A 55,631-nucleotide genomic window follows, 5' to 3' on the forward strand; every position below is an offset into this window, starting at 1 on the left:
ATTGTGGGTGTGTTTATCTAAACGGGGTTTGGTTGTTCGGCCCCCTGGGGGGGGCAGCCCCGCCCCCTGGGGGGCGGGGGCTGCCCCCGCGATGATTCGTGCTTAGAAGAAGCCCAGCGGGTTGATGTCGTAGCTCACCAGCAGGTTCTTGGTCTGCTGGTAGTGGTCGAGCATCATTTTGTGGGTTTCACGGCCGACGCCGGACTTCTTGTAGCCACCGAACGCGGCATGCGCCGGGTACAGGTGGTAGCAGTTGGTCCACACGCGGCCGGCCTTGATTCCGCGGCCCATGCGATAGGCGCGGTTGATGTCGCGGGTCCACACGCCGGCGCCCAGGCCGAATTCGGTGTCGTTGGCAATCGCCAGGGCCTCGGCTTCGTCCTTGAAGGTGGTGACGCTGACCACCGGGCCGAAGATCTCCTCCTGGAACACGCGCATCTTGTTGTTGCCCTTGAGCAGGGTCGGCTGGATGTAGTAACCGCTGGCCAGCGCGCCTTCGAGCTGCTCCACCTTGCCGCCGGTAAGCAACTCGGCGCCCTCTTCCTGGGCGATCTTGAGGTAGGACTGGATCTTCTCGAACTGCTGCTGCGAGGCCTGGGCGCCGACCATGGTGTCGGTGTCCAGTGGATCGCCGCGCTTGATCTGCAGCACCTTCTTCATCACCACTTCCATGAACTGCGGGTAGATCGATTCCTGCACCAGGGCACGCGACGGGCAGGTGCACACTTCGCCCTGGTTGAAGAAGGCCAGCACCATGCCTTCGGCCGCCTTGTCGATGAAGCTCGGCTCGGCCTGCATGATGTCCTCGAAGTACACGTTCGGCGACTTGCCGCCCAGTTCGACGGTGGAGGGTATGATGTTCTCGGCGGCGCATTTCATGATGTGCGCGCCGACCGGGGTAGAGCCGGTAAAGGCGATCTTGGCAATGCGCTTGCTGGTGGCCAGGGCCTCGCCCGCTTCACGGCCGTAGCCTTGCACCACGTTGAGCACGCCCTTGGGCAGCAGGTCGCCGATCAGTTCCATCAGCACGGTGATGCCCAGTGGAGTCTGTTCGGCGGGCTTGAGTACCACGCAGTTGCCGGCGGCCAGGGCCGGGGCGAGCTTCCAGGCGGCCATCAGCAGTGGGAAGTTCCACGGGATGATCTGCCCGACCACGCCCAGCGGCTCGTGGATGTGGTAGGCCACGGTGGTTTCGTTGATCTCGGCGGCGCCGCCTTCCTGGGCGCGGATGCAGCCGGCGAAGTAGCGGAAGTGATCGACCGCCAGCGGGATGTCGGCGTTGAGGGTTTCGCGGATCGGCTTGCCGTTGTCCCAGGTTTCGGTGATGGCCAGCAGCTCGAGGTTCTGTTCGATGCGGTCGGCGATGCGCAGCAGGACGTTGGAACGGTCCTGCACCGAAGTGCGGCCCCAGGCATCGGCGGCCGCGTGGGCCGCGTCGAGGGCCTTTTCAATGTCTTCGGCGGTGGAGCGGGGGAACTCGGCGATCAGCTTGCCGTTGACCGGGGAGGTGTTCTCGAAATACTGCCCCTTCACCGGCGCCACGAACTCACCACCGATGTAGTTGCCGTAGCGGCTCTTGAAGTTGACCTTCGCGCCTTCGGTGCCGGGATGTGCATAACGCATGATGTGTCTCCTGGTCGTTGTGATTGTTGCGGAGTTACCAAGCGTAGAGCAAAGGTCGGGCCAGCGCCTGGAGGCCCTTGTTTATCAATGACTTGGGTCAAGTGCGGCGCCGCGATTGAAATGACCTGTGCCAGCCTCGGCACGGCCAGGGTGACACTTTGTACCCGTTGCGACACAGGCCGTGACCGCAGGGTCGGTGCAACGTTGCAAAGCGTTCACGCCTGGAGGATGCTGACGGCACGCTCTATCTGCGGAGAACAACAAGAAATGCAGAGCAATCCGTTCAGCCGCCATGCCCAGCAAGTGCTCACGGTCGCCCAGGGCCAGGCCAGCGGGCCGGGCAGCGACCCGTCCATCGCCCGCTCCTGGCTGCGTTGCCTGGAGGACTACCACCTCGACCCCGCGCGGGTCCAGGCACCGGTGGTGCTCGAACACGGCCGCCTGCTGGAGAGCCGCGAGCGCCTGCGCCAGGTGCTGCAGATCGCCGATAACGAGATGAACAGCCTGCACCAGCAGTTGTCCGGTGCCGGGCACGCGGTGCTGCTGACCGATGCTCGCGGGGTGATCCTCAACTGCGTCACCGCGCCCAGCGAGCGGCGCATCTTCGAGCGTGCCGGGCTGTGGCTCGGCGCCGACTGGAGCGAGGCCCGCGAGGGCACCAACGGTATCGGTACCTGCCTGGTCGAGCGCCAAGCCCTGACCATTCACCAGGACGAGCACTTCCGTGGTCGCCATACCGGGCTGACCTGCTCGGCCAGCCCGGTATTCGACCCACACGGCGAGTTGCTGGCGGTACTCGATGTGTCGTCGGCGCGGCCCGATGTCTCGCGCCAGAGCCAGTTCCACACCATGGCGCTGGTCAACCTGTCGGCGAAGATGATCGAGAGCTGCTACTTCCTGCGCCACTTCGAGCAGCAATGGCTACTGCGTTTTCACTTGCAGGCCGAGTCGGTCGGGTTGTTCAGCGAGGGCCTGCTGGCCTTCGATGGCGACGGGCGGATCTGCGCCGCCAACCAGAGTGCTTTGAACCTGTTGGGGACCATCCGCGGCGGAGTGCTGGGCAAGCCATTGGACAGGTTCTTCGCCTGCAGTCACGACGAAATGTTCAGCCGCGCCACTCTCCAGGGCAGCACTGCCTGGCCGCTGCACACCCGCGACGGTCGCCAGGTATTCGCCAGCCTGCGCGGCCAGGCACGGGGGCCGGTGTGGTCGGTGCCGGTGGCCTTGCCCCAGACCGCTGCGCCGGGCATCTGCCTGCTCGATCCGGCCTTGCGCGAGGACTTCCGTCGCGCCGTGCGGGTGTTCGAGCGTGACGTGCCGCTGCTGTTGCGCGGCGAAACCGGTTGCGGCAAGGAGGCTTTTGCCCAGGCGGTGCACCAAGCCAGCGCACGCCGTGACAAGCCGTTCGTGGCGATCAACTGCGCATCGATCCCGGAGAGCCTGATCGAGAGCGAGCTGTTCGGCTATCGCGGTGGCAGCTTCACCGGTGCGCGCAAGGAAGGCATGCGCGGCAAGCTGCTGCAGGCCGATGGCGGCACCTTGCTGCTGGACGAGATCGGCGACATGCCGTTGGCGTTGCAGACTCGCTTGCTGCGGGTACTGGAAGAACGCCAGGTGGTGCCGATCGGTGGTGAGCCGCAGGCGGTGGATGTGCGGATCATCAGCGCCACCCACCGCGACCTGCTGGAACGGGTGGCGCACGGCGGGTTCCGCGAAGACCTCTATTACCGCCTCAATGGCCTGGAGGTGGCCCTGCCGGCGCTGCGCGAGCGCAGCGACAAGGCGCCGCTGCTGGACTTCCTGCTGGCGCAGGAGGCCGAAGGACAGGTCATCGAAATCGAACCGAAAGCACGACAAGCGTTGCTGGACTTTGCCTGGCCAGGGAACGTGCGGCAGTTGCGTAATGTGCTGCGCACGTTGGTGGCGTTGTGCGAGGAGGGGCGGATCGAGTATCCGGACCTCCCGCAAATGGTGCGCAATGTGGGAGTGGGTCCTGCCAGCGCCATCGCGGGGCAGGCTCGCTCCCACGATGGTCGTGTGTGTCTTGGCGATGCCGAACGCCAGGCCTTGCTCAGCGCCCTGGAGGCAAACCACTGGCACATGACCCGCGTCGCCGAGCACCTGAGCATCAGCCGCAATACCTTGTATCGAAAACTGCGCAAACATGGCATAGCCAGGGCCTGCTGAGCGAAACAGCGGGTGCGATTTCCCTCGCCCTGGGCTACCCTGCCTCGACGTTTTGCGAGGTCGATCATGCACATTCATATTCTCGGTATTTGCGGCACTTTCATGGGTTCGCTGGCGGTGCTGGCCAAGGATCTTGGCCACCGTGTCACCGGCTCCGACGCCAACGTGTATCCGCCGATGAGCACCCAGCTCGAAGCCCAGGGCATCGAGCTGACCCAAGGCTACGATCCGGCCCAGCTGGAGCCGGCACCGGATCTGGTGGTGATCGGCAACGCCATGTCGCGGGGCAACCCGGCGGTGGAGTACGTGTTGAACAAGGGCCTGGCGTACGTATCGGGCCCCCAGTGGCTGGCCGACCATGTGCTGCAGGGCCGCTGGGTACTGGCCGTGGCCGGTACCCATGGCAAGACCACTACCAGCAGCATGCTGGCCTGGGTGCTGGAACACGCCGGCATGAGCCCGGGCTTCCTGATCGGCGGCGTGCCGCAGAACTTCTCGGTGTCGGCGCGCCTGGGCGATACGCCGTTCTTCGTGGTAGAAGCCGACGAATACGACAGCGCTTTCTTCGACAAGCGCTCCAAGTTCGTGCACTACCATCCGCGTACTGCGATCCTCAACAATCTCGAGTTCGATCACGCGGACATCTTCCCCGACCTTGCGTCCATCGAGCGGCAGTTCCACCACTTGGTTCGCACCATTCCCAGTGAGGGCCTGGTCATTCACCCGACCACCGAGCAGGCGCTGGAGCGTGTCATCGGCATGGGCTGCTGGACCCCGGTGCAGACCACGGGCGAGGGTGGCCAGTGGCAGGCGCGCCTGCTCAGCGCCGATGGCTCGCGCTTCGAAGTGCTGTTCGAAGGTCAGGCGCAAGGAGTGGTGGATTGGGCGCTGACCGGCCAACACAACGTCGCCAATGCCCTGGCCACCCTGGCTGCCGCCCGCCATGTCGGCGTGGCGCCGGCCATGGGTATCGAAGGCCTGAGCGCCTTCAAGAGCGTCAAACGCCGCATGGAACTGGTTGCCGAGGTTCAGGGCGTGACCATCTATGACGACTTCGCCCACCACCCGACCGCCATCGCCACTACCCTCGATGGCCTGCGCAAGCGCGTAGGCGAGGCGCCGGTGATCGCGGTGATCGAGCCGCGCTCCAACTCCATGAAGCTGGGCGCGCACCGCGACGGCCTGCCGGAAAGCGTCAACGACGCCGACCAGGTCATCTGGTACGCGCCGCCCAACCTGGGCTGGGACCTGGCCGGCACCGCCGCGCAGTGCAAGGTGCCGAGTGTGGTCGCCGACAGCCTCGAGGCGATCATCGAACGGATCAAGGGCCAGGCCCGCCCGGGTACCCATGTGGTGATCATGAGCAACGGCGGCTTCGGCGGTCTGCACGGCAAGCTGGCCGAGGCGCTGAAGTGAGCGGGCCGGAACGCATCACCCTGGCCATGACCGGCGCCTCCGGGGCGCAGTATGGCCTGCGCCTGCTCGATTGCCTGGTGCGCGAGGACCGCGAGGTGCATTTCCTCATCTCCAAGGCCGCGCAACTGGTAATGGCTACAGAGACCGACGTGGTGTTGCCAGCCAAGCCCCAGGCCATGCAGGCGTTCCTGACCGAGTACACCGGCGCGGCCGACGGGCAGATCCGCGTGTATGGCAAGGAGGACTGGATGTCGCCGGTGGCCTCGGGCTCCGGCGCGCCGGCGGCGATGGTGGTGGTGCCGTGTTCCACCGGCACCCTGTCGGCGATTGCCACCGGTGCCTGCAACAACCTGATCGAGCGGGCGGCCGACGTGACCCTCAAGGAGCGTCGTCAGTTGATCCTGGTTCCGCGGGAGGCGCCATTCTCGACCATCCACCTGGAGAACATGCTCAAGCTGTCGCAGATGGGCGCGGTGATCCTGCCGGCGGCACCGGGCTTTTACCACCAGCCGCAGACCATCGACGACCTGGTCGACTTCGTCGTGGCACGCATCCTGAACCTGCTGAATATCCCGCAGGACATGCTGCCGCGCTGGGGCGAGCATCATCATGGGGTCGATGATTGAGGCGGTTTGTGCTGGGGCTGCTGGTGTTGGCCCAGCTCGGTGGCTGCGCCACGGTCCGCACGTTGGATGCCAACAAGCCCGGGGCACCGGTGGTGTATGCCGGGACACGGCTTGACCTGTACGTCATCAACGGTGGGTGCTGTCCAGAAGATCGGTTCGGGGCCGAGGCGCCGGCCTATCCGGGGCTGGACCTTCCTGGGAGCGCGTTGCTCGATACGCTGCTGCTGCCGTTGTCGTTATTGACGGCGGCGGGGGTGGGGTTCAACGCTACCGGTGGGTTGTAACAGCATCGCGGGGCAAGTCGCGGCGGCGAAACGCCGCTCCCACGTCCTTGAGCGATAGCCCGTAGCGTGGGAGCAGGCTTGCCCCGCGATGGGCTTGATGCCTTACTTCTTGCCTAGCTTGCGCAGCTCGTCCGACTCGACCACGCGAATTCCATCCTCCTCCTCCAACGCCAGCCGCCACAGCGCCCGGGCCAGGGTGCAGGCCTCGATGCCGCGGTACTTGCCCGGTATCAGGCGGGCGAAGGGTGCGGCCATGCGCTCACCCAGCCGTGGCTGGATCCGCTCGCCCAGCAATAGCGAAGGCCGCACGATGGTCAATTGCGGCCAATCCTGCTGCTTTAGCGCTTCCTCCATCTCGCCCTTGACCCGGTTGTAGAAGATCGAAGACTTCGGATCGGCGCCGAGCGCGCTGATCACCAGTAGATGGCGGGCGCCCATCTCCCTGGCGCGCTTGCTGAAGGCCACGACCATATCCAGGTCCACGGCGCGGAAGGCCGTTTCAGATCCGGCCTGCTTGAGGGTGGTACCCAGGCAGCAGAACGCTATGTCGACACGGCCAGCCAGTTGCGGGAGAAACATGGCCGGGTCACCCACTGGGTTTTCCAGGTGCGGATGCTCGGCCAGCGGGCGGCGCGTTGGCGCCAGCACGCGGCTGATAGTGGGCTCGTTGAGCAGGCGGTCGAGCAGGTGTTCTCCTGTCAGACCCGTGGCACCGGCAAGCAGGACATGCTGAGGCGTCAGGTACATGGTGTTTCTCCCTCGTTACTACACAGCTTAGTGGGCGCCAGGTGTTTTTGCCTGTTCCTCCGAAGCTGGCTGGGCTTCATTGCGCAAGGCTTGCTCGGCTTGTTGGCGGCGCAGGCGCTGCCAATGGCTGATTACCGCCGGCGGCGCCCAGAGCTGCGGCTCAGAGGCTTCGAAACCTTCCCTTCGTTCTCGTTCGGCAACGCTTTGCCGCGCCAGTTCAAACGCCTGTTTCAGATCGTCGGTCTGGTTCAACGCTTGGGCGAACAGGGCGTCGCCGAAGTAGGTGAAGTCGGCTTCTTCCGAACAGCCGAATGACACCCGGTCTGGCCGGGCGGCGGTCATGACCAGGGTGCGGTCGTCCTTGAGCGGGGCGATGTAGCCACCGGAATAGCAGGCGGAGATGACGATCACCTTGTCGCGGTCCTTCAGCGGGGCGAGGGCGCTGGCCAGCTCGTCGGCGGAGAGGTCGGCCAGTTGCAGGCGTGGTTGGTCGAGCACCAGTTGGTGGTCGTGGCTGCCATGGCTGGTCAGGTAGATGAACACCAGGTCCTCGGGGCCGCTGCGCTCGGCCAAGGTGCGGGCAGCGCGGGTGATGCTCTCGCGGGTGGCCATGGGCCGGTCGGCCAGATGATCGCGATGGTTGACCAAGGTGATCTGGCCGAGGGCGCCGAAACGCACCTTGAGCATATTGCTGACATAGTCGGCCTCACGCAGGAACACACTTTGCTGGCCGTCGCCGGCCACCACAAGGCTGTACAACTGCACGGGTGGGACCGACGCAGGCACCTTGGCCAGCGCATCGGCCAGCAGTTTGCCCTGGCTGAGCAGGGCCAGGTCGAGCGGGTCGGGCAAAAGCTTGCCCTGGGCGTCGCGCACGCGCACGCCGTTGACCCAGGTACCGGCTTCGCTGCGACCGTCCGGGTGGGTCAGCTTGCCACGCCCGTGGTAGGCATCGTCGGCGAAACCGCCGATATACTGGCTACCGTCAGCCAGTTGCAAGGTGCCGGTGCCAGCGAAGCGCCAGTCACGGAAACCGCCCTTGTAGCGGCTGCCATCGCTACCCAGCAGTTCGCCCTGGCCGGCCAGCGATCCGTCCTTGAAGTCGCCGATCCAGACGTCGCCGTCGGCGCTCTCGTAGCGGCCACGGCCCTCGAGGCGATTGTCCTTGAACTCGCCGATGTACTGTTCGCCGTCGGCGCTGTCGTAGGTGCCGGCTCCCTGTAGCTGGCCATCGATGAAGTGCCCGCTGAACTGGTTGCCGCTGGCATCGCTGCGCACCCCGGCACCGTTCGGTTTGCCCTTGGCGAACAGGCCCTGGTAACGGCTGCCGTCAGCCAGCTCCAGTAGCCCCGCGCCATCGTACTGGTCGTCCTTGAACTGGCCGCGGTAGGTCTGGTCGTTTTGCTTGAGGGTGCCTTCGCCATCGCGGCGGCCATGCTTGAAGGTGCCGGCGTAGTGGCTGCCGGGCGTGGTCAGGTCACCCAGGCCCTGGAACAGGCCTTCACTGAACTGGCCACGGTAGACCTCGCCGTTGCTGCCATGCCACTCACCCTGGCCGTGCCATTGGCCATCCTTGAAGCTGCCGGCGTACCAGCTGCCGTTGGGATAGTCGATGCGCCCCTCGCCCTGTAGCAGGCCATTCACCACCTGGCCACGGTAGCGGCCGCCATCGGGCAGGCGCGCGTCCGGCGGAGACAGGGATTCGCCTTCGCCACAGGCGGCGAGCAGCAGGATCAGGGTCAGGGGGAGCAGGGGGCGCATGGCGGCTTCCGCGGAAAACGATGCGCCGAGTATGCCGCAGAATACGCCAGGCCGTGAATTGGGGCGCTGCGCGCCCCGTGCGTCTGCTCCAGGCGCGGCGTGGTGGTCAGACGAAGCAGAGTGACAGTGGTTCGGCGATGTAGGCCGGTTTCTCTTCGCCTTCGATTTCAAGGGTTACCGTGGCCTTGAGCAGCCATTGCCCGGGCTTTTTCTCGGTGGCGTCGGTCAAGTCGACCTTGAGTCGTACCTGGCTGTCGACCTTCACCGGCTGGATGAAGCGCACGCTGTCCAGGCCATAGTTGACCACCATCTTCAACCCCTCGGGCAGCACGAGGATGTCCTCCATCAACTTGGGGATCAGCGACAGGGTAAGGAAACCATGGGCGATAGTGCTGCCGAACGGGGTCTTGGCCGCTTTCACAGGATCGACATGGATGAACTGGAAATCGCCGGTGGCTTCGGCGAACAGGTTGATGCGTTCTTGGTCGATCTTCAGCCATTGGGAACGGCCCAGCTCCTTGCCAACGTACTGCGAAAGCTCTGTAACGGGTACATAGGGCATCGCGACATCTCCAGATTGTCATTTGGTACGAATGTTCAAGATCAGCACGCAGCACCGTTTCAGTCAAGTTGCCCGCTTTTCGCCGAATATCGCCTTATAGGCAATTGCTTAGCGTGCTTATAATGACCGCCATGTTCTGACGGAGGTCCCTATGCTGTTGCGTGGTCTGACCTGGCTGGTGCTGTTCCAGTTGCTGGGAACGGCGATCAACCATTTGTTCCTGCACATCCTGCCCGGGCCCATCATCGGCCTGTTGCTGCTGCTGGTGTTCCTGATGGTTCGTGGCGAAGTCGGCCAGCCGCTCAACGAGGCCGCCGGCAGCCTGCTGCGCTACCTGCCGTTGCTGCTGGTGCCGCCGGCGGTGGGGGTGATGGTCTATGCCAGGGACATCGCCGCCGACTTCTGGGCGATCGTCGGGGCGCTGTTGATCTCTTGCCTGGCGACCCTGGTGTTCGTGGGGGTGCTGATGCAGAGACTGATCCACCGCCAGGGCAAGCAAGAGGAGCAGCCATGACTCTCGATTGGCACGGCGCGCTCGACGCGGTCATCCACCATCCCCTGTTCGGCATCGGCATCACGCTGGCCGCCTACCAGCTGGTGCTGGCAGGGTATGAAAAGACCCGCTGGATCTTCCTGCAACCGGTGCTGGTGTCGATGCTGGTGGTGATCGGCATCCTGCTTGTCTGCGGCATCGACTACGCCGAGTACCGCAAGAGCACCGAGATCATGAACATCCTCCTGGGCCCGGCCACCGTGGCCCTGGCGGTGCCGCTCTACCTGAACCTGCGGCGGATCCGTCAGCTGTTCTGGCCGACATTTACTACGCTGGTAGTCGGAGGCCTGTTCGCCACCGTGGCATGCCTGGCGCTGGGCTGGTGGTTTGGCGCCGAGCACATGATCCTGATGACCATGGCGCCGAAGTCGGTCACCTCGCCGATCGCCATGCTGGTGGCCGAGCAGATTGGTGGTGTGGCGGCCCTCGCTGCGGTGTTCGTGCTGATCACCGGGGTGATCGGCGCGATCTTCGGCCCGGCGCTGCTGAGCCGCTTCGGCGTGCTCAGCCCCGAGGCCCGGGGCATGGCGCTGGGCGTCACCGCTCACGCGGTGGGCACGTCGGTGGCCTTGCAGGAAAGTGACGAATGCGGCGCCTTCGCCGCGCTGGCGATGAGCCTTATGGGGGTGGCCACGGCGGTGTTCCTGCCGTTGGCGGTCAGCCTGGTGGCTTGAGGAATCGAGATGACATTACCGCTGTTTCCCCTCAATACCGTGCTTTTCCCCGGTTGCCTGCTCGATCTGCAGATCTTCGAGGCGCGCTACCTGGACATGATCGGCCGTTGCATGAAGCAGGGTGAAGGCTTCGGCGTGGTATGCATCCTGGAAGGCGAGCAGGTGGGCAAGGCGGCGCCGGTAGTGGCGTCGGTCGGCTGCGAGGCACTGATCCGCGACTTCGTGCAGCAGGACAACGGCCTGTTGGGTATTCGCGTCGAAGGCGTGCGGCGTTTTCGTGTCGAGAGTACCGAGGTGCAGAAGGACCAGTTGATGATCGGCGAGGTGCAGTGGCTGTCGGAGCTGGCGGACGGACCGCTGCAGGAGCAGGACGATGACCTGCTGGCGCTGCTGCTGGCCCTGGGCGAGCACCCGATGGTCGAGGCGCTGGACATGCCGCGGGATGTCGACGGGCGACAGGCGTTGGCCAACCAGTTGGCCTACCTGTTGCCGTTCGTGGAAGAGGACAAGCTCGACCTGCTGGCCATCGACTCGCCGCAGTTGAGGCTGGAAGCGATCCAGGCATTGCTGGAGCGGATCCAGGGCGAGTTGTTCGCCTGAACCATCCAGGCCCGCTCCGATGGAGCGGGTTGCCCAGTGATGGCCGTCAGTATTGGTAGCGCAGCAACGCCTTGGGCAGCGCGTGCAGGGCAAAGAATGTCAGCAACGCGATGCACGCTGGCAATACCAGCCACCATACCCGCTGCGGCAGCGCGGTGAGTGGCTGGCGATATTGCACCAGGGTCAGGCTCAGCGCGCACACGCAGCATGCCAGCAGCGCGCCGGCGAGGATATCGGTCGGCCAGTGCGCGCCCAAGTATACCCGCGACAGCGCGATGGCCAGGGCCGGAATGCATCCCAGCAGCACCCAGGTCAGGCGCATGCGCGGCGGCTGGCCACGCCCGGCCAGCACCGCCAGCACCAGGAAGAAGGCGAACGATGCCGAGCTATGCCCGCTGGGCATGCTGTAGCTGGTCAGCGGGTCGGTCAGCACCTCGGGGCGGGCGCGGGCGAACAACCATTTCAGCGTGCCGTTGGCCAGGGCTGTGCCGATCAGCGTCGCGCCGGCGAACAGCGCATGGCGCCATTGCCGGGCCAGCAGCAGCAGGCCCGTGAGCAAGCCGCCGAGGAAGAACTGGGTGCGGAAGTCGCCCAGGCGGGTGATCACCACCACGGCGCCGTCGATGGCCTGGCTGCGGTGCTCCTGGACCAGGGTCATGACGCCCTGGTCGAATTCGCTCAAGTAGCGCCAGCCGATGAACAGCGCGGCTACCGCCAGGCCGCTCAGGGCAGCGATCAGGCGGGTGCCGTGACGCTGATCGCGGATGCTGGTGCTCAGGCTCAGGCCGATCAGCACCGCCAGGGTGCCCATGACAATCCCCGCGTCCAGCCAGAAGCCTTCCGGCAGTGGCAGGCGCATCGCCGCGCCGGTGGCCCAGCCGGGCAGCAGGTAGGCCACCGACCAGCCGGCGCCGGCCACCAGGCTAACGGCGATGAAGCGCGGCAGGGGCATGTCGAACATGCCGGCGACCATCGGCAGCATGGGCCGCAGCGGGCCGATGAAGCGGCCAACCAGCAGGCTTGCTATACCATAGCGCTGGAAGTACGCCTCGGCGCTGCCGATCCACTCCGGGTGGCTGCGCAGCAACGGCAGGCGGCGGATGTTCTGGTGGAAGTACTTGCCGATGGCGTAGGAGATCGCGTCGCCGAGCATGCCGCCGAGGAAACCCAGCAATAGGGTTTCGCCCAGGCTGAAGGTGCCGCTGCCAGCCAGCACGGCGACCGCGAACAACAGTACGGTGCCGGGCACGATGATGCCGGCGATGGCCAGGCATTCGACGCAGGCCACGAGGAAGATTGCCAGGCCCAGCCACTGAGGGTTGGCGCCAAGCCAGGTGGTCAGGCTGTCCAGCCATTGGCCCATGGTTCAGTTTCCTTGTTCAAGCATGAAGAAGTCTTGCCCTTCGACCTGGCCGCGTCGCAGCGGGTTTCGGGTGCAGTGGCGGGCGTAATCGGCATCGACGAAGCGGTAGGGCAAATGTTCGTCGCGGCCATGGGGTATGCCCAGGCGGGTGGTCTGGATCACCCGGGGGACCGCGATGCCGCAATCCTCGACGTACAGGCGCTCGGGGTCGAAACGCCGGGCATCCCAGTGCGGCACCTTCAGGCCCATGGCGCGGCACAGCAGGGTCTGGCCGTTGCACAGGCGTTCGGGCGGGCGCAGGTTGCCGCTGGCGTCGGGGTTGTTCAGTTGCATCCGGGCCAGGCTGTTGGCATCAGAGATGGTGTCGATCCAGGGGTAGGCGGACTTGATCAGCACCGCGTTGCCCGGGCCCTGGGCGCTGAAGTTCAGTGAGTCGCCGCCGCGGGCGTAGTACATGTAGATATGCCCGCCATCGAGGAACAGCGCCTTGCGCTTCTCGGTGAAACCCAGGGACGCATGGCTGCCCTTGTCGGTGAGGTAGTAGGCCTCGGTTTCGATGATGCGCGCCGCCAGCCATAGGTCGCCCTGGCGGTGACGGATGACCTTGCCCAGCAGGTCGCGGGCGAGGGTCTGCGCATCGCGATCGAAGAAACTGTCGGGCAGGGCGCGGGCCGGGCAGGGGGCTGGGGCGGACATACGGGCGGTTCGTGGCTGTGAAGGCGGGGATGATAGCAATGAATGGCTTAATCGAGGCTGAATCAAGTTGACGCTGTCGCGGGGCAAGCCCGCTCCCACGGAAATGGCTGCATGCCCCGTAGGGCGTGGGAGCGGGTTTGCACCGCGATGACGCTGAGGTGTGTTTCGATACGGGTGGTTACATCTTTCCTACGTATTGGCGGCAGCCATTTTCTACCATCCGCCACCCGCCGCTGGGCGTACCCGAGCGCTCCAGTTATAATCAGCCGATTTCCCCTTTGCCAAGACACCGAACCCATGACCGAGTCCGTTCTTGACTACATGACCCGCCTGGGTCGCGCCGCCCGTGAGGCCTCGCGGGTGATCGGCCGTGCCAGCACCGCGCAGAAGAACCGCGCCCTGCAGGCCGCCGCCGACGCTCTCGACGCGGCCCGCGACGCGCTCACCGCAGCCAACGAACAGGACCTGGCCAATGGCCGCAAGAACGGCCTGGAACCCGCGCTGCTCGAGCGCCTGGCGCTGACCCCGGCACGCATCGACGGCATGATCACTGGCTTGCGCCAGGTGGCCAGCCTGCCGGACCCGGTCGGCGCCATCCGCGACATGAGCCACCGCCCGTCGGGGATCCAGGTCGGCAAGATGCGCGTGCCGCTGGGGGTGATCGGCATCATCTACGAGTCGCGCCCCAACGTGACCATCGACGCCGCAAGCCTGTGCCTGAAGTCGGGGAACGCCACCATCCTGCGCGGCGGCTCCGAAGCCATCCATTCCAACCGTGCCATCGCCACCTGCATCCAGCGCGGCCTGGCCGAGGCCGGCCTGCCGCCGGCAGTGGTGCAGGTGGTCGAGACCACCGACCGTGAAGCCGTGGGCGCGCTGATCAGCATGCCGGAATTCGTCGATGTCATCGTGCCTCGTGGCGGCCGCGGCCTGATCGAACGCATCAGCCGCGATGCCCGTGTACCGGTGATCAAGCACCTGGACGGTATCTGCCACATCTTCGTCGATGCCCACGCCGACCTGGACAAGGCCTGGCGCGTTGCCTTCAATGCCAAGACCTACCGTTACGGTATCTGCGGCGCCATGGAGACGCTGCTGGTGGACCAGTCGGTGGCCGAGCGCTTCCTGCCGGAAATGGCCCGCCGTTTCCAGGACAAGGGCGTCGAACTGCGCGGTTGCGAGCGCACCCGGGCGTTCATCGACGCCAAGCCGGCCAGCGAAGACGACTGGCACACCGAATACCTCGACGCGATCCTGTCGATTCGCGTGGTCGACGGCCTGGAACAGGCCATCGAGCACATCAACCACTATGGCTCGCACCACACCGATTCGATCATCACCGAGCACCAGGGCCAGGCCCGGCGCTTCATGGCCGAGGTCGACTCGGCGTCGGTCATGCTCAACACCCCGACCTGCTTCGCCGACGGCTTCGAATACGGTCTGGGCGCGGAAATCGGTATCTCCACCGACAAGCTGCATGCCCGCGGCCCGGTCGGCCTGGAAGGCCTGACCTGCGAGAAGTACGTGGTGATCGGCGATGGCCAGCTGCGCGGCCAGGAGCCGTGCTGAGTTGAGCAACCCTGTCGCAGTCCGGCGCGTCGGCATTCTCGGCGGCACCTTCGACCCGGTGCATATCGGTCACCTGCGCAGTGCGCTGGAAGTGGCCGAATTCATGTGCCTGGACGAACTGCGCCTGCTGCCCAACGCCCGGCCGCCGCACCGCGACACTCCGCTGGTGGCTGCGCAGGATCGCCTGGCCATGGTGCGCGGCGCCGTGCAGGGCGTCGAGCGCCTGAGCGTGGATGCCCGCGAGCTGGCCCGCGACAAACCGTCGTACACCATCGACACGCTGGAGTCGATCCGCGGCGAACTGAACGCGCACGACCAGTTGTTCCTGGTGCTGGGCTGGGACGCATTCTGCGGCCTGCCCAGCTGGCATCGCTGGGAAGAGCTGCTGCAACACTGTCACATCCTGGTGCTGCAACGCCCGGATGCCGATGTCGAACCCCCTGACGAGCTGCGCAACCTTCTGGCGGCGCGCTCGGAGAGCGATCCCACCGCCATGTCCGGCCCGGCGGGGCATATTTCGTTCGTCTGGCAGACCCCGCTCGCGGTGTCCGCCACGCAGATCCGACAGCTGCTGGCCAGCGGCAAGTCGGTGCGGTTCCTGGTGCCGGACGCAGTACTGGCCTATATCGAGGCGCACGACCTGTATCGTGCGTCCAACTGACGGCGCCCATGGGCGCCTCAATCAATGAGTTGAACGAGTTTTATATGACCAAGCAGAAAATCAACGGCATCAGCGGCGAAGAACTGGTCGAACTGACCAAGGCCGCGCTGGAAGACGTCAAGGCCCAGGACATCCAGGTCATCGACGTGCGTGAAAAGCACAGCCTGACCGACTACATGATCATCGCCACCGGTACTTCCAACCGCCAGATCAACGCGATGCTGGAAAAGGTCCGTGAAGCGGTCAAGGCCAAGGGCGCACAGCCACTGGGCGAAGAAGGCAAGGGCGACAGCGACTGGGTGCTGCTGGACCTGAACGACGTCATCGTGCACATGATGACCGCCGCCGCCCGCCAGTTCTACGATCTGGAACGCCTGTGGCTGGGCGCCGAGCAGAGCCGCGCCAACGACGGCAAGCACCACAGCCCGGAGCACGCTCACGAGTACTCCGACAAGCTCAAGGACCGGGAATAAGGAAGCGTCGTGCGTCTGCGCCTGATCGCGGTCGGCTCGCGCATGCCCAAGTGGGTCGAGGAAGGCTGGCATGAATATGCCAAGCGCCTGCCCCCGGAGCTTGCGCTGGAGCTGGTGGAAATCCCGCTGAACACCCGCGGCAAGAACGCCGATGTCGCCCGCCTGATCCGTCAGGAGGGCGAGGCGATGCTGAGCAAGGTGCAGCCCGGGGAACGCATCGTCACCCTCGAGGTCCATGGCAAGCCCTGGAGTACCGAGCAACTGGCGGGCGAGCTGGACCGTTGGCGCCTGGATGCGCGTACGGTCAACCTGATGGTGGGCGGCCCGGAAGGGCTGGCGCCGGAAGTCTGCGCACGCAGCGAGCAGCGCTGGTCGTTGTCGCCGCTGACATTGCCGCACCCGTTGGTAAGGATACTCATCGGCGAGCAGATCTACCGCGCCTGGACCGTGTTGTCCGGGCATCCCTACCACAAATGAACCTGTAAGCCTGTCCGATGCCGCAGCAGATCCGCCTCAAGGACCACGAGAAAGACGCCCGCCTGGTGCGCAACCGCGTCGTCGTGGGCGCCGTGGCGGTGGTGCTGCTCGTCTGCGTATTGATCGCCCGGCTGTATTACCTGCAGGTCATCCAGTACGACTATCACTCGACGCTGTCGGAGAACAACCGGGTGCATGTGCAGCCGATCCCGCCGACACGCGGGCTGATCTTCGACCGCAACGGCGTGGTGGTGGCCGACAACCGCCCCAGCTTCAGCCTGGTGATGACCCGCGAACGCGCTGGCAACCCGGGCAAATGGCAGGATGTGCTGGACGTGATCGTCGAGGTGCTCGAGCTCACCCCTGACGACCGTGCCCTGTTCGAAAAGCGCATGAAGCAGGGGCGCAGGCCGTTCGAGCCGGTGCCGATCCTGTTCGAGCTCAACGAAGAGCAGATCGCCCGCATCGCGGTCAATCAGTTCCGTTTGCCTGGTGTGGAGGTGGCGGCGCAGCTGGTTCGCCACTATCCCCAGGGCGCGCATTTCGCCCATTCGGTGGGCTATGTCGGGCGGATCAACGAGAAGGAACTGAAGACTCTCGACCCGGTGAACTACAGCGGCACCCACCATATCGGCAAGACCGGCATCGAGCGCTTCTACGAAGACGAACTGCATGGCCAGGTGGGCTACGAGGAAGTCGAGACCAACGCTCGCGGGCGGGTTCTGCGGGTGCTCAAACGCACCGATCCGAAGCCGGGCAAGGATATTGTCCTGAGCCTCGACATCAAGCTGCAGGAAGCCGCCGAGCAGGCGTTGGGCGGGCGCCGTGGCGCCATCGTCGCCCTCGACCCGCGCACCGGCGAGGTACTGGCGATGGTCAGCCAGCCGAGTTTCGACCCCAACCTGTTCGTCACCGGCATTGGCTTCAAGGCCTACGCCGAACTGCGCGACTCGATCGACCGGCCGCTTTTCAACCGCGTGCTGCGCGGCCTCTATCCGCCGGGCTCGACGATCAAGCCGGCAGTGGCGATCGCCGGGCTCGACAGTGGCGTGGTGACGGCAGGCAGCCGGGTGTTCGACCCGGGTTATTACCAACTGCCCAACTACGATCACAAATACCGCAACTGGAACCGTACCGGCGATGGTTGGGTTGATCTGGATGTGGCGATCATGCGGTCAAACGACACGTATTTCTACGATCTTGCGCACAAGATGGGTATCGATCGGCTGTCCAGCTACATGAACAAGTTCGGTATCGGGCAGAAGGTCGCCCTGGACATGTTCGAGGAGTCGCCCGGCTTGATGCCTTCCCGTGAGTGGAAGCGCGCGACTCGCCGCCAGGCCTGGTTCCCCGGCGAAACGCTGATTCTCGGCATCGGCCAAGGCTATATGCAGACCACGCCGCTGCAGTTGGCCCAGGCCACCGCGTTGATTGCCAACAAAGGGGTATGGAACCGTCCGCACCTGGCCAAGACCATTGAAGGCCAGCCGCCGGTGGACGAAAACCCAATGGAAAACATCGTACTGCGCGACAAGTCCGACTGGGCTCGGGTCACCCACGGCATGGAGCAGGTGATGCACGGCGCCCGCGGCACCGCCCGCAAGGCCGCCATCGGCTCGCAGTACCGTATTGCCGGCAAGAGCGGTACCGCCCAGGTGGTGGCGATCAAGCAGGGCGAGAAGTACGACCGCAACAAACTCCAGGAACGCCACCGCGACCACGCCCTGTTTGTCGCCTTCGCCCCGGCCGACGCCCCCAGGATCGTGGTCTCGGTGATGGTCGAGAACGGCGAGTCCGGATCCGGCGTCGCTGCCCCCGTGGTACGTCAGGTCATGGATGCCTGGCTGCTTGACGAGAATGGCCGGCTCAAGCCCGAGTTCGCCCCCGCCACAGTCGCCCAGGAATCGGCCCCGTGAAGAACAACTTCGACCGCATGCTCTCCAGCGAGGACGTGATGCGCAGGCGCGCCAGCTTCCTGCAGCGCATCCATATCGACGGTCCCTTGCTGCTTATCCTGCTGACGCTCGCCGCCGGCAGCCTGTTCGTGCTGTATTCGGCCAGCGGCAAGAACTGGGACCTGCTGATGAAGCAGGCCAGCTCATTCGGCATCGGCCTGGTGTCGATGTTCATCATCGCCCAACTCGAGCCGCGCTTCATGGCGCGTTGGGTGCCGCTGGCGTACCTGGCCGGGGTATTCCTGTTGATCGTGGTTGACGTCATGGGCCACAACGCCATGGGCGCCACGCGGTGGATCAACATTCCCGGGGTGATCCGCTTCCAGCCCTCGGAATTCATGAAGATCATCATGCCGGCGACCATCGCCTGGTACCTGTCCAAGCGCACCTTGCCGCCGCACCTCAAGCATGTGGCGATCAGCCTGATCCTGATCGGCGTGCCATTCATCCTCATCGTGCGTCAGCCCGACCTGGGCACGGCGCTGCTGATCCTCGCCTCCGGCGCCTTCGTCCTGTTCATGGGCGGGCTGCGCTGGCGCTGGATCGTCAGCGTGATCGCGGCGGCGGTGCCGGTGGCGGTGGCAATGTGGTTCTTCGTCATGCATGACTACCAGAAACAGCGCGTGCTGACCTTCCTCGATCCGGAAAGCGACCCGCTGGGCACCGGCTGGAACATCATCCAGTCGAAGGCGGCCATCGGTTCGGGCGGCGTGTTCGGCAAGGGCTGGCTGCTGGGCACCCAGTCGCACCTGGACTTCCTGCCCGAGAGCCACACCGACTTTATCATCGCCGTGCTCGGCGAGGAGTTCGGCCTGGTTGGCATCTGCCTGCTGCTGCTGATCTACATCCTGTTGATCGGCCGCGGGCTGATGATCACCGCCCAGGCCCAAACCCTGTTCGGCAAGCTGCTCGCGGGCAGCCTGACCATGACCTTCTTTGTTTATGTGTTCGTCAATATCGGTATGGTCAGCGGCCTTCTGCCCGTGGTGGGCGTGCCGCTGCCCTTTATCAGCTATGGCGGAACTTCGTTGGTAACGCTGCTGTCAGCGTTTGGCGTTCTGATGTCGATCCATACGCACCGCAAATGGATCGCACAGGTTTGAAAAAGGTGAAGAATTTCATGCAAGCAGTGCGTGGCTGGGCTGCCCGCCTGGCGCCGTGGTTCGGCGCGTTGGGTCTGCTCGGCGCAGTCCAGCAGGCCAATGCCGGTGACTATGATGGTTCGCCACAAGTGGCCGAGTTCGTTGGCGAGATGACTCGCGACTACGGCTTTGCCGGCGAGCAACTGATGGGTGTGTTCCGTGAGGTGCAGCGCAAGCAGGCGATCCTCGACGCGATCTCGCGGCCGGCCGAACGGGTCAAGCCGTGGAAGGAATACCGCCCGATGTTCATCACCGATGCGCGCATCGCCCGTGGCGTGGACTTCTGGCGCCAGCACGAGGCCATGCTGGCCCGCGCCGAGCAGGAATACGGCGTGCCGGCGCAGGTGATTGTCTCGATCATCGGGGTGGAAACCTTCTTCGGCCGCAATACCGGCAACTATCGCGTCATCGACGCGCTGTCCACGCTGGGCTTCGATTACCCGCCACGCGCCGAATTCTTCCGCAAGGAGCTGCGCGAATTCCTTCTGCTGGCCCGCGAAGAGCAACTTGACCCGCTCACGCTCAAGGGCTCCTACGCCGGCGCCATGGGCCTGCCGCAGTTCATGCCGAGCAGCTTCCGAGCCTATGCCGTGGACTTCGACGGCGACGGGCACATCAATATCTGGAACAACCCGGACGATGCCATCGGCAGTGTCGCCAGCTACTTCAAGCGCCACGGCTGGGTGGCCGGGGAGCCTGTGGTCAGCCGTGCCACCATGCGTGGCGAGCGCGCCGACGAAGGCCTGACCAGCGGCATCGAACCGGTGAAGACGGTCGCGCAGTTGCGGGCGCTGGGCTGGTCGAGTCATGATGCGCTGCGCGATGATCTGCCGGTCACCGCCTTCCGTCTGGAAGGTGAATACGGCCCTGAGTATTGGATGGGCCTGAAGAATTTCTACGCGATCACTCGCTACAACCGCAGCGTGATGTATGCCATGGCGGTGCATCAGCTTTCGGAACAGCTGGTTCTGGCACGGGGCGTCAAGTAAATGCGCGAAATCTTCACTGTAAATACCGCAAAACTGCTGACCTGCGTCGCCGTCGGCCTGGTGCTGGCCAGTTGCTCGTCGAGCCGGCCCTCCACCCCGCAGAGCGGCAACACCGTGCGTGCGCAACCGGGCCTGGACATCAACCGTGCCCACAAGGATGGCGCGCCCTGGTGGGACGTGGACGTCAACAAGATCCCCGACGCCACGCCGACCGTGCACACCGGCAACTACAAGGCCAACCCGTATACGGTGCTGGGCAAGACCTACTACCCGATGCAGGACTCGCGCAACTACCGCGCCGAGGGTACCGCGTCGTGGTATGGCACCAAGTTCCATGGCCAGAACACTGCCAACGGCGAGCTCTATGACCTCTACGGCATGAGCGCGGCGCACAAGACCCTGCCGCTGCCGGCCTACGTGCGGGTGACCAACCTGGCTAACGGGCGTAGTGTGATTCTGCGAGTCAACGACCGTGGTCCGTTCTACTCCGACCGGATCATCGATCTGTCCTACGCGGCGGCGAAGAAGCTTGGCTATGCCGAGATCGGCACCGCCCACGTGCGCGTCGAGGGCATCGACCCGCAACAATGGTGGGCCCAGCGTGGCCAGCAGCCGCCGATGGTGCTCAAGGAGCCGCAGGTCGCTCAGGCTCAGCCGATTCCCGCCAGCACCGGGCGTGTCGAGCAGTGGACCCCGCCGCCGCAGCAACACGCGGCGCCCGTGGTGCCGGTGCAGGTGGGCGGAAACAATGTGCCGAATGCCAGCGGCGGCAGCATCTTGCAAGTGGGCGCGTTCGCCAACCCGGACGCCGCTGAATTGCTCCGCTCGAAGCTGAGCACCATGGTCAGCGCACCAGTATTCATCAGCTCCGTGGTGCGTAACCAGCAGACCCTGCATCGAGTGCGCCTGGGGCCGATCAACAGCCAGGGCGAGATCCAGCAGGCACAGGACAGCATTCGCCTGGCCAATCTAGGTCAGGCGAAAGTCGTGACTGACTGAGCGGCATCGCGCAGCGAACCCGCGCCCATGCCAGGTGGTCCGAACGGCGTGGGAGCGGGTATGCCCCGCAATGAATCAGCACACCGACCTGTCGGTTTGTTCATGAATTGCCGGTCGTAGGTATGTACAATGCCGCTTTTGCCCGCAGCGGCATTACGCCGCACTTTCTGGGCCAGGCCACAGGCCATAAAACTAGACTGACGGGGCGCTGGGCAAATGAACTTGCCCACGGAACATCAGACCATTAGCGATTTACGAGAGACGGATGAACATCACCAACCTTGCCAAACGACTTTGCCTGCCTGTTCTGCTGATGATCACGCCTGCTGCCTTCGCAGCGGAGCAGATGATGCCGGCACCACCGCAACTGGCCGCCAAGTCCTACGTACTCATGGACGCGTCCAGCGGCAACGTGCTGGTCGAGAACAACGGTGACGAGCGCCTGCCGCCAGCCAGCCTGACCAAGCTGATGACCGCCTACATCGCCACCCTGGACATTCGTCGTGGCCAGATTGGCGAGAACGACCCGGTGACCGTCAGTGAGAACGCCTGGCGCACCGGCGGTTCGCGCATGTTCATCAAGGTTGGCAGCCAGGTGACCGTCAGCGACCTGCTGCACGGCATCATCATCCAGTCCGGCAATGACGCATCGGTCGCCCTGTCCGAGCACATCGCCGGCAGCGAAGATGCCTTCGCCGACATGATGAACAAGACCGCCACCGACCTGGGCATGGCCAACAGCCACTTCATGAACCCCACCGGCCTGCCGAACCCGGAGCACTACTCCTCGGCCCACGACATGGCCCTGCTGGCGCGCGCGATCATCAACGAAGATCCGGCGCACTACGCCATCTATTCGCAGAAAGAGTTCTTCTGGAACAACATCAAGCAGCCTAACCGCAACCTGCTGCTGTGGCGCGACAAGACCGTCGACGGCCTGAAGACCGGCCACACAGACGAAGCCGGCTACTGCATGGTCGCCTCGGCTGTGCGTGACGGCCAGCGCCTGATCGCCGTGGTATTTGGCACCAACAGCGAGCAGTCCCGCGCCGCCGAGACCCAGAAGCTGCTGACCTACGGTTTCCGCTTCTTTGAAACCCAGACTTTCTACCAGAAGGGTACCGAGCTGACTCAAGCCCAGGTTTGGAAAGGCGCGACCAACCAGGTCAAGGCCGGCCTGGCCAACGACCTGACCATGACCATGCCTAAAGGCCAATTGAAGCGCCTCCAGGCTTCGATGACCATGAACCCGCAACTGACCGCTCCGATCGCCAAAGGTGACGTGATCGGTAAAGTGGAAGTCAAACTGGATGAGAAAGTGGTTCACAGTGCCGACCTCATCGCCCTGGACGGCGTCGAGGAAGCAGGTTTCTTCGGCCGCATGTGGGACAGCATCCGCCTGTTCTTCTACGGTTTGTTCAACTGATACGTGACTTGCACGCCCCCGTGAACCAGGCGGGGGCGCTGCTGCCACGGCTTACGAGGCCGTTTCCGCCATGAGCGAAGAAGACGTCAAGTCGCACAAGATCGAATTCCCCTGCGAGGATTACCCGATCAAGGTGATCGGTGACACCGTTGTCGGTTTCAAGGACACGGTAATCGAAATTCTCAGCAAGTACGCCAAGGTCGACCTCTCGACGCTGGCCGAACGCCAGAGCAAGGAAGGCAAGTACACCACGGTGCAACTGCATATCGTTGCCACCGGTGAGGACCAGTTGCACGACATCAACAGCGCCTTGCGCGCTACCGGCATCGTGAAAATGGTGCTGTGATGCCCGCTTGCCTCGGTTTTCGCGATCTTGGCCTGCAGCCCTATGAACCGGTGCTGGAGGCCATGCGTCGCTTTACCGAGCAGCGCGGCCCGGACAGCCTGGACGAAGTCTGGCTGGTCGAGCATCCTCCGGTGTTCACCCAGGGCCAGGCCGGCAAGGCCGAACACCTACTGGTGCCCGGCGAGATACCGGTGGTGCAGACCGACCGCGGCGGACAGGTCACCTACCATGGCCCCGGCCAGCTGGTGGCCTACCTGCTGCTGGATGTGCGCCGCCTGAGTATCGGCGTACGCGAGCTGGTCAGTCGCATCGAGCAGACCCTCATCGACCTGCTCGCCAGCTATGGCGTGCAAGCGGTGGCCAAACCCGACGCTCCGGGCGTCTATGTCGATGGCGCGAAGATCGCGTCCCTTGGCCTTCGAATCCGCAATGGCCGTTCGTTCCACGGCCTTGCCCTGAACGTGGACATGGACCTTGCGCCATTCCGCCGAATCAACCCCTGTGGGTATGCGGGGCTGGCCATGACCCAGCTGCGCGACCTGGCAGGTCCGATCGAACTCACTGAGGTCAGGACAAGGCTGCGCGGACAGCTGGTCAAGCACCTCGACTATGCTGAGCAGACGACCCTGACGGGCGGAATCGACTGATTATGACAACTGTGCAAGAAACCGTGCCGAACCTGATCTCGACGCAAGACGTCACCCCGCGCCCTGTTCCCAAGAAAGTGGAAGCCGGCGTGAAGCTGCGTGGCGCCGACAAGGTGGCACGTATCCCGGTGAAGATCATCCCCACCGAAGAGCTGCCGAAAAAGCCCGACTGGATCCGCGTGCGCATTCCGGTTTCCCCGGAAGTCGACCGCATCAAGCAACTGCTGCGCAAGCACAAGCTGCACAGCGTATGCGAAGAAGCTTCCTGCCCGAACCTGGGTGAGTGCTTCTCTGGCGGTACCGCCACCTTCATGATCATGGGCGACATCTGCACCCGCCGCTGCCCGTTCTGCGACGTCGGTCACGGCCGGCCGAAGCCGCTGGATGTCGACGAGCCGAAGAACCTTGCCGTGGCCATCGCCGACCTGCGCCTGAAGTACGTGGTGATCACCTCGGTGGACCGCGACGACCTGCGTGATGGCGGTGCCCAGCACTTCGCCGACTGCATCCGCGAGATCCGCGCGTTGTCGCCGGGCGTGCAGCTTGAGACCCTGGTGCCGGACTATCGCGGCCGTATGGACGTGGCGCTGGAAATTACCGCGCAGACCCCGCCGGACGTATTCAACCACAACCTCGAGACAGTGCCGCGCCTGTACAAGGCGGCACGCCCGGGCTCGGACTACGACTGGTCGCTGGACCTGCTGCAGAAGTTCAAGCAAATGGTCCCGCACGTACCGACCAAGTCCGGCCTGATGCTGGGGCTGGGCGAGACCGACGAGGAGGTCATCGAGGTGATGCACCGCATGCGCGAGCACGATATCGACATGCTCACCCTCGGCCAGTACCTGCAGCCGTCGCGCAACCACTTGCCAGTACAGCGCTTCGTGCACCCGGACACCTTCGCCTGGTTCGCCGAGGAAGGTTACAAGATGGGCTTCAAGAACGTCGCCTCCGGTCCTCTGGTACGCTCGTCGTACCACGCCGACCAGCAGGCTCACGAAGCCAAGATCAAGCTCTGAGTCGGGCTTGAGCGGGATATGCCGATGCGCGCCGGAAGGCGGCATCGGCATTTTTTTGAGCTGCATGTTTCAAGCGACGAGCTGCAAGGAGTGGCGCGATGAATTGCCTGGAGACCGCTGACCCCCTGTTGCCCAAGGCACTGCCTGGCAACGCCCGTTTCGCCATCATCGCCCCGGCTGGCCCGGCGCGGCTCGATACCGACAAGGCTCGCCAATGGTTCGAGAAGCGTGGGCACCAGTGCCGGATCTACCCCGGGGTGCTGCAGGCGGACGGCTACCTGGCGGGCAGCGATGAGCAGCGCCTGCGAGACCTGCATGACGCGTTCCGCGACCCGGACATCGACGCGATCCTGTGCATGCGCGGGGGCTACGGCAGCATGCGCCTGCTGGACCGTATCGACTTCGACCTGATCCGCCGTCACCCCAAGCCACTGGTGGGCTACAGCGATATCACCGCCTTGCATACGGCGATCAACCGGCATGCGGGGTTGGTGACCTTCCATGGGGCGATGCTCAATGCCGACTTGCTGGGAGCGAAGCTGGAGCCGACCGTACGCTCATTGTTCGACCAGCTTGGCGGGCAGGTAGTGGCGGGGGACGAGATTGCCCATTCGGCGGCTTTTGCGCTGACCGGAATCATTCCCGGAGTGGCCAGTGGCAGGTTGGTTGGCGGCAACCTGTCGGTGCTTGGGGCAACATTGGCGACCTTGGGCGAAGTCGACACTCAGGGCAGCATCCTGTTCATCGAGGACGTCAACGAGCCGCTCTATCGTGTCGACCGCCTGCTGACCCAATTACGCCTGGCCGGCAAGCTGGAGGGCGTGCGCGGTGTGCTGGTGGGGGACTTTGCCGGTATCACGGTCGCGGCCATGACGCCTTTGCTGCTGGATACCTTTGGCCCTCTCGGGGTGCCGGTTCTGGCGGGGTGGCGCAGCGGGCATTGTGATCCGAATGTATGCCTGCCGTTGGGGGCGCGGGTCAGGCTTGAAGCGGGAGAAAAGCGGCTGGTGCTCGAACAGGCCTTGTTCAAAGCCTGAAACAGTTGGGGCCGCTTTGCGGCCCCGATACGTTCTAGCGACGCAGGCTGTCGAGCAGCTTGTGCGTCGGATAACCATCCGCCGGCCAGCCCTGCGCCTGCTGCGCATTGCGAATGGCCTTGCGGGTATTGGCACCGATGATCCCGTCGGGATTGCCTGCCTCATGGCCACTGGCGTTGAGCAAGGTCTGCAGCTCGATACGTTCGCTGCGGCTTAGCGGCAGGTCTTCTTTCGGCCAACTGCCGGCAATGAACCCCCAACCGTAGAAGCGATCCCCCAGCAGGCTCACCGCCAGCGCGTAGGAGGACGAGTTGTTGTACTTGAGGATCGCGCGGAAGTTGTCCAGCACCAGGAACGCCGGCCCACGGGCACCAGCGGGAAGCAGCAGGGCAGCGGACAGCTGGTTGCTGCCAGCGGGCAATGCGGTGCCGGCGGGCAGTTTCACGCCCAGCTGCAACCATTCGCTGACGCTCTTGCGCTGGCTGCCATCGGCCAGCCACCAGTCGAAACCGGCAGGTACCTGTACCTCGAAGCCCCAAGGTTGGCCACGCTTCCAGCCGGAGGCCTGCAGGTAGTGCGCGGTGGATGCCAGGGCGTCGGCGGTGCTGTTCCAGATGTCACGGCGACCATCACCGTCGAAATCCACCGCGTGAGTGAGGTAGGTGGTCGGGATGAACTGGGTCTGGCCCATGGCGCCGGCCCAGGAACCGCGCATCGCGTCAGGCTGGATGTCGCCGTTTTGCAGGATCTGCAGGGCGGCGATCAGCTGGTCCTGGGCGAACTGTGGGCGGCGGCCTTCATAGGCCAGGGTGGCCAGCGAACGGATCACCGACTTGCTGCCCTGAAACTGGCCGAAGTTGCTCTCCATGCCCCACACCGAAACCAGCACCTGGCGGTCGACGCCGTAGCGTTGCTCGATGCGGGTCAACAGCTCGGCATTCTGTTCGAGCAGTTTCTTGCCGTTGCGTACGCGCAGCGGCGACAGGGCACCGTCCAGGTATTCCCAGACCGGGCGGCTGAACTCCGGTTGGCTGCGGTCGGCCTTGATCACGTCCATGTCCGGAGTGACGCCGAGGAAGGCGCGGTCGAACAGGCTGACGCTGATCCCGGCTTGCAGGGCTTGCTCGCGGAAACCGGCCTGCCATTGGGCGAAGGTCTGCAGGGGCTGGATTTCGCTGCTGCTATCGGGCGTGGCGCCGGGTAGCGTAACGACGGGTGCAGGCTGGGCGGGTGCCAGCGGCAGGGCATCGGCGGCGGTGGGTTTCTCGGCGCAGGCGACGAGCAGGATGAAGCTTGTGGCCGCGATCAGCTGGCGGGGTTGCCAGCGGAGAGTGAGACGAGAGGGCATGCACAGATCCAGAATTGCAGGTCAGGTGCCGACCATACCATGCCTGCGCATTTCATGCCTTTTCAGGCGGCCATAAAGCAGGAAGCCTCCCAATCTCTCGATTGGAAGGCTCCGCGGCGGTAGCTGCCTTTGCCTTTTCCTGCCTGTTCCTGGCGGCAGCGGAACAGTGGTTGGGCGATGATCGACTTGGCCTTGTTGGGGCCGTGCTTCTTCGGCTTCTTGCTCATGGTGGATCCCCGATCTGTGTGGATTGCGGGCGCACTCTAGGCCTGTAGCGCTATGTGAGCCAATTGATTGTGTTTATGGCGTCAGGGCTCATCGCGGGCGTGACCCACGATGAGCCTTACTCGGCGGGCAGCGCCAGGCGCTGCCCGGCCATGAGCAGCGACAAGCGCGCCAGACTGGTCCATGGCGAGCCCTCGGCCTGGCCCTTGATCTGTGCATCGATACGCTGGGCATCCTGCAGGAGCATGGCCCAGCGCTGCGCAGAGAGGCGCTGCAAGGCTTTGCTCACCAGCGGACGGCGCTTGTCCCACACCGGCGGTCGGGCCTGGCTGAACGCCTTGTCCAGTGGCACGCCCTGGCTGAACTGCTGCGCGAGGCCGGCCAGCAGGCGTAGTTCGCGGGCAAGGGCCCAGAGAATGACCGGCGGCTCGACACCTTCGCCGCGCAGCCCCTCGAGCATGCGCAGGGCATGGGCCGCTTCGCCATTGAGAATGGCATCGACCAACCCGAACACATCGAAGCGGGCGCTGTCGGCAACAGCGGCCTGGACGGTCTCGACGGTGATCTGGTTGCCCTCGGCGAGCAACTTGAGCTTCTCGATCTCCTGGGCGGCGGCCAGCAGGTTGCCCTCGACCCGAGCGGCGATCAGGTCGATGGCGTCACGCTGGGCCGACAGCCCGGCCTGGGACAGGCGCTGGTTGATCCACTGCGGCAATTGCTGGGCGTCCACTGGCCAGATCTGGATGAACTGGCAGTGCGCGCCTTCGATCAAGGCCTTGCCCCACTTGGTTTTCTGCGCGCTGCCATCGAGCTTGGGCAAGCTGATCAGCAGCAGCGTGTCCTCGGCCGGGTTGGCGCAGTATTCCATCAGCGCGGCAGCGCCTTTGTCGCCGGGCCTGCCCGAGGGCAGGCGCAGCTCCAGCAGCCGGCGCTGGGCGAACAACGACAGGCTGGCCCCGGCCAGCAGCAGGTTGCCCCAGTCGAAGTTGGCATCGGCGCTGAACACCTGGCGTTCGTCGTAGCCCTGCTGGCGCGCGGTGCTGCGGATGGCGTCGGCGGCCTCCTGGCACAGCAGCGGGTCGTCACCGCTGACGATGTAGACGGGCGCCAGCTGGCCTTGCAGGTGCTTGTTGAGTTGGGCGGGGGAGAGCTTCATGGCGAAGGGCGGGGCACCTCAGGTGCCCCGTTCAGGCTCAGGGAGCCGGGACTTCCAGCGGCGACTGCTGGGGCGTTTCGTCCTGGATGCGCTGGGCTTCCTTCAGGGCGCGAGCCTCGGCTTCGGCGCGCTCGTTGGCCTTGCGTTGCAGCTCGTCCAGGCGCGTCGGGGTCAGTTGCTGAAGGCGGGCCATCATGGCCTGCACCAGATCACGACGCATTTCCTCGCGGACCTGATTCGCTTCCTGGCCGGAACCGTTGATATTGTTGCCGTTGTAGACGTAGTACTTCTGCACTTGCAGCTTGTCTTCAAGCAGCATGCTGTCGTTTTGGCCTTCGATCGCATAGTTCAGCACGGTCGTCAGTTCGTACTCGGCCGAACGGTTGCCACCGCTGTAGGTTGCAGCGCGTTGGGTTTCCTGCTCGTTGGTGAGCACCAGCTTGTAGGGGGCGCCGGAATAGACTTTCACGCCGCTGCTTTGCAAGGTGCGACGTAGCTGCATGACGGTCGGGCCGTATTCGTTACGTGCGCCGAGGTCGATTTCCTTGATGCTCAGTTCGTTGGTGCCGGTGCCGCGCAGCTGGAAACCGCAGGCGCTGAGCAGCACAGCCAGGCCCATTACCAGCAGATTGCGTTTGATCATGTGTGTTGCTCCCTCGTGGACCGATTACGCCCGCCGGCAGGATATGCAGGCGGGCGTTGCCATCAGTTGGCGACGATGTTGACCAGTTTGCCCGGAACGACGATGACCTTGCGGATGGTCAGGCCGTCGGTGAAGCGCAGGACGTTCTCGTTGTTGCGAGCGGCGGCTTCGACTTCCTCGCGGCTGGCAGCGGCCGGCATCTCTACCTGGCCACGCAGCTTGCCGTTGACCTGAACCACCAGGGTCACGGTGTCCTGCACCAGTGCGTTCTCGTCGACCGTCGGCCAGGCCGCGTCGATCGCCGCCTGGTCGTGGCCCAGTGCTTTCCACAGCTCATGGGAGATGTGCGGGGTGATCGGTGCCAGCAGCAGGGTCACGGCCTCGAGGCCCTCCTGCAGCAGGGCGCGGTCCTGGGCGGTGGCCTGTGGCGCCTTCTCCAGCACGTTCATCACGGTCATCACCTGGGCGATGGCGGTGTTGAACTTGTGGTACTGGCCCACGTCGGTGCTGGCCTGCTTGATCGCAGCATGGATGGCGCGACGGATGACCTTCTGCTCGTCGCTCAGGGCGGCGATGTCCAGCGTGTCCGGCAGGCCCTGGGCCACGTGGCCCTGGGCCAGGCGCCAAACGCGGCGCAGGAAACGGCTGGCGCCTTCTACGCCGGAGTCGGACCACTCCAGGCTCATGTCGGGTGGCGAGGCAAACATCATGAACAGGCGGCAGGTATCGGCGCCGTACTGCTCGATCATCGACTGTGGGTCGACGCCGTTGTTCTTCGACTTGGACATCTTTTCGGTGCCGCCGATTTCCACCGGCAGGCCGTCGGTCTTCAAGCGAGCGCCGATGATCTTGGCCTTGGCATCACGCTCGATCTCGACGTCGGCCGGGTTGAACCAGTCCTTGCCGCCGTTGCTGGCTACGCGGTAATAGGTTTCGGCGACGACCATGCCCTGGGTCAGCAGGTTCTTGAACGGCTCGTTGGAGGTGACCAGGCCTTCGTCGCGCATCAGCTTGTGGAAGAAGCGCGCATACAGCAGGTGCAGGATGGCGTGCTCGATGCCGCCGATGTATTGGTCCACCGGCAGCCAGTGGTTGGCGGCTTTCGGATCGACCAGGCCCTTGTCGTAGTTCGGCGAAGCGTAGCGGGCGAAGTACCAGGACGACTCGACGAAGGTGTCCATGGTGTCGGTTTCGCGCTTGGCCGCGGTGCCGCATTTCGGGCAGGTGCACTCGTAGAACTCGGGCATGCGTGCCAGGGGCGAACCGGCACCGTCCGGAACCACGTTTTCCGGCAGGGTGACCGGCAGCTGGTCTTCCGGCACCGGCACGTCGCCGCAGGATGGGCAGTGGATGATCGGGATCGGGCAGCCCCAGTAGCGCTGACGGCTGATGCCCCAGTCGCGCAGGCGGAACTGGGTGCGCGACTTGCCGAGGTCCTTGCGGATCAGCGCGGCCTCGATGGCGTCGAAGGCACCCTGGAAATCCAGGCCGTCGAATTCGCCGGAGTTGATCAGCTGGCCATGCTCGCCGTAGGCGGCCAGCCACTCGCTGCCGACTTCGTCGCCGACGCTGGTGCGTACCACCGCCTTGACCGGCAGGTTGTACTTGTGGGCGAATTCGAAGTCGCGCTCGTCGTGCGCCGGCACGGCCATGACCGCGCCATCGCCGTAGTGCATCAGCACGTAGTTGGCGACCCATACCGGCAGCTTCTCGCCGGTCAGCGGGTGCTCGACGAACAGGGAAGTGGCCATGCCCTTCTTCTCCTGCGTGGCCATGTCGGCCTCGGCGACGCTGCCGCTCTTGCACTCGTCGATGAACGCCTGCAGCGCCGGATTGCCCTGGGCGGCCTGGGTGGCCAGCGGGTGTTCGGCGGCGACGGCCACGTAGGTCGCGCCCATCAGGGTGTCCGGACGGGTGGTGAAGACTTTCAGGGTGCCCTCATGACCGATGCTCGCCTGGTCATAGGGGAACTGCACTTCCATGCCGCGGGACTTGCCGATCCAGTTGCGCTGCATGGTCTTGACCTGCTCGGGCCAGCCCGGCAGCTCGTCGAGGCTTTCCAGCAGCTCGTCGGCATAGTCGGTGATGCGGAAGTAGTACATCGGGATTTCGCGCTTTTCGATCAGCGCGCCCGAGCGCCAGCCGCGGCCGTCGATGACTTGCTCGTTGGCCAGTACGGTCTGGTCCGCCGGGTCCCAGTTCACGGTGCCGTTCTTGCGGTAGATGATGCCTTTTTCGAACAGGCGGGTGAACAGCCACTGCTCCCAACGGTAGTAGTCCGGTTTGCAGGTGGTGACTTCACGCGACCAGTCGATGGCCAGACCCAGGCTCTTGAGCTGGGTCTTCATGTAGTCGATGTTCTCGTAGGTCCACTTGGCCGGGGCGACGTTGTTTTTCATCGCGGCGTTTTCCGCCGGCATGCCGAAGGCGTCCCAGCCCATCGGTTGCAGGACGTTCTTGCCCAGCATGCGCTGGTAGCGGGCGATCACGTCACCGATGGTGTAGTTGCGCACGTGGCCCATGTGTAGCTTGCCGCTCGGGTACGGGAACATCGATAGGCAATAGTAGGTGTCTTTGCCTGGCTGTTCGGTGACAGCGAACGATTGTTGCTCGTCCCAGGCATTCTGGGCGGCGGCTTCTACATCACGGGGCGTGTATTGTTCGTGCATGGCTACTTTGTATTGAGAGATAAGAGACATGTTCCAGGCAGCTCGGGCTTGCTGCGTCCGGCACTCCGGGATCTGCAAGAGTGAACGCCGTAGCATACATGAGCGCCGCGCATCGTGGGAAACCCTGATTGCATCGCCCGCCGCGCGGGCCGTTGGTCGCGGCGCCCGGCCGCTTTTACGAGTGACGCTAAGCTCATTTGTGGGGGGAGATATTCTTACCTTCAATGAGGTGAACGGATGGGAGAGTCGCAACTAACCGCAAGCAAACCGGAGCTATACGAACGCCTGATCGACCGGCTGGGCCTGGCATTGGAAGTGGCCAGGACCTCGGTGCGATTGCGCGACGAGATGCCTGCCGAACTGGAGTTGCGTGGCCTGAGCCATGCCGAGTTCGAAGTCATCAAGGCCTACCTGGAATCCCTCCCGGACGGCCGCTTTGCCAGTGCCGGTGCCTACCCGCAACCGGAGCCGTCCTCGGCCAGGATCGTCTGGCTCAAGGACCGCAGGCGCCCCGGCGCCCCAGCCAGCTCCAGGACATTGCCGTCCCGATAGCCGTTCAGGGTTGCAGGCGCGGCGACGCGCCGGTTTTCGCAATGCACGCATCGATCGGCGCCGGTTGCCCTTGAGGCCCGGCGCCGATCCTCTTAGGCTGCACGCCTTCCATGGAGGTGTGTGATGCCGCTGCGCTTTTTCATCAAACAATGGTTGATGCCGCCCGGCGTCCTGTTCCTGTTGCTGCTTGCCGCTTGGTGGTGGCGCCGTCGCCGTCCACGCCTGGCCGCGGCCTGTTTCACCCTGGGGTTGGGTGGCTTGTGGCTGATGAGCTTGCCACTGACGGTCGAGCAAGTTGCCCGAACCCTTGAAACAGAGCCTGCGTTGGCGCTCGAGGGGTGGGCAGGCCTGGCCTCCAGGGCCGACGCCATCGTGGTCCTGGGTGCCGGGCGGGAGCGCGGCGATCCGGCCTGGGGTGGTCTTGATCAGCCAACCTACGTCGCCCTCGAGCGCATGCGCTACGCCGCGCAACTGGCCAAGGCCTCAGGGCTGCCGGTGCTGACCAGCGGTGGCTTGCACTATGGCACGCCGCCCAGTGAGGCCCAGCTGATGGCTGACCGCCTGGAGGCGGATTTTGCGGTAAAGGTTTCCTGGAAGGAGGAAGCCAGCCGCACCACCTGGGAAAACGCCGAGTTCAGCGCCAAGGTGTTGCAGCCGCTGGGTATCAAGCGGGTAGTGGTGGTGACACAGGCCTGGCACATGCAGCGCTCGCGCTGGAGTTTCGAGCGGGCCGGGTTCGAAGTGGTACCGGCACCGGTGGGGTTCCTGGGGAGGGATCATGCGCGGCCGTTCGCGGGATTGCTGCCGGAAACCCGGGCAATGTGGCAGAGCGGGCAGTTGCTCAACGAGGCGGCGGGCTTGGTGGGGTATCGCCTGTTCTACTAAGGACTGGGGCTGCGTAGCAGCCCCAGGGGTGCCTCAGACGGTTCGCGCGATGCGTCCGGCCAGCAAGGCCCAGCCCAGTAGCAGCACGCAGACGATCGCCAGCGGCCACGAGCGCCATTGCAGGTACGGCGTCAGTTGCTGCATCGGTACCACCTCGCCATACAGGACCGCCCGCTGGAACTGCGGGACCTGCGCGGTGATCCTGCCGAACGGGTCGATCAGCGCGGTCACACCGTTGTTGGTGGCGCGGATCATCCAGCGGCCGGCCTCCAGCGCGCGCATCTGGGCCATCTGCAGGTGCTGCAGCGGGCCAATCGAGGTGCCGAACCAGGTGTCGTTGCTGATGGTCAGCAGCAGGTCGCTGCGTGCGGCCAGGCTCGCGGCGAACTCGGGATAGACCACTTCGTAGCAGATGTACGGGGCGACCTGGTACCCCTTGGCCTGCAGCAGTGGCTGGTCCGCGGGGCCACGGGCGAAATCCGACATCGGCAAGTTGAAGAACTCGATCAGGCCGCGCAGCATATCCTGCAAGGGCACATACTCACCGAAGGGCACCAGCTTCTGCTTGAGGTAGGTGCCGTCGCCTTCGCCGGCCACAGTGATGCCGTTGAAGTAGCGGCGTTGGTGGTGAACCATCTGCCGCACCGGCACCCCGGTGATCAACGCCGAATGCCGTTCGGCGGCGAAGGTGCCCATCATGTCGATGTAGCCCTGGGCCTGGTCCTTGAGTACCGGCACGGCGGTTTCCGGCCAGATCAGCAGATCGACGGGCTTCGAGCTGAAGCTCATGTCACGGTACAGCGCCAGTTGCGCATTCACGTGTGCCGGGTCCCACTTCAGATCCTGTTCGACGTTGCCTTGCAGGGCAGCGACCTTCAGCGGATCGCCCGCCGGTTGCGTCCAGGCATGATCCTTCAGGGCCAGGCCAATAATCCAAGGCGCCACCAACAGTGCTACACCAACGGCCAAGAACGAACGGCGCTCGCGAAGGCGATGGAGGTTGCACAGCAGGGCCGCGGTCAACGCCAGAGCGAACGAGATCAGCCACACACCGCCCAGCGGCGCCAGGCCCGCGAGGGGGCCGTCGAGCTGGCTGTAACCTGCGTAGAGCCACGGGAAACCGGTGAGGAACCAGCCTCGGAAAGCTTCTTGCAGCAACCACAGGGCGGCAAAGCACAAGGCGTCGGCCAGTGGCGCCTCGTCACGCCGCAACCAGCGTGCCCAAAGCCAGGCGGGCAGGGCGAAGAAGAAGGCCAGGCAGGCGAAAAACGCCAGCAGCAGCAGGATTGCCAGCAGCGGCGAGGCGCCGCCATAGGTGTTCATGCTGACGTAGATCCACCAGGTGCCGGCACCGTAGAGGCCGAAGCCGAAGCACCAGCCCCGGCCCAGCGCCTGGCGCGGGCTCAGTTCGCGCAGCCCTGCATAGAACAGCGCGAGGGACAGCAGGGCCAGCGGCCAGATGTCGAAGGGGGCCAGGGCCAGCAGGGTGGAGGCGCCGGCCGCCATGGCCAGCAGGTTACCGGGCCAGCCGGGGCGGGTGATCCAGCGCATGTTCGTCCTTAACGGTTGATCGGTGTCAGGCGCAGCAAGTGTATCCGGCGGCTGTCGGCATTGAGAATGCGGAAGCGGTAGCCGCCGATCTCGGTGGTTTCGTTACGTTTGGGCAAATGGCCGAACGCACTCATCACCAGGCCGCCGACCGTATCGAACTCGTCATCGGAGAACTCGCTGTCGAAGAACTCGTTGAAGTTCTCGATCGGGGTCAGGGCCTTGACCAGAAAGTCGCCGCTGGGCAGCGGCTTGATGTAGCTGTCTTCCTCGACGTCATGCTCGTCCTCGATATCGCCGACGATCTGCTCGAGCACGTCTTCGATGGTCACCAGCCCCGCCACGCCGCCGTACTCGTCGATGACGATGGCCATGTGATTGTGGTTGGCGCGGAACTCGCGCAGCAGCACGTTCAGTCGCTTGGACTCGGGCACGAAGGTGGCCGGGCGCAGCAGGTCCTTGATGTTGAAGCTGTCGCCATTCTCCTTGAGGATCAGCGGCAGCAGGTCCTTGGCGAGCAGGATGCCGAGCACATCGTCGTGGCTCTCGCCAATCACCGGGTAGCGCGAGTGCGCGGCATCGATCACTGCCGGCAGGAACTCGCGGGGCGACTGGTTGGCCTTGATGCTGATCATCTGCGAACGCGGCACCATGATGTCGCGCACCTGCAGGTCGGCGACCTGGATGGCGCCTTCGACGATGGTCAGCGCTTCGCTGTCGAGCAGCTTGTTCTGATGGGCTTCGCGCAGCAGCTCGAGGAGCTCCTGGCGGTTTTTCGGCTCATGGGCAAAAGCCTGGGTCAGCTTACCCAACCAGGACTTTTGCCCGTTGCTCGATCGGTCTTCGCTCATGGCGGTTACTCGTGATCCTTGCAGTATCAGTGTGTGATTGTTTCGGTTTCGTCGTCGGCGTAAGGGTCCGGATGACCCAGTTCCGCCAGCAATTGCCGTTCCAACGCTTCCATTTCCTCGGCCTCATCGTCTTCGATGTGGTCGTAGCCGAGCAGGTGCAGGCAGCCGTGGATGACCAGGTGCGCCCAGTGCGCCTCCAGGGATTTGCCCTGTTCGGCGGCCTCGCGCTCGACCACTGGCACGCAGATCACCAGGTCACCCAACAGCGGGATATCGAGCAACTCGTCCGGGACGTCGGCGGGGAATGACAGCACGTTGGTGGCGTAGTCCTTGTGCCGGTAGGTGTGGTTCAGCTCGCGGCCTTCGGCGGCGTCGACCAGGCGAATGGTCATTTCCGAGTCGGCGCTGCGCTGGCGCAGGGCAAGTTCGCACCATCGGCGGAAGGCGGCGTCATCCGGGGCAGCGGCGTCCGTGGCCCGTTGCAGGTCGAGTTCAAGCATCTTTGCCGGGTGCCTCGGGCTTGGACTGACGGGCTTCGAAGCGGTCGTAGGCTTCGACGATACGCTGCACCAACGGGTGGCGTACCACGTCCTTTGGCTGGAAATGGGTGAAGCTTATGCCTGGCACGTCCTTGAGCACCTCGATCACATGGGCCAGGCCCGACTTGGTGCCGCGGGGCAGGTCGACCTGGGTGATGTCACCGGTGATCACCGCGGTCGAACCAAAGCCGATGCGGGTGAGGAACATCTTCATCTGTTCGAGCGTGGTGTTCTGACTCTCGTCGAGGATGATGAAGCTGTTGTTCAGGGTGCGGCCGCGCATGTAGGCCAGCGGAGCGATCTCGATCACCTGGCGCTCGATCAGTTTGGCCACGTGCTCGAAGCCAAGCATCTCGTAAAGTGCGTCGTAGAGCGGGCGTAGGTACGGGTCGATCTTCTGGGCCAGGTCGCCGGGCAGGAAACCGAGCTTTTCGCCGGCCTCGACCGCCGGGCGCACCAGCAAGATGCGGCGCACCTGCTCGCGCTCCAGCGCATCGACCGCGCAGGCTACGGCCAGGTAGGTCTTGCCGGTACCGGCCGGGCCGATGCCGAAGTTGATGTCGTTGGCCAGGATTTCCTTGACGTAGCGCTGCTGGTTGACGCCGCGTGGGCGAATGTTGCCCTTGCGCGTGCGCAGCGAGACGCTGACCTCGTTGACAGCCGGATTCTCGAGGCTCTCAACCGCCGATTCCTGAAGATAAAGGTGGACCGTTTCCGGCGACAGGTCGGTTGCCTTGGTCTCGCGATAGAGGCGGCGCAGCAGCTGTTCGGCGGCAGAAGTGGTCTTGGGTTCGCCAATCAGTTCGAACTGATTGCCGCGGTTGCGGATCTCGATGGCCAGACGTTGTTCGATCAGGCGCAGGTGCTCGTCGAACTGGCCGCACAGGTTGGCGAAACGGTGGGCCTCGAAGGGTTCGAGGATGAAGCGATGGGGTTGTATGGGTGCGTTCAAGGTCGTTTTTAGCCGCTCGACGGCAATGAATGTGAACTCAAGAATAACCCTAGAGTGGCAGTGGCGAAAGCACTGAAACGATCAAGGGTCGGTGCGAAGCGTCCTCGAGCATGGCGGGGCAAGCTGACGAATGATGATAGGGGCCAGCTACAGGCAGGGCAATGGTTCAGGGAAGGGGAGAGAAAGGGGTGCGCCCTTCGGCATTCTGCAGTTCCAGCAGGTATTTGCGGAAGATCTGGCCGAGTACCTGGGTAGCGTGCTCGAGTTCGTCGCGGGGCATTTGCTCGGTGACTTCGTCAGCCATGTCCAGCGCGTCCTCGGCACCGTTGACCGCGGCGATCTTGAGCAGGATGTAGGCTTGGACGTTGTTCGCCTTGACCCCTTCACCGTGGAAGAACATCGATCCGAGGCGGTATTGTGCCTGCGCCTGGCCTTGCAGCGAGGCTTTCTCGAACCATTTGAGCGCGTTGTCGAGTTGACGCGGTGTGCCGCTGTAGTAGAACTCGCCCAGCTCGTACTGCGCTTCGGCATCCCCTGACTGCGCGATTTGCTCACAGGCCTTGAGGGCATTTTGCAGGTCTTCGGGCGCGGTATCGAGGGCGCAGCGGCCCGTCGCCGGAATCAGCAACGAATTACCGCCCTCTGCCAGTGCCAGCAGGGGCTGAAGAAGCAACAGGCAGCCCAGGGTCAGGGCGCGGCCGGTGCGGTTCATGGGGATCGACTTACCTCTGCAAAGCTGCGGCCAATGTCTCTGGTGGCACATTATGGGATAAGCAGCGCCTACCTTACAAAGATTTACGCGAATTTCTACAGCACAATGGGACGCGTCGGGTTGTGATGGGTGTCACAGGCTTGCCTGGCTCTGCCTGATCGCAATCAGGCAGAGCCAGGCACATCCTTTACTTCAGCTTGGCAAATGCCCGCTCGGCAGCATCCAGGGTGATCTGCAGCTCCTTGTCACCATGGGCGATTGAGGTGAAGCCCGCCTCGAATGCGCTTGGCGCCAGGTAAACGCCGCCTTCGAGCATCAGATGGAAGAAGCGCTTGAAGCGTTCGGCATCGCTGGCCATCACGTCGTCGAAGGTGACGATATCGTCGGCGCCGCTGAAGTACAGGCCAAACATGGCGCCCGCCTGGGTGGTTACGAACGGGATACCGGCAGCGTCGGCACGCTGTTGCAGGCCATCGAGCATGCGGCTGGTGAAGGCACTCAGCTCGTCATGGAAGCCCGGGCGGCTGATCAGCTTCAGGGTGGTCAGGCCGGCGGCCATGGCCAACGGATTGCCCGACAGGGTACCGGCCTGGTAGACCGGGCCCAGCGGGGCGATGCAGCCCATGATCTCGCGCTTGCCTCCGAAGCAGCCGACCGGCATGCCGCCGCCGACGATCTTGCCGAAGGTCGACAGGTCGGGGGTGATGCCGTAGTGGCCTTGGGCACCGCCAAGGGAGACGCGGAAGCCGGTCATCACCTCGTCGAAGATCAGTACCACGCCGTGTTTGTCGCACAATGCGCGCAGGCCTTCGAGGAAGCCCGGCGCCGGCGGGACGCAGTTCATGTTGCCGGCCACCGGCTCGACGATGATGCAGGCCACGGTCTGGCCGACATCGGCCAGGGTCTTCTCGACGGCGGCGATGTCGTTGAACGGCAGGGTCAGGGTGTGCTTGGCGAAGTCCGCCGGCACCCCGGCCGAGCTTGGCACGCCCTGAGTCAGCAGGCCGGAGCCGGCCTTGACCAGCAGGCTGTCGGAGTGACCGTGGTAGCAGCCTTCGAACTTGATGATGGCGTCACGGCCGGTGTAGCCACGGGCCAGGCGGATGGCGCTCATGGTCGCTTCGGTGCCGGAGCTGACCATGCGCACCATCTCCATCGACGGCACGATCGAGCAGACCAGGTCGGCCATCTCGGTTTCCATGGCGGTCGGCGCGCCGTAGGACAAACCGTGCTCCAACTGCTTGCGTACGGAGTCCAGCACGTCCGGATGGGCATGGCCGAGGATCATCGGGCCCCAGGAACCGACATAGTCGACGTAGCGCTTGTCGTCTTCATCGATGACGTAGGCGCCTTCGGCGTGCTTGAAGAACAGTGGGGTGCCGCCGACGCTCTTGAAGGCGCGCACCGGCGAGTTGACGCCACCGGGGATGTGTTTCTGGGCTTGGGCGAACAGGGCTTCGGAACGGGACATGGGATCTTCTCTCGAAATCAGCAAGCGAACAGGGCATTGAAGGCGCGGGCGCGGCGGGTGACTTCCTGCGCGCTGTCGGCACCGAACAGGCCGTGGATCACCGCCAGCAGGTCGGCGCCATGGGCGACCAGCGGGGCGGCGTTGTCGAGGGTGATGCCGCCGATCACCGCGATCGGCAGCTTGACCTGGGCGCGGGCCTGCTCCAGCAGATCGACGCTGGCGGCGGGCGCACCCGGTTTGGTGACGGAATTGAAGAAGCGACCGAAGGCGACATAGCTGGCGCCCTCGTTGGCGGCCTGCTGCGCGAGGTCGAGGCTGGCGTGGCAGGTCGAGCCGATGATCGCCTGGCGGCCGAGCAGGGCGCGGGCCGGCGTGAGCGGGCCATCGGTCTGGCCGAGGTGCACGCCAACGCCCAGGCGGGCAGCCAGTTCGGCGTCGTCGTTGATGATCAGCTCGGTGCCGTAACGCTCACAGAGCGTCTTCAGCGCTTCGGCCTCGCGCAGTCTGGGGGCGGTGTCGTCGCTCTTGTCGCGGTATTGCAGCAGACGAACGCCACCTTCCAGTGCCGCTTCAACGTGGGAGAGGAAACGGCCGGCCAGCAGCTGGCTGTCGGTGATCGCGTACAGACCGCGGAGCTTCATCGGATGGCCTCGAGTCAGGAACAGAAATCCAGGGGCAGGCGGCGCGGCACGTACTGGCCCTTGCCCAGCTGCTCTGCGTCGCGCAGGGTGCGCCAGGTGTAGTCCAGGGCGCTGCGCACGGCGCTGGTCAATGCTTCGCCCAGGGCCAGGCGGCCGGCAAGGGCACTGGCCAGGGTGCAGCCCGAGCCGTGGTAGCTGCCCGGCAGGCGTTGGCAGGTCCAGGTGTGCTGTTGACCGTCGCGGCTATACAGGCGGTTGTGGATTTCCACCTCGTCGCCGTGACCGCCGGTTATCAACAGGTGTCTACAGAACGGCAGCAATTTCTCGGCGCACTCGTCTGCGGTGCCTTCGGGCAGTTCCGCCAGAATGCGTGCTTCCGGCAGGTTCGGCGTGGCGATGGTGGCCAGCGGCAGCAGGCGTTCGCGCAGCGCGTAGCCGACCTCGTCCTTGCCCAGGCGGCCACCGCCACCGGCGCGCAGCACCGGGTCGCAGACCAGTGGCAGGTGCGGGTGGGCGGCCAGCAGTTCGGCGACGGTGTCGACCATCTCGATCGAGCCGAGCATCCCCAGCTTCACCGCGGCCACCGTGGAGTCGGCCAGCACGGCGTTGGCCTGGGCCAGCACCCACTCGCGGTCGAGCACGCGGAAGTCGGAAACGTTGACGGTATCCTGCACGGTCAGGGCGGTCACGGCGGGTGCGGCGTGACAACCCTGGGCGATCAGGGCTTCGATATCTGCCTGCAGCCCGGCGCCACCACTGGGGTCGTGGCCGGAGAGACAGAGGACAACGGGGCGGGAGCTGTAGGTATTCATGGTCGGCGAGCTTATCACCAAACCTTTTTGTGCGGTTCGGTCGCGGTGAGAGATTTGCTGATCAAGTGGTCAGATTAGTTTTGTTGGATATTCTGAAACGTGCGTTCTAGAGCCTCTGCTTTGAAATTGACAGTAGCTGCTGAGCAATGCTGGAGGCTATGCTAGAGTGCTCGGATAACTCGATGAACGGGTTCTGCCGGATCACGTCGTCTCAAAGGGAAGGGAGGCAACCGCGACGCGACCGGACAGGCCATGCTGGGGCTGTATGCGCTATTTGCTGATTGTGCTTCTGGGCTGCTTGCCCCTGCTGGCCGGAGCGGTCGTATTCGACGACGCCACCGGACGCTTGCCGCTGGGCCGCTACATGCAGGTCTATGAAGACCACGAAGGCAGTGCCAGCATCGCTCAGGTCAGTGCCGGCGCATTCGCCAAACGCTTCCATGCCCATCACGACGAGGTGCTCAACGCCGGCTATTCGACCTCCGTTTTCTGGCTCCGGGTCGATCTCGCCTATGCAGCCACACCTTCGCCAGCACCACGCCAGTGGTTGCTGGAGCTTGCCTACCCGCCGCTGGATCATCTGGAACTCTATCTGCCCGACGCCCAGGGCACTTATCGGCTGGCCCAGCGCACGGGTGATGCCCTGCCCTATGCCAGCCGGCAGATCCGCCAGAACAACTACCTGTTCGAGCTGCCACTGCGTCCCGGTCAGGCGACGACCGCCTACTTGCGTCTGCAGAGCGAGGGTTCGATCCAGGCGCCGCTGACCTTGTGGTCGGCTCAGGCTTATCTGGAAGACCAGCCCACGCGTCTTTATGTGCTGGGGATGATCTATGGCGTGCTGCTGGTGATGCTGGTGTACAACCTGTTTCTCTACCTCAGTGTGCGTGATGTCAGCTACCTGTACTACATCCTCTACATCGCTTCGTTCGGCCTTTATCAGGTCTCGGTCAATGGTGCCGGCATCGCCTACTTCTGGCCCGACAGTCCCTGGTGGGCCAACGCCGCCACGCCATTTTTCATCGGCGCCGCCGGGCTGTTCGGCTGCCAGTTCGCCCGGCACTTCCTGCAACTGGGCAACCTCAGCCGTGGCCTCGACCGCCTGCTGAAGGGGTTGATGGCTGGCGGCGCGCTGGTGATGGTGCTGGCGGTGACCCTGCGTTACGGCGTGGCGCTGCGCATGGCCACGCTGCTGGCGCTGTTGTTCACCGTGAGCGTCTTCAGTGCGGGGTTGTATGCCTGGTGGCGCGGCTTGCGCGTGGCGCGCTGGTTCATCATCGCCTGGACGGCCTTCCTCGTCGGCGGGCTGGTCAACACCTTGATGGTGCTGGGGTACCTGCCCAACTTGTTCATCACCATGTACGCCAGTCAGTTGGGCGCTGCGCTGGAAGTGGCGCTGTTGTCGCTGGCCCTGGCCGACCGCATCAACAGTTTGCGTGAGCAGCAGGCCCAGGCCCTGCGCGAAACCGGACGCACCCTGGAGCAGATGAACCTGCAACTGGCCCGCAGCAACCGGCTCAAGGACGAGTTCCTCGCCACCGTGACCCACGAGCTGCGCACGCCGATGAACGGCGTGATCGGTTCGCTGGAGCTGCTGCACACACTGCCCATGAGCGCCGAGCAGGCTCAGTACCATCGCACCGCCACCGGTTCGGCCCAGGACATGATGGCGATGGTCGACGATATCCTCATCCTCACCGAACTGCAGGCCGGGCGCCTGCGCAACCATGGCATGGCGTTCAGCCTACGGCGCCTGCTCCAGGAACTGCGGGCCGGTTATGCGAGCCAGGCGCTGGCCAAGGGCCTGTACCTGAGCCTGGACATCCCCGCCGACCTGCCCGACAGCCTGGTCGGCGATGCGCAGAAGCTCGCCCGCTGCCTGGCGTGCCTGGTGGACAACGGGCTGAAGTTCACCCACCAGGGCGGCGTTACCGTGCAGGCCCGTGGCCGGCGTACCGGACCTGACAGCCTGGCCCTGAGCCTCACGGTCAGCGACAGTGGCATCGGTTTCGACGACCTGGACCAGGCGGTGCTGTACCAGCGCTTCTTCCAGGTGGACGGTTCGATGACCCGGCGCTATGGCGGATTGGGGATCGGCCTGTCCATCTGCCGCCAGTTGAGCGAGTTGATCGGCGCCACGTTGTCCCATGAGTCCACGCAGGGGCTGGGCAGTCGGTTCGAGCTGACGCTGCCCCTGGCGGTGGCACAGGTGCAGGCTCCACCGGCGCGTGCCGCCTCGAGGCTGGACCGCTTCTGAACAGAGGTGCCCCCGATGTAGTCCGTTTTGTCACTTTGACTGACCGGCCCGCGGTGCTTCACTGGGTTATCCAGGCATGAACGGATCCAGGAGGCCCACGATGAACCTGCACCAGTTCGCGGAAACCCACGAAGTCACCAACCAGCCGCCGTCCCTCGACGGTGCCAACCTCTACCGCCTCGACCAGCCCTTGCAGGAGTGGTCGCGGCGCTTCGGTGCCGGCTGGGCCGAGTCGCGGATCGACGCCTACGGCGCCCTGGCCGGTGGCCCGCTGATGGCGGCGGGTTTCCTGGCCAATGCCCACAAGCCCGAGTTCAGCAGCCATGACCGCTATGGTCACCGCATCGACCTGGTGGAATTCCATCCCGCGTATCACCAGTTGATGCGTACTGCCGTCGAGCATGGCCTGCCCTCGTTGCCGTGGGCGGAGCCACGAGACGGTGCCCACGTGGCCCGGGCCTCGATGACCTATCTGCACAGCCAGGCCGAAGCCGGTACCGGCTGCCCGCTGACCATGACCTTCGCCGCCGTGCCGGCCCTGCGCCTGCAGCCCGAGCTGGCTGGCTACTGGCTGCCCAAGGTCCTTGCCCGCGAGTACGACCCGCGCAATGTCGGCGACCGGCACAAGGCCGGCGTCACGATCGGCATGGCCATGACCGAGAAGCAGGGCGGTACCGATGTGCGCGCCAACACCACCCGCGCTTACCCGGTCGGCGCGCCCGGGCCGGGCCAGCCCTATGAACTGGTGGGGCACAAATGGTTCTGCTCGGCGCCGATGTGCGATGCCTTCCTTACCCTGGCGCAGACCGACAAGGGCCTGAGCTGCTTCCTGTTGCCGCGCCACCGCCCTGACGACAACCGCAACCAGTTCTATATCCAGCGCCTGAAGAACAAGCTCGGCAACTGTTCCAACGCATCCAGCGAAGTGGAGTTCCGTGGCGCCCTGGCCTGGATGGTGGGCGAGGAGGGGCGCGGCGTGCCGACCATCATCGAGATGGTGGCCATGACCCGCTTCGATTGCATGGTCGGCTCCAGCGCCTTGATGCGCCAGGCCTTGACCCAGGCCGCGCATCATTGCGCCCATCGCAAGGTCGGTGGGCGCGTGCTGGCCGAACAGCCCTTGATGCAGAACGTGCTCGCCGACCTGGCCCTGGAAAGCGAGGCCGCATTGGCCCTGAGCCTGCGCATGGGCCAGGCGCTTGATCGGCTCGACGACCCGCAGCAGGCACATTTCGCCCGCCTGGTGACAGCCGTGGGCAAGTACTGGATCTGCAAGCGCGCCCCCGGGATGATCAACGAGGCCGCCGAGTGCCTGGGCGGCGCCGGCTACGTCGAGGACAGCATCCTCCCGCGGCTGTACCGCGAGGCGCCGGTCAACTCGACCTGGGAGGGCTCGGGCAATGTGCAGTGTCTGGACGTGCTGCGCGCCTTGTCGAAGGAGCCAGGTGTACTGGAGGCACTTTTCACTGAGCTCGGGGATGGTCATGGCGACCCACGCCTGGCGGCGTTCATCGGCAACCTCAAGGGCGCCTTCGCCGATACCGGCGATATCCAGTACCGCGCCCGGCAGCTGACCGAGGACATCGCCGTGGCGTTGCAGGCCAAGCTGTTGCTGGAGGCGGGCAACGCCACGGTGAGCGATGCGTTCATTGGCAGCCGGCTGGGCGCTGGCGGGCGGGTGTATGGTGCGTTGCCGCGCGGGGTGGATGCTGCGGCGTTGGTGGCCAGGGCCACGCCGGCGTGGACTGGGTAACGCCATCGCGGGGGTGTTTTTACCCTGCAACGCAGGCAAGATGGTGGTCATGCATTCCATAAGACAGGAAGCCCAGCGTGAGCCAAGCGTTTGTAGTCGTTGATACCCCCGAACAGGCCGTCGACCGTCTGGCGGCCTTGCATGAACAGGCCACCGGTGCCCTGAGCCAGGCCCTCAAGCGCTACCTGAAAGACCGCACCGAGCCCGGTGACGAAGAACGCGCGCTGTTTCGCTACCCGGCCCTGCGCCTCATCTATTCCAGCCAGGGCGAAGTCGCCGCGACCACCCGCGCCTACGCCAAGGTCCAGGTGGATGGTACCTACAGCGTCACCGTCACCCAGCCCGCGGCGTTCCGTGGCTACCTGCTCGAACAGCTGCGCCCCTTGATGCACGACTACACCGTGACCGTGGAAGTTGGTGTCAGCGAACAGAACATCCCTTACCCCTACGTGGTAGACCAGGGCGATGAGCTGGCGGGCAGCGGCATCACCGCGGCCCAGCTGGCACGCGTTTTCCCCAGCACCGACCTGTCGGCGGCCACCGACAACACCGCCGATGGCCTGTACGACTGGGAAAGCGCCGAGACCCTGCCGCTGGCGCTGTTCGACGCCGCCCGCGTGGACTTCTCCCTGCGCCGCCTGGTGCACTACACCGGCAGCGACTGGCGGCACATGCAGCCATGGATCCTGCTGACCAACTACCACCGCTACGTCGACCAGTTCATCGCCCATGGCCTTGAGCAACTGCGCGAGGATCCACGCTTCGTGCGCATGGTCCTGCCGGGCAACGTGGTCATCGAGAAGGGCATGGACAACGGCGAGGCCCAGGCGCTGGTTGCCAGCGTGGTCTGGCACCGCTACCAGATGCCGGCCTACCACCTGATCGCCGCCGACGGCGATGGCGTGACCCTGGTCAACATCGGCGTCGGCCCGTCCAACGCCAAGAACATCACCGACCACCTGGCGGTGCTGCGTCCGCACTGCTGGCTGATGATTGGTCATTGCGGCGGCCTGCGCCAGTCGCAGACCATCGGTGACTATGTGCTGGCCCACGCCTACATGCGCCGCGACGGCATCCTCGACCGGGTTGTGCCGCCGAACATCCCGATCCCGGCCCTGGCCGAGGTGCAGCTGGCGTTGCAGGAGGCGGCGGCGCAGGTCACTGGTGAGCGTGGCGAGCAGCTCAAGAAGCGCCTGCGCACCGGCACCGTGCTCACCTACGACGACCGTAACTGGGAGCTGCGCTGGGCCCAGGAGCGCCCGCTTATCAACCTGTCCCGTGCCGTGGCGGTAGACATGGAAAGCGGCACCATCGCTGCCCAGGGCTACCGACTGCGCGTTCCCTACGGCACCTTGCTGTGTGTCTCCGACAAGCCGCTGCACAGCGAGATCAAGCTACCGGGGTCGGCCAACGCCTTCTACAACCGCGCGGTCAGCCAGCACCTGAAGATCGGCATCGCCGCCCTCGACCTGCTGCGCACCGAGCTCAACTCGCTGCACTCGCGTAAACTGCGCAGCTTCGATGAGCCGCCGTTCCGCTGAGGATCCATGCCCCTGCCACCCCGTAGCAACCCGCGTCGCCCTGCGGCGCGAGCCACCGGCCCGCGTCGCCAGCCCAAGGCGCCGCCGGCCGAGCCGCGCCTGATCCTGTTCAACAAACCGTTCGATGTGCTCACCCAGTTCAGCGACGGAGAAGGGCGCGCCACGCTCAAGGATTTCATCGACATTCCCGGCATCTACCCGGCCGGGCGCCTGGACCGCGACAGCGAAGGCCTGCTGCTGCTGACCAACGACGGGCGCCTGCAGGCGCGGATCGCCGACCCCAAGCACAAGCTGGCCAAGACCTACTGGGTGCAGGTGGAGGGCGAGCCGAGCGAGGAGCAGCTACAGCGCCTGCGCGAGGGCGTCGAACTCAACGACGGGCCCACGCTACCGGCGCAGGCACGTCAGCTCGAGGAACCCGAGCTGTGGCCGCGCAATCCGCCGGTCCGCTTTCGCAAGAGCGTGCCGACTGCCTGGCTGGAGCTGGTGATCCGTGAAGGGCGCAACCGCCAGGTGCGGCGGATGACGGCGGCGGTGGGGCTGCCGACCTTGCGTCTGGTGCGGGTGCGTATCGGTGACTGGACGATCGAAGGGCTGCAGCAGGGATGTTGGCGGGAAGTGGCGGCGAAGCTGTAGTCGCCGCCCAGGGTGGGGTTGTCAGACCCCTTCCAGGAACCCCACCACCACGCTCTTGATGATGAACGCCAGCACGCCAAGGCCCAGCACGAAGAACAGGATCAGCGTGCCGAAGCGGCCAGCCTTGGACTTCTTCGCCAGGTCCCAGACGATGAAGCCCATGAAGGCGATCAGCACGGTGACGAGGATGATCATCATCCATTCTTCGAATACGGCGGGATCCATCGGTTTACTCCAGGCAAGCACAAAGCCCGATCATACGCCGGGCGCGCGGGGATTCAACGCAGGTGGGTCAATGGCAGCTCAGTGCTGGCCAGTACCTGGTTGAGCACGAAGCTGGAGCGCACGCTGGTCACCCCTTCGATACGGGTCAGGCTGCCCAGCAGCAGTTTCTGGTAATGATCCATGTCCGGCACCACCACCTTGAGCTGGTAGTCGGCGTCCATTCCGGTAACCAGGCTGCATTCGAGGACCTGGGGCAGGCTGCGGATCGCCGCCTCGAAGGTTTCGAAACGTTCGGGGGTGTGCCGGTCCATGCCGATCAGCACATAGGCCGTAAGGCTCAGGCCGAGTTTCTTGCGATCCAGCAGCGCTACCTGGCGCGAGATATAACCGTCGTCTTCGAGCTGCTTGACCCGACGTGAGCAGGGTGACGGCGACAAGCCGATGCGTTCGGCCAGTTCCTGGTTGGAGATGCGCGCATCGCGCTGCAATTCGGCGAGGATGCTCAGGTCGTAGCGGTCGAGCTTGCTCATGAAAAGGGCCTTTTCTGTTCAGATTGCGGCGAATTATCGATCCTGAGTGAAAAATTGCGCAAGCCCTATTTAACAGAGCAATCTTCGCAATCCTCTGCCCCCGCGTCTGCCCTATCTTTATCAACAGAATCACTGCCCGGACATCAGTCCACGGCGACGCGCCCTAGGCGGGCGGTCGCGGCCAGCGATCCAACAGGATCCGCCAGGCCCCCGGGCTACGCACTGTCCAGAAGACGGCGCGAGGTGAGCCGGTGCCACAAGTGCCGAGCACGGACGACAATTCCCGAAGGGAGGCCGCAAGGCCTCCCTTTTTTATTGTGCTGAAGATTGCACAGGCCTGGCCTGGCGGCGACTCGCCACGGCGAGCGCCGCCAGCAGCACCAGCAAGCCGCCGATCACGGCAATCATGAAGCCGCTGCGCGCTGTCGTGGCGTCCACCCATTGGCCGGCACCTGCCGCGCCGATGGCCACGCCGACATTCAACCCGGCGAGCAGCCAGGTCAGGCCCTCGGTCAGCTGGCGCTCTGGCACGCTGCGCTCGACCAGGGCCATGGCCACGATCATGGTCGGGGCGAAGAACACCCCGGCCATTAACACTGCCGCCGCGAGCTGGGCGATATTGCCGACCAGGAGCAGCGGCAGGGTGCTGAGGGTGGTAGCCAGCGCGCCGACCAGCAACTGACGGGGCAGCGACATCCGCCAGCGCAGGGTGCCGAACAGCAGCCCGGAAACGCAGGAGCCCACGGCATAGGCCGACAATACCAGGCTGGCGGCAGCCGGTTGCCCTTGTTCGCTGGCGAAGGCGACGCTGACGATGTCCACGGTGCCGACGATCATGCCCATTGCCGCCATCAGCAGCGTCAGCTGAGGCACCCCGTCGCATCGCCAGGCCGGCAGGTCACGTCTGGACGAGGTGTCGGCAGGGGCCACCGGTGGTTCGCTGCCGGTCTGCAGGGTCAACGCCAGGGTACCCAGCAGCAGTAACGCGGCAGCCGCCAGCAACCCGGTCTGGGGCCACAGCGCCACGCTGAGCCCGACGGCCAGCGGTGGGCCAGCAATGAAGCTGGCTTCATCGAGTACGGTTTCCAGCGAGTAGGCAGTCTGCAGTTGCGGCTGGCCACGGTACAGATGGGTCCAGCGCGCCCGGACCATAGCCGACATGCTCGGCATGCAGCCGGCCAGCAGGGCGGCGACGAACAGCAGCCAGTCGGCGCTACGCCACCAGGCGCAGGCAGCCATCAGCAGCAGCCCGAGCACGCTCAGCAGGCTGGCCCGCGGCAGCACGCGGCGCTGGCCCAGGCGATCCACCAGGCGTGATACCTGTGGCGACAACAGGGCATAGGTAAGCACGAAGCAGGCCGACACCGCCCCGGCCAAGGCATAGCTGCCGCGCCATTGCGCCACCAGCGTAATGATGCCGATACCGGTCATGGGCAACGGCAGGCGGGCCAGCAGGCCGGCCAAGGTGAACCCGAGGGTGCCGGTCGGGACGAACAAGTGTGCATAAGGGTTGGGCATGTCGCTTCCTCCGTGAGACGGCCCGCTTGCTGGCGGCAAGGCAGGACGTGGATAATACGTACAGTGCGTATGATTAAATATTCATACGAGTTGAATGTAAATATTCATACGGATTGTACGTAAAGGAGAGGCCATGGTTCGTCGCACCCGCGCCGAGATGGAAGAAACCCGCGCCGCCTTGCTGGCAATGGCCCGCCAGGTCTTCAGCGAACAAGGTTACGCACAGGCGTCCATGGATGACCTGACCGCTCGCGCCGGGCTTACCCGTGGCGCGCTCTACCACCATTTCGGCGACAAGCAGGGCCTGCTGGCGGCCGTGGTGGCACAGATCGATGGTGAGATGGATGCACGTCTGCTGGCCATCTCCGCATCCTGCGATGACCCCTGGCAAGGCTTCTGCCAGCGTTGCGAGGCCTACCTGCGCATGGCCCGCGAGCCGGAAATCCAGCGCATTGTCCTGCGTGATGCGCGCGCCGTCCTGGGTGCGGCCTCGCCTGAGGCGCAGCAGCATTGCATCGCATCACTGCAGCGGATGCTCAGCGGGCTGGTCCAGCAAAGTGTGGTTGCCGAGGCCGATCCCTGGGCGTTGGCGGCCCTGGTACATGGCAGCCTGTCGGAGGCGGCGGTCTGGATCGCCCAGGTGGAGGACGGCGATTCCCGCCTCGGCCAGGCCCTGGTCGCCCTGGAATTGATTCTGCGTGGCTTGCTGGCGCGCTAGGCTGTCGGCTATTTCATCTGCCGGTCGCGGTCTGCGCAGTAGACTGCGAACGGTAAAGGCGAGCGTTTTTATCGAGAGGAACAACATGAGTTCGCGCATCTGGCGGTTGGCAGGCGTTGGTTTGCTGGGCCTGGGCATCAGCCTGGGCGCCATGGCCGAGGGCCCCGGAGACGGTCATGGCGGCCAGCAGGAGCAGGGCGGTGGTGAACGGCGCGGATCGCCGCTCAATTCACGGGACGAAGTGCGCCAGACGCAACCGCCGCGCCAGGGCTACTACCAGGACATTCCCCGGCGTTACGGTGACAACCGTCACTGGGAGGCGGGAGGTCCGGGTCAGCGCCCCGGCGGCGATTGGTCGGGACGGCCCGATGGTCATGGCAATGGCTGGGGGCCAGGACCGCAGTATCACCCAGGGCACACCGTCGATCGCTTCCCGGACCGCTACTGGAAGGTGCCTTATCGTGGGCAGGACTACTTCTACTCGGGCGGGTATTGGTACCGGCCCCATGGCGGCGGCTACGTGGTGGTCACGCCGCCTTACGGTGTGCGGGTCGGCTATCTGCCGCCCTATGCCCGCGAGGTGTGGTTGAGCGGTGCGTTGTTCTTCCTGGTGGCCGACACCTACTACCAGTACCTCGCCGACAGCCGCGAGTACGTGGTGGTCAACCCGCCCAGCGTTGCGCCTGCACCGCAGCAGCAGGGCAGTGGCTATGATGTGATCGCCTACCCGATGTACGGCCAGGGGCCGGAGCAGCAGGAGCAGGACCGCTACCAGTGCCACCGCTGGGCGGTGAGCCAGTCGGGGTTCGATCCGGCGACGGCGACCTATGCGCCGCCGGCCAATGTGGCGGACAACTATAGGCGGGCATTGGGGGCCTGCCTGAGCGGCCGCGGCTACAGCGTCAATTGACAAGTCAGTTGCGATAGCCGGCTACACCGGGTCGGCATGAACCATTACATCGGCCCGCGGATAGTGTTGGCGAATGACCTGAGATGCCTGCACGCACAATTCATGGGCGGCGTGCAGCGGCATTTCGCCGGGCAACTCAAGATGCAGCTGCACGAACCACTGGTTGCCGGACACCCGTGTGCGCAGGTCGTGTACGCCCTTCACGCCTGGTATCGCCAGCACTATTTCATGCATGCGCTCGCCGACATCGGCCGGCAGTTCCTTGTCCATCAGGATTGCCGTGCTTTCGCGAGCGATATGCAGCGCGCTCCACAGGATATACAAGGCGATCCCGAGGCCGAACAGGGCATCGAGCTGCGGCCAGCCGAAGCGGGCCAGCAGCAGCGCCAGGAGGATGCTGGCGTTGAGCAGCAGGTCCGAGCGGTAATGCAGCGAGTCGGCTCGCACGGCCGTGGAGCCAGTCGCCCGGATGACTTTGCGCTGGAATGCCAGCAACGCGAAAGTGAGCACCAGCGACAGCAGCATCACGGCGATACCGGCAGCGGTATCGCCCAAAGGCTCTGGCGACGACAGCCGATCAACCGCCTGGACCCCGATCAGAACCGCGCTGACCCCGATGAACAGCGCCTGGGCCATGCCGGCCAGGGCTTCGGCCTTGCCATGTCCGAAGCGGTGGTCGTCGTCGGCGGGGCGCAGAGCGTAGTGAACGGCCAGCAGGTTAAGGAACGAGGCGGCGGCATCCAGCGCCGAATCGGTCAGCCCGGCCAGCAGGCTGACCGAGCCGCTCAGCCACCAGGCCACGGCCTTGCTCAGCACCAGGATGCAGGCAACGCTCAGCGACGCACGGGTGGCCAGGCGCAGCAGGCGTTGGTGTTCGGCGTTGGCGGTCATGCGCTATGAATCGTCCGTGGTCAGATCAGGCGGCGGGCACCAGGCCGTAGCTGGCCAGTTGTTCGACACTGCCACGGTGCTGGATCAGCCGTGGGTCGTTCAGCGGCAGGCGCTGGCCCAGTTCGCTCTCCAGGATAGCCTGCAGCTTGGTCCTGTCGACGTGGCCATCTGCATTGATCGCCGGCTTGAGCTTGGCCGGGTCGACCTGAGCGCTCTTGCCGCCAGGGTAGTAGATGGCACCGGTGGCAAAATCGATGCCGAAGGCGATCAGGCCGGGGAGCACGTAGAAGAGAATACCTATGGCATCCATGGCCGCCACCACAGGGTCGATCTTGCCTTCGATCTGGCCGCGACGGTCAGGGTAGAACAGGGTGCCGCAGGCCGTCAGCTGGGTCAGCAAGGTGGCGATGAGGGCGCCACCGATGACGCGGGAGGGGATGCGCATGTGAATCTCCGAAAGGTAACGACGATCAAGGGCGCGGCAATCGCCGGCGCCTGAGGTTAAGACCATGATAGGGCAGCCTCGGTTCGCCGTTATACTCGGACGATTGTTCGAGGACCACCATGATTTCATTACCGATCGATGCCGTACTGTCCGACCTGCGCCAGGCCCTGGCCGAACGTGACGAAGCGGTGCTCGAGGCGCCACCCGGCGCCGGCAAGACCACCCGCGTACCACTGGCGCTGCTCGACGAACCCTGGCTGGCCGGGCAGACCATCCTCATGCTCGAGCCCCGGCGCCTGGCCGCCCGCGCCGCTGCCGAACGCCTGGCCAGCGAGCTGGGCGAGAAGGTTGGCGAAACCGTGGGTTATCGCATCCGCTTCGACAGCAAGATCGGCCCGAACACGCGCATCGAAGTGGTCACCGAAGGCATCCTCACCCGCCGCCTGCAAAGCGATCCTGCGCTTGAAGGCGTGGGCCTGGTGATCTTCGACGAGTTCCACGAGCGCAGCCTGGATGCCGACCTGGCCCTGGCCCTGAGCCTCAACGGCCGGGCGCTGCTGCGTGACGAGCCGCCGCTGAAGATTCTGCTCATGTCGGCGACCTTGGAGGGTGAGCGCCTGTCGCGCCTGCTCGACGATGCACCGATCATCAGCAGTCAGGGGCGCATGCACCCGGTGGATATTCGCTGGAGCCGGCCGTTCCAGCCTGGCGAGTTCGTCGAGCCGCGCGTGGTCGACTGCGTGCTCCAGGCCCTGGCCGACGAATCCGGCAGCCTGTTGGTGTTCCTCCCCGGGCAGGCCGAGATCCGCCGCGTGCACCAGGCTCTGCAGGAGGCCGTGGGCGAGCGTCCGCAGATCCTGCTCTGCCCGCTGCACGGCGAGCTTGAGCTGAGTGCCCAGCGCGCCGCCATCGAGCCGGCGCCCAAGGGCCAGCGCAAGGTGGTGCTAGCCACCAACATCGCCGAGACCAGCCTGACCATTGACGGTGTGCGCGTGGTGATCGACGCAGGGCTTGCGCGGGTGCCACGCTTCGACCCCGGTAGCGGCATGACCCGCCTGGACACCCAGCGCATCTCCCGGGCCAGCGCCACCCAGCGCGCCGGTCGGGCCGGGCGCCTCGAGCCTGGCGTGTGCTATCGGCTGTGGTCCGAGGCGCAACACGACCAGTTGGCGGCCCATGGCAGCGCCGAGATCCTCCAGGCCGACCTGGCCGGGCTCGCCCTGCAGCTGGCGCGCTGGGGCGTACCACCGGAGCAGCTCAGCTGGCTCGACCAGCCACCTACGGCCGCCTATGGCCAAGCCCTGGACCTGCTGACCCGACTCGGCGCCTTCAAGCCAGGTTGCCGCGACGTTCTGAGCGCCCATGGCCAAGCCATGGCCGAGCTGCCTGCGCATCCACGCATCGCCCATTTGCTGCTGCGCGGTCAGGATCTCGGGTTGGCCGACCTGGCGTGCGATGTCGCAGCGTTGCTGGGCGAGCGCGACATCCTGCGTGGCGGTGGTGCTGACCTGCATAGCCGGCTGGCTTTGCTCAGCGGTGAAAGCCGCGCCGCGCGAGGTGGGCAGGGCGGTGTGCAGCGTGCGCGGCAGCTGGCCCGGCAATACCGCGGCCAGCTGCGTGGCAAACCGCGCAACCCGGTCGCCGACCCCGACCATCCACGCTGGCTGGGCGCGGTGCTGGCGCTGGCCTACCCCGACCGGGTGGCGCAACAGCGCCGCGAAGGCGGCGGCGAATACCGCCTGGCCAATGGCCGGGCGGCACTGTTCGCCGAAGCCGATGTGCTGATGAAGAGCCCGTGGCTGGTGATTGCCGATCTGGGCAGCCGGCAGGGGCAGCGCGAGGAACGTATCTACCTGGCTGCAGAGTTCGACCCGGTATTGTTCGACGCAGTGCTGGCCGAGCAGGTCGAGCAAATCGACCTGCTCGACTGGGACGAACGCGAGCAGGTGTTGCGCGCCGAGCGCCAGCGCAAGGTCGGCGAGCTGGTCCTCAGCCGTGAACCGTTGCCTGGGCTGGACGACGAGGCGCGGGCCAAGGCGTTGCTCGGCCTGGTTCGGCGCAAAGGCTTGAACCTGCTGGCCTGGACCCCGGAACTGCGCCAGTGGCAGGCCCGCGTCGCGCTGCTGCGTCAGCTGGATCTGGAAAAGGACGGCCACAGCGAGTGGCCCGATCTGGGCGATGACGCCTTGCTGGCCAGCCTGGAATACTGGCTGCAACCCTACCTGGGCAAGGTGTCGCGGCTGAGCCATTTCTCTAACCTGGACCTGGCCTCGATCCTGCGCAACCTGCTGCCCTGGCCGCTGCCCCAGCGCCTGGACGAGCTCGCACCGTCGCACCTGGCCGTGCCTTCGGGCTCAAGCATACGCCTGGACTACAGTGAGCAACCACCGATCCTGGCCGTGCGCCTGCAGGAGCTGTTCGGCCTGGCCGATACTCCACGCATCGCCAATGGGCGGCAGCAGGTCAAGCTGCACCTGCTGTCGCCAGCACGTCGGCCTGTGCAAGTGACCCAGGACCTGGCCAACTTCTGGCGCACCACCTACGCCGAGGTGAAGAAGGACCTGAAAGGGCGTTATCCCAAGCATTACTGGCCGGACGACCCGCTGGTGGCGCAAGCCACGGCCAGGGCCAAGCCGAGGAAACCCTGAACGCGCGCGATCAGTTGGCTGCGCCCGCCTCACTCTCCAGCAGCATGAACAACCTGTACAGCACCACGGTGCTGAACAGCTGCAGGAAGCCGCTGAGGCTGTCCAAAGCCAGTTGCACACCGGCCTGTGGTTCGGGGAAAAGCTGCAGCAGCAGGCCGTCAATCAGCCACAGCGGCGCCAGCACCGAGAGCATGCACACCATGATGCGCAGGAAGTGCCCGGTGGTCATGCGCGCGCTGGTGCGCATCGCCTCGATCACCGGCAGGCCGCGCAGCACCAGCAGGTACTCGGCGAACACCAGGTTCACCATGATCCACACGCCGGGGAAGATGAACAGCGCCAGGCCGGCCATGATCAGCAGCGAGCTGATCACGATCAGCAGGGCCAGCATCGGCCACAGCTGCAGGGCGCGGGCGAACAGGTCGCGCTTGGCGGTGTCCTGGCCATTGCTGCGGGTGTCGAGGTAGAGGATCAGCGCGGCGCTGTACAGCGGATAGAACAGCAGGCTGACCAGCATGCCGTAGGCAGGCGAGGCCTGTTCGCCGAGATGGTTGTAGAGCAACTGGGTGCCGAGGGCCTCAAGTACCACCAACGGCAGGCACAGCTGGAGGATGCTCGTCAGGTGACGGCGGAAGAAGTACAGGGAGTCGCGCAGAACGCTCAACGGATTCATCGGTCAACATCGCATGGCGGAAAAAGCAGGGCGTAACTTTAGCCCAGACC

54 protein-coding genes are annotated in these 55,631 nt (G+C 64.9%); 29 read left to right on the plus strand and 25 right to left on the minus strand.

The window, feature by feature from the left end; all coding sequences use genetic code 11:
- Window positions 1-102: 102 nt before the first annotated feature.
- The gene (locus OH705_RS22415) at window positions 103-1,623 is read right to left on the minus strand and encodes an aldehyde dehydrogenase family protein (RefSeq protein ID WP_023631530.1); all 1,521 of its coding nucleotides are present in this window, start codon (window positions 1,621-1,623) and stop codon (window positions 103-105) included.
- Between the two features lie 267 nt (window positions 1,624-1,890).
- Between OH705_RS22415 and OH705_RS22420 the strand changes: the two genes are divergently transcribed.
- The 4 genes from OH705_RS22420 to OH705_RS22435 all read left to right on the plus strand — a co-directional run bounded on the left by OH705_RS22420 (window position 1,891) and on the right by OH705_RS22435 (window position 6,136).
- Entirely contained in the window at window positions 1,891-3,810 is a 1,920-nt protein-coding gene (locus OH705_RS22420) for a sigma-54-dependent Fis family transcriptional regulator (RefSeq protein ID WP_267303019.1), read from the plus strand.
- 66 nt (window positions 3,811-3,876) lie between these two features.
- Complete coding sequence (gene mpl, locus OH705_RS22425) at window positions 3,877-5,226, plus strand: UDP-N-acetylmuramate:L-alanyl-gamma-D-glutamyl-meso-diaminopimelate ligase (protein ID WP_038707274.1); 1,350 nt, start codon at window positions 3,877-3,879, stop codon at window positions 5,224-5,226.
- Window positions 5,223-5,852, plus strand: coding sequence for a flavin prenyltransferase UbiX (ubiX, locus tag OH705_RS22430; protein WP_011532009.1), 630 nt, complete (start codon window positions 5,223-5,225; stop codon window positions 5,850-5,852). The genes mpl and ubiX overlap by 4 nt, the downstream gene beginning before the upstream one ends.
- Complete coding sequence (locus OH705_RS22435; RefSeq protein WP_038707275.1) at window positions 5,849-6,136, plus strand: YceK/YidQ family lipoprotein; 288 nt, start codon at window positions 5,849-5,851, stop codon at window positions 6,134-6,136. The genes ubiX and OH705_RS22435 overlap by 4 nt, the downstream gene beginning before the upstream one ends.
- A gap of 102 nt (window positions 6,137-6,238) precedes the next feature.
- On the opposite strand, the gene OH705_RS22440 is transcribed toward OH705_RS22435, so the two are convergent.
- The 3 genes from OH705_RS22440 to OH705_RS22450 form a co-directional block, all read right to left on the minus strand.
- On the minus strand, window positions 6,239-6,883 hold the full coding sequence (locus OH705_RS22440; protein WP_023631663.1) for an oxidoreductase: 645 nt from the start codon (window positions 6,881-6,883) through the stop codon (window positions 6,239-6,241).
- 27 nt (window positions 6,884-6,910) lie between these two features.
- Window positions 6,911-8,644 (minus strand): C13 family peptidase, encoded by a 1,734-nt coding sequence (locus tag OH705_RS22445; protein WP_267303021.1) that lies wholly within the window; start codon window positions 8,642-8,644, stop codon window positions 6,911-6,913.
- Between the two features lie 106 nt (window positions 8,645-8,750).
- The gene (locus OH705_RS22450; RefSeq protein WP_023631661.1) at window positions 8,751-9,206 is read right to left on the minus strand and encodes a MaoC family dehydratase; all 456 of its coding nucleotides are present in this window, start codon (window positions 9,204-9,206) and stop codon (window positions 8,751-8,753) included.
- 151 nt (window positions 9,207-9,357) lie between these two features.
- Here OH705_RS22450 and OH705_RS22455 point away from each other — a divergent pair, with 151 nt between their 5' ends.
- From OH705_RS22455 to OH705_RS22465, 3 genes are read left to right on the plus strand one after another with little or no spacing between them, the layout of a single operon-like run.
- Window positions 9,358-9,720 (plus strand): CidA/LrgA family protein, encoded by a 363-nt coding sequence (locus tag OH705_RS22455; RefSeq protein ID WP_023631660.1) that lies wholly within the window; start codon window positions 9,358-9,360, stop codon window positions 9,718-9,720.
- A complete protein-coding gene (locus OH705_RS22460) occupies window positions 9,717-10,433 on the plus strand; it encodes an LrgB family protein (RefSeq protein ID WP_023631659.1) in 717 nt (238 codons plus the stop codon). Before OH705_RS22455 ends, OH705_RS22460 begins: the two co-directional genes overlap by 4 nt.
- Window positions 10,434-10,442: 9 nt before the next feature.
- Window positions 10,443-11,033, plus strand: a complete 591-nt coding sequence (locus OH705_RS22465; protein WP_023631658.1) for an LON peptidase substrate-binding domain-containing protein — start codon at window positions 10,443-10,445, stop codon at window positions 11,031-11,033.
- 46 nt (window positions 11,034-11,079) lie between these two features.
- On the opposite strand, the gene OH705_RS22470 is transcribed toward OH705_RS22465, so the two are convergent.
- Window positions 11,080-12,396: a bifunctional DedA family/phosphatase PAP2 family protein gene (locus tag OH705_RS22470; protein WP_094012291.1), complete on the minus strand. Its 1,317-nt coding sequence runs from the start codon at window positions 12,394-12,396 to the stop codon at window positions 11,080-11,082.
- 3 nt (window positions 12,397-12,399) lie between these two features.
- Entirely contained in the window at window positions 12,400-13,092 is a 693-nt protein-coding gene (locus OH705_RS22475; protein WP_104444558.1) for a DNA-3-methyladenine glycosylase, read from the minus strand.
- A gap of 297 nt (window positions 13,093-13,389) precedes the next feature.
- On the opposite strand from OH705_RS22475, the gene OH705_RS22480 reads away from it, so the two are divergent.
- The 13 genes from OH705_RS22480 (at window position 13,390) to OH705_RS22540 (ending at window position 25,832) form a co-directional block, all read left to right on the plus strand.
- Entirely contained in the window at window positions 13,390-14,661 is a 1,272-nt protein-coding gene (locus OH705_RS22480) for a glutamate-5-semialdehyde dehydrogenase (protein ID WP_038707277.1), read from the plus strand.
- A complete protein-coding gene (nadD, locus tag OH705_RS22485; RefSeq protein WP_046857282.1) occupies window positions 14,630-15,322 on the plus strand; it encodes a nicotinate-nucleotide adenylyltransferase in 693 nt (230 codons plus the stop codon). The genes OH705_RS22480 and nadD overlap by 32 nt, the downstream gene beginning before the upstream one ends.
- Before the next feature lie 44 nt (window positions 15,323-15,366).
- The gene (gene rsfS, locus OH705_RS22490) at window positions 15,367-15,795 is read left to right on the plus strand and encodes a ribosome silencing factor (protein WP_031315360.1); all 429 of its coding nucleotides are present in this window, start codon (window positions 15,367-15,369) and stop codon (window positions 15,793-15,795) included.
- Window positions 15,796-15,804: 9 nt separating this feature from the next.
- Window positions 15,805-16,272 carry a 23S rRNA (pseudouridine(1915)-N(3))-methyltransferase RlmH gene (rlmH, locus tag OH705_RS22495; protein ID WP_023631106.1) on the plus strand — a complete coding sequence of 156 codons (468 nt, stop codon included), beginning with the start codon at window positions 15,805-15,807 and terminating at the stop codon, window positions 16,270-16,272.
- A 17-nt stretch (window positions 16,273-16,289) separates the two neighbouring features.
- Complete coding sequence (gene mrdA / locus OH705_RS22500) at window positions 16,290-18,188, plus strand: penicillin-binding protein 2 (RefSeq protein ID WP_023631107.1); 1,899 nt, start codon at window positions 16,290-16,292, stop codon at window positions 18,186-18,188.
- A 38-nt stretch (window positions 18,189-18,226) separates the two neighbouring features.
- Window positions 18,227-19,330, plus strand: coding sequence for a rod shape-determining protein RodA (rodA, locus tag OH705_RS22505; RefSeq protein ID WP_052062270.1), 1,104 nt, complete (start codon window positions 18,227-18,229; stop codon window positions 19,328-19,330).
- Between the two features lie 17 nt (window positions 19,331-19,347).
- Window positions 19,348-20,358: a lytic murein transglycosylase B gene (gene mltB / locus OH705_RS22510; protein WP_267303022.1), complete on the plus strand. Its 1,011-nt coding sequence runs from the start codon at window positions 19,348-19,350 to the stop codon at window positions 20,356-20,358.
- Window positions 20,359-21,357 carry a septal ring lytic transglycosylase RlpA family protein gene (locus tag OH705_RS22515; RefSeq protein ID WP_038707279.1) on the plus strand — a complete coding sequence of 333 codons (999 nt, stop codon included), beginning with the start codon at window positions 20,359-20,361 and terminating at the stop codon, window positions 21,355-21,357.
- A 265-nt stretch (window positions 21,358-21,622) separates the two neighbouring features.
- On the plus strand, window positions 21,623-22,783 hold the full coding sequence (locus tag OH705_RS22520; RefSeq protein ID WP_023630271.1) for a D-alanyl-D-alanine carboxypeptidase family protein: 1,161 nt from the start codon (window positions 21,623-21,625) through the stop codon (window positions 22,781-22,783).
- Window positions 22,784-22,853: 70 nt separating this feature from the next.
- Window positions 22,854-23,129, plus strand: coding sequence for a DUF493 domain-containing protein (locus tag OH705_RS22525; RefSeq protein WP_023630272.1), 276 nt, complete (start codon window positions 22,854-22,856; stop codon window positions 23,127-23,129).
- Window positions 23,129-23,776 carry a lipoyl(octanoyl) transferase LipB gene (gene lipB, locus OH705_RS22530; protein WP_023630273.1) on the plus strand — a complete coding sequence of 216 codons (648 nt, stop codon included), beginning with the start codon at window positions 23,129-23,131 and terminating at the stop codon, window positions 23,774-23,776. The genes OH705_RS22525 and lipB overlap by 1 nt, the downstream gene beginning before the upstream one ends.
- Before the next feature lie 2 nt (window positions 23,777-23,778).
- Window positions 23,779-24,795: a lipoyl synthase gene (lipA, locus tag OH705_RS22535; protein ID WP_267303023.1), complete on the plus strand. Its 1,017-nt coding sequence runs from the start codon at window positions 23,779-23,781 to the stop codon at window positions 24,793-24,795.
- A 98-nt stretch (window positions 24,796-24,893) separates the two neighbouring features.
- Entirely contained in the window at window positions 24,894-25,832 is a 939-nt protein-coding gene (locus OH705_RS22540; RefSeq protein ID WP_267303024.1) for a S66 peptidase family protein, read from the plus strand.
- 34 nt (window positions 25,833-25,866) lie between these two features.
- On the opposite strand, the gene OH705_RS22545 is transcribed toward OH705_RS22540, so the two are convergent.
- The 5 genes from OH705_RS22545 to leuS all read right to left on the minus strand — a co-directional run bounded on the left by OH705_RS22545 (window position 25,867) and on the right by leuS (window position 31,873).
- A complete protein-coding gene (locus OH705_RS22545) occupies window positions 25,867-27,180 on the minus strand; it encodes a lytic murein transglycosylase (RefSeq protein WP_023630276.1) in 1,314 nt (437 codons plus the stop codon).
- A gap of 62 nt (window positions 27,181-27,242) precedes the next feature.
- Window positions 27,243-27,407, minus strand: a complete 165-nt coding sequence (gene arfA, locus OH705_RS22550) for an alternative ribosome rescue factor ArfA (RefSeq protein ID WP_267303025.1) — start codon at window positions 27,405-27,407, stop codon at window positions 27,243-27,245.
- Window positions 27,408-27,523: 116 nt separating this feature from the next.
- Entirely contained in the window at window positions 27,524-28,561 is a 1,038-nt protein-coding gene (gene holA, locus OH705_RS22555; protein WP_267303026.1) for a DNA polymerase III subunit delta, read from the minus strand.
- A gap of 37 nt (window positions 28,562-28,598) precedes the next feature.
- Window positions 28,599-29,204, minus strand: coding sequence for an LPS assembly lipoprotein LptE (gene lptE / locus OH705_RS22560; RefSeq protein WP_023632654.1), 606 nt, complete (start codon window positions 29,202-29,204; stop codon window positions 28,599-28,601).
- Between the two features lie 62 nt (window positions 29,205-29,266).
- Window positions 29,267-31,873, minus strand: a complete 2,607-nt coding sequence (gene leuS, locus OH705_RS22565) for a leucine--tRNA ligase (protein WP_038707281.1) — start codon at window positions 31,871-31,873, stop codon at window positions 29,267-29,269.
- A gap of 237 nt (window positions 31,874-32,110) precedes the next feature.
- Between leuS and OH705_RS22570 the strand changes: the two genes are divergently transcribed.
- On the plus strand, window positions 32,111-32,425 hold the full coding sequence (locus OH705_RS22570; protein WP_023631398.1) for a hypothetical protein: 315 nt from the start codon (window positions 32,111-32,113) through the stop codon (window positions 32,423-32,425).
- A 123-nt stretch (window positions 32,426-32,548) separates the two neighbouring features.
- Window positions 32,549-33,310 carry a YdcF family protein gene (locus OH705_RS22575; protein WP_094012283.1) on the plus strand — a complete coding sequence of 254 codons (762 nt, stop codon included), beginning with the start codon at window positions 32,549-32,551 and terminating at the stop codon, window positions 33,308-33,310.
- A 33-nt stretch (window positions 33,311-33,343) separates the two neighbouring features.
- Here the strand turns inward: OH705_RS22575 and lnt are convergent, their stop codons facing one another.
- From lnt to OH705_RS22615, 8 genes are all read right to left on the minus strand, one after another.
- Window positions 33,344-34,861 (minus strand): apolipoprotein N-acyltransferase, encoded by a 1,518-nt coding sequence (lnt, locus tag OH705_RS22580; protein ID WP_038707283.1) that lies wholly within the window; start codon window positions 34,859-34,861, stop codon window positions 33,344-33,346.
- A gap of 8 nt (window positions 34,862-34,869) precedes the next feature.
- Window positions 34,870-35,709 (minus strand): HlyC/CorC family transporter, encoded by an 840-nt coding sequence (locus OH705_RS22585; RefSeq protein WP_023630352.1) that lies wholly within the window; start codon window positions 35,707-35,709, stop codon window positions 34,870-34,872.
- Between the two features lie 26 nt (window positions 35,710-35,735).
- A complete protein-coding gene (gene ybeY / locus OH705_RS22590) occupies window positions 35,736-36,209 on the minus strand; it encodes an rRNA maturation RNase YbeY (RefSeq protein ID WP_023630353.1) in 474 nt (157 codons plus the stop codon).
- Complete coding sequence (locus tag OH705_RS22595) at window positions 36,202-37,200, minus strand: PhoH family protein (RefSeq protein ID WP_023630354.1); 999 nt, start codon at window positions 37,198-37,200, stop codon at window positions 36,202-36,204. Before OH705_RS22595 ends, ybeY begins: the two co-directional genes overlap by 8 nt.
- Before the next feature lie 166 nt (window positions 37,201-37,366).
- On the minus strand, window positions 37,367-37,912 hold the full coding sequence (locus OH705_RS22600; RefSeq protein WP_031314991.1) for a tetratricopeptide repeat protein: 546 nt from the start codon (window positions 37,910-37,912) through the stop codon (window positions 37,367-37,369).
- Between the two features lie 187 nt (window positions 37,913-38,099).
- The gene (hemL, locus tag OH705_RS22605; RefSeq protein ID WP_038707284.1) at window positions 38,100-39,383 is read right to left on the minus strand and encodes a glutamate-1-semialdehyde 2,1-aminomutase; all 1,284 of its coding nucleotides are present in this window, start codon (window positions 39,381-39,383) and stop codon (window positions 38,100-38,102) included.
- A gap of 17 nt (window positions 39,384-39,400) precedes the next feature.
- Window positions 39,401-40,024, minus strand: coding sequence for a thiamine phosphate synthase (gene thiE / locus OH705_RS22610; protein ID WP_038707285.1), 624 nt, complete (start codon window positions 40,022-40,024; stop codon window positions 39,401-39,403).
- A gap of 14 nt (window positions 40,025-40,038) precedes the next feature.
- Window positions 40,039-40,836, minus strand: a complete 798-nt coding sequence (locus OH705_RS22615; protein WP_038707286.1) for a hydroxymethylpyrimidine/phosphomethylpyrimidine kinase — start codon at window positions 40,834-40,836, stop codon at window positions 40,039-40,041.
- Between the two features lie 265 nt (window positions 40,837-41,101).
- Here OH705_RS22615 and OH705_RS22620 point away from each other — a divergent pair, with 265 nt between their 5' ends.
- From OH705_RS22620 to OH705_RS22635, 4 genes are all read left to right on the plus strand, one after another.
- Complete coding sequence (locus tag OH705_RS22620) at window positions 41,102-43,093, plus strand: sensor histidine kinase (protein WP_267303027.1); 1,992 nt, start codon at window positions 41,102-41,104, stop codon at window positions 43,091-43,093.
- A 100-nt stretch (window positions 43,094-43,193) separates the two neighbouring features.
- Window positions 43,194-44,846: an acyl-CoA dehydrogenase family protein gene (locus OH705_RS22625; RefSeq protein ID WP_094012280.1), complete on the plus strand. Its 1,653-nt coding sequence runs from the start codon at window positions 43,194-43,196 to the stop codon at window positions 44,844-44,846.
- A gap of 77 nt (window positions 44,847-44,923) precedes the next feature.
- Entirely contained in the window at window positions 44,924-46,387 is a 1,464-nt protein-coding gene (amn, locus tag OH705_RS22630; RefSeq protein WP_023632409.1) for an AMP nucleosidase, read from the plus strand.
- A 6-nt stretch (window positions 46,388-46,393) separates the two neighbouring features.
- Complete coding sequence (locus OH705_RS22635) at window positions 46,394-47,023, plus strand: pseudouridine synthase (RefSeq protein WP_267303028.1); 630 nt, start codon at window positions 46,394-46,396, stop codon at window positions 47,021-47,023.
- A gap of 21 nt (window positions 47,024-47,044) precedes the next feature.
- Here the strand turns inward: OH705_RS22635 and OH705_RS22640 are convergent, their stop codons facing one another.
- From OH705_RS22640 to OH705_RS22650, 3 genes are all read right to left on the minus strand, one after another.
- The gene (locus OH705_RS22640; RefSeq protein WP_023631482.1) at window positions 47,045-47,248 is read right to left on the minus strand and encodes a DUF2788 domain-containing protein; all 204 of its coding nucleotides are present in this window, start codon (window positions 47,246-47,248) and stop codon (window positions 47,045-47,047) included.
- A 53-nt stretch (window positions 47,249-47,301) separates the two neighbouring features.
- Window positions 47,302-47,778 (minus strand): Lrp/AsnC family transcriptional regulator, encoded by a 477-nt coding sequence (locus OH705_RS22645; protein ID WP_011535815.1) that lies wholly within the window; start codon window positions 47,776-47,778, stop codon window positions 47,302-47,304.
- Window positions 47,779-48,090: 312 nt separating this feature from the next.
- Window positions 48,091-49,296: an MFS transporter gene (locus tag OH705_RS22650; RefSeq protein WP_267303029.1), complete on the minus strand. Its 1,206-nt coding sequence runs from the start codon at window positions 49,294-49,296 to the stop codon at window positions 48,091-48,093.
- A gap of 133 nt (window positions 49,297-49,429) precedes the next feature.
- On the opposite strand from OH705_RS22650, the gene OH705_RS22655 reads away from it, so the two are divergent.
- Window positions 49,430-50,014 (plus strand): TetR/AcrR family transcriptional regulator, encoded by a 585-nt coding sequence (locus OH705_RS22655; RefSeq protein WP_094012277.1) that lies wholly within the window; start codon window positions 49,430-49,432, stop codon window positions 50,012-50,014.
- A gap of 85 nt (window positions 50,015-50,099) precedes the next feature.
- Window positions 50,100-50,924: a DUF6515 family protein gene (locus OH705_RS22660; protein ID WP_110605233.1), complete on the plus strand. Its 825-nt coding sequence runs from the start codon at window positions 50,100-50,102 to the stop codon at window positions 50,922-50,924.
- Between the two features lie 21 nt (window positions 50,925-50,945).
- Here OH705_RS22660 and OH705_RS22665 read toward each other — a convergent pair whose 3' ends face one another.
- Both OH705_RS22665 and OH705_RS22670 read right to left on the minus strand, forming a co-directional pair.
- Complete coding sequence (locus OH705_RS22665) at window positions 50,946-51,815, minus strand: cation diffusion facilitator family transporter (protein ID WP_023631923.1); 870 nt, start codon at window positions 51,813-51,815, stop codon at window positions 50,946-50,948.
- A gap of 25 nt (window positions 51,816-51,840) precedes the next feature.
- Window positions 51,841-52,260, minus strand: a complete 420-nt coding sequence (locus OH705_RS22670) for a hypothetical protein (RefSeq protein WP_023631922.1) — start codon at window positions 52,258-52,260, stop codon at window positions 51,841-51,843.
- A 119-nt stretch (window positions 52,261-52,379) separates the two neighbouring features.
- Here OH705_RS22670 and hrpB point away from each other — a divergent pair, with 119 nt between their 5' ends.
- Window positions 52,380-54,908 carry an ATP-dependent helicase HrpB gene (gene hrpB / locus OH705_RS22675; protein WP_267303030.1) on the plus strand — a complete coding sequence of 843 codons (2,529 nt, stop codon included), beginning with the start codon at window positions 52,380-52,382 and terminating at the stop codon, window positions 54,906-54,908.
- Window positions 54,909-54,918: 10 nt separating this feature from the next.
- Here the strand turns inward: hrpB and OH705_RS22680 are convergent, their stop codons facing one another.
- A complete protein-coding gene (locus OH705_RS22680) occupies window positions 54,919-55,581 on the minus strand; it encodes a YciC family protein (RefSeq protein WP_023631418.1) in 663 nt (220 codons plus the stop codon).
- Between the last annotated feature and the right edge of the window lie 50 nt (window positions 55,582-55,631).

Source organism: Pseudomonas sp. BJa3 (genome assembly GCF_026343815.1).
GTDB classification, from domain to species: domain Bacteria; phylum Pseudomonadota; class Gammaproteobacteria; order Pseudomonadales; family Pseudomonadaceae; genus Aquipseudomonas; species Aquipseudomonas soli.

Excerpts from the sequence above, each read along its gene's own strand:
- OH705_RS22575 (WP_094012283.1), top strand. The coding sequence starts at position 32,549 with ATGCCGCTGCGCTTTTTCATCAAACAATGGTTGATGCCGCCCGGCGTC.
- hemL (WP_038707284.1), bottom strand. The coding sequence starts at position 39,383 with ATGTCCCGTTCCGAAGCCCTGTTCGCCCAAGCCCAGAAACACATCCCC.
- OH705_RS22600 (WP_031314991.1), bottom strand. The coding sequence starts at position 37,912 with ATGAACCGCACCGGCCGCGCCCTGACCCTGGGCTGCCTGTTGCTTCTT.
- OH705_RS22585 (WP_023630352.1), bottom strand. The coding sequence starts at position 35,709 with ATGAGCGAAGACCGATCGAGCAACGGGCAAAAGTCCTGGTTGGGTAAG.
- arfA (WP_267303025.1), bottom strand. The coding sequence starts at position 27,407 with ATGAGCAAGAAGCCGAAGAAGCACGGCCCCAACAAGGCCAAGTCGATC.
- OH705_RS22545 (WP_023630276.1), bottom strand. The coding sequence starts at position 27,180 with ATGCCCTCTCGTCTCACTCTCCGCTGGCAACCCCGCCAGCTGATCGCG.
- OH705_RS22440 (WP_023631663.1), bottom strand. The coding sequence starts at position 6,883 with ATGTACCTGACGCCTCAGCATGTCCTGCTTGCCGGTGCCACGGGTCTG.
- OH705_RS22445 (WP_267303021.1), bottom strand. The coding sequence starts at position 8,644 with ATGCGCCCCCTGCTCCCCCTGACCCTGATCCTGCTGCTCGCCGCCTGT.
- OH705_RS22680 (WP_023631418.1), bottom strand. The coding sequence starts at position 55,581 with ATGAATCCGTTGAGCGTTCTGCGCGACTCCCTGTACTTCTTCCGCCGT.
- hrpB (WP_267303030.1), top strand. The coding sequence starts at position 52,380 with ATGATTTCATTACCGATCGATGCCGTACTGTCCGACCTGCGCCAGGCC.
- OH705_RS22480 (WP_038707277.1), top strand. The coding sequence starts at position 13,390 with ATGACCGAGTCCGTTCTTGACTACATGACCCGCCTGGGTCGCGCCGCC.
- OH705_RS22465 (WP_023631658.1), top strand. The coding sequence starts at position 10,443 with ATGACATTACCGCTGTTTCCCCTCAATACCGTGCTTTTCCCCGGTTGC.
- OH705_RS22515 (WP_038707279.1), top strand. The coding sequence starts at position 20,359 with ATGCGCGAAATCTTCACTGTAAATACCGCAAAACTGCTGACCTGCGTC.
- OH705_RS22570 (WP_023631398.1), top strand. The coding sequence starts at position 32,111 with ATGGGAGAGTCGCAACTAACCGCAAGCAAACCGGAGCTATACGAACGC.
- OH705_RS22650 (WP_267303029.1), bottom strand. The coding sequence starts at position 49,296 with ATGCCCAACCCTTATGCACACTTGTTCGTCCCGACCGGCACCCTCGGG.
- OH705_RS22625 (WP_094012280.1), top strand. The coding sequence starts at position 43,194 with ATGAACCTGCACCAGTTCGCGGAAACCCACGAAGTCACCAACCAGCCG.
- OH705_RS22415 (WP_023631530.1), bottom strand. The coding sequence starts at position 1,623 with ATGCGTTATGCACATCCCGGCACCGAAGGCGCGAAGGTCAACTTCAAG.
- lnt (WP_038707283.1), bottom strand. The coding sequence starts at position 34,861 with ATGCGCTGGATCACCCGCCCCGGCTGGCCCGGTAACCTGCTGGCCATG.
- lipB (WP_023630273.1), top strand. The coding sequence starts at position 23,129 with ATGCCCGCTTGCCTCGGTTTTCGCGATCTTGGCCTGCAGCCCTATGAA.
- mrdA (WP_023631107.1), top strand. The coding sequence starts at position 16,290 with ATGCCGCAGCAGATCCGCCTCAAGGACCACGAGAAAGACGCCCGCCTG.
- OH705_RS22470 (WP_094012291.1), bottom strand. The coding sequence starts at position 12,396 with ATGGGCCAATGGCTGGACAGCCTGACCACCTGGCTTGGCGCCAACCCT.
- OH705_RS22655 (WP_094012277.1), top strand. The coding sequence starts at position 49,430 with ATGGTTCGTCGCACCCGCGCCGAGATGGAAGAAACCCGCGCCGCCTTG.
- OH705_RS22645 (WP_011535815.1), bottom strand. The coding sequence starts at position 47,778 with ATGAGCAAGCTCGACCGCTACGACCTGAGCATCCTCGCCGAATTGCAG.
- OH705_RS22540 (WP_267303024.1), top strand. The coding sequence starts at position 24,894 with ATGAATTGCCTGGAGACCGCTGACCCCCTGTTGCCCAAGGCACTGCCT.
- leuS (WP_038707281.1), bottom strand. The coding sequence starts at position 31,873 with ATGCACGAACAATACACGCCCCGTGATGTAGAAGCCGCCGCCCAGAAT.
- OH705_RS22635 (WP_267303028.1), top strand. The coding sequence starts at position 46,394 with ATGCCCCTGCCACCCCGTAGCAACCCGCGTCGCCCTGCGGCGCGAGCC.
- thiE (WP_038707285.1), bottom strand. The coding sequence starts at position 40,024 with ATGAAGCTCCGCGGTCTGTACGCGATCACCGACAGCCAGCTGCTGGCC.
- OH705_RS22660 (WP_110605233.1), top strand. The coding sequence starts at position 50,100 with ATGAGTTCGCGCATCTGGCGGTTGGCAGGCGTTGGTTTGCTGGGCCTG.
- lptE (WP_023632654.1), bottom strand. The coding sequence starts at position 29,204 with ATGATCAAACGCAATCTGCTGGTAATGGGCCTGGCTGTGCTGCTCAGC.
- holA (WP_267303026.1), bottom strand. The coding sequence starts at position 28,561 with ATGAAGCTCTCCCCCGCCCAACTCAACAAGCACCTGCAAGGCCAGCTG.
- OH705_RS22475 (WP_104444558.1), bottom strand. The coding sequence starts at position 13,092 with ATGTCCGCCCCAGCCCCCTGCCCGGCCCGCGCCCTGCCCGACAGTTTC.
- OH705_RS22450 (WP_023631661.1), bottom strand. The coding sequence starts at position 9,206 with ATGCCCTATGTACCCGTTACAGAGCTTTCGCAGTACGTTGGCAAGGAG.
- OH705_RS22460 (WP_023631659.1), top strand. The coding sequence starts at position 9,717 with ATGACTCTCGATTGGCACGGCGCGCTCGACGCGGTCATCCACCATCCC.
- OH705_RS22620 (WP_267303027.1), top strand. The coding sequence starts at position 41,102 with ATGCGCTATTTGCTGATTGTGCTTCTGGGCTGCTTGCCCCTGCTGGCC.
- rodA (WP_052062270.1), top strand. The coding sequence starts at position 18,227 with ATGCGCAGGCGCGCCAGCTTCCTGCAGCGCATCCATATCGACGGTCCC.
- ybeY (WP_023630353.1), bottom strand. The coding sequence starts at position 36,209 with ATGCTTGAACTCGACCTGCAACGGGCCACGGACGCCGCTGCCCCGGAT.
- mltB (WP_267303022.1), top strand. The coding sequence starts at position 19,348 with ATGCAAGCAGTGCGTGGCTGGGCTGCCCGCCTGGCGCCGTGGTTCGGC.
- rsfS (WP_031315360.1), top strand. The coding sequence starts at position 15,367 with ATGACCAAGCAGAAAATCAACGGCATCAGCGGCGAAGAACTGGTCGAA.
- mpl (WP_038707274.1), top strand. The coding sequence starts at position 3,877 with ATGCACATTCATATTCTCGGTATTTGCGGCACTTTCATGGGTTCGCTG.
- nadD (WP_046857282.1), top strand. The coding sequence starts at position 14,630 with ATGGCCAGCTGCGCGGCCAGGAGCCGTGCTGAGTTGAGCAACCCTGTC.
- OH705_RS22455 (WP_023631660.1), top strand. The coding sequence starts at position 9,358 with ATGCTGTTGCGTGGTCTGACCTGGCTGGTGCTGTTCCAGTTGCTGGGA.
- OH705_RS22420 (WP_267303019.1), top strand. The coding sequence starts at position 1,891 with ATGCAGAGCAATCCGTTCAGCCGCCATGCCCAGCAAGTGCTCACGGTC.
- OH705_RS22670 (WP_023631922.1), bottom strand. The coding sequence starts at position 52,260 with ATGCGCATCCCCTCCCGCGTCATCGGTGGCGCCCTCATCGCCACCTTG.
- OH705_RS22525 (WP_023630272.1), top strand. The coding sequence starts at position 22,854 with ATGAGCGAAGAAGACGTCAAGTCGCACAAGATCGAATTCCCCTGCGAG.
- lipA (WP_267303023.1), top strand. The coding sequence starts at position 23,779 with ATGACAACTGTGCAAGAAACCGTGCCGAACCTGATCTCGACGCAAGAC.
- OH705_RS22615 (WP_038707286.1), bottom strand. The coding sequence starts at position 40,836 with ATGAATACCTACAGCTCCCGCCCCGTTGTCCTCTGTCTCTCCGGCCAC.
- OH705_RS22665 (WP_023631923.1), bottom strand. The coding sequence starts at position 51,815 with ATGACCGCCAACGCCGAACACCAACGCCTGCTGCGCCTGGCCACCCGT.
- OH705_RS22520 (WP_023630271.1), top strand. The coding sequence starts at position 21,623 with ATGAACATCACCAACCTTGCCAAACGACTTTGCCTGCCTGTTCTGCTG.
- OH705_RS22640 (WP_023631482.1), bottom strand. The coding sequence starts at position 47,248 with ATGGATCCCGCCGTATTCGAAGAATGGATGATGATCATCCTCGTCACC.